The 57671-nt window shown below is 36.2% G+C and carries 51 protein-coding genes and 3 tRNA genes (1 of these 54 running past the window's edge); 21 read left to right on the forward strand and 33 right to left on the reverse strand.

Going from position 1 to position 57671, the window contains the following annotated elements; translation table 11 throughout:
* From GJU43_RS00005 to GJU43_RS00030, 6 genes are all read left to right on the forward strand, one after another.
* Positions 1 to 74 (forward strand) — tRNA-Asp (locus tag GJU43_RS00005).
* Between the two features lie 414 nt (positions 75 to 488).
* Positions 489 to 562, forward strand: a tRNA-Asp gene (locus GJU43_RS00010).
* A gap of 250 nt (positions 563 to 812) precedes the next feature.
* Positions 813 to 1634 carry an AraC family transcriptional regulator gene (locus GJU43_RS00015; RefSeq protein ID WP_154338762.1) on the forward strand — a complete coding sequence of 274 codons (822 nt, stop codon included), beginning with the start codon at positions 813 to 815 and terminating at the stop codon, positions 1632 to 1634.
* A 288-nt stretch (positions 1635 to 1922) separates the two neighbouring features.
* Positions 1923 to 3239, forward strand: coding sequence for a TolC family protein (locus GJU43_RS00020; protein ID WP_370455454.1), 1317 nt, complete (start codon positions 1923 to 1925; stop codon positions 3237 to 3239).
* 65 nt (positions 3240 to 3304) lie between these two features.
* Positions 3305 to 4357 carry an HlyD family secretion protein gene (locus GJU43_RS00025; RefSeq protein WP_154338764.1) on the forward strand — a complete coding sequence of 351 codons (1053 nt, stop codon included), beginning with the start codon at positions 3305 to 3307 and terminating at the stop codon, positions 4355 to 4357.
* A gap of 1 nt (position 4358) precedes the next feature.
* Positions 4359 to 5942 (forward strand): MFS transporter, encoded by a 1584-nt coding sequence (locus GJU43_RS00030; protein WP_154338766.1) that lies wholly within the window; start codon positions 4359 to 4361, stop codon positions 5940 to 5942.
* A 60-nt stretch (positions 5943 to 6002) separates the two neighbouring features.
* Here GJU43_RS00030 and map read toward each other — a convergent pair whose 3' ends face one another.
* From map to GJU43_RS00050, 4 genes are all read right to left on the reverse strand, one after another.
* Positions 6003 to 6767, reverse strand: a complete 765-nt coding sequence (gene map, locus GJU43_RS00035; RefSeq protein ID WP_154338767.1) for a type I methionyl aminopeptidase — start codon at positions 6765 to 6767, stop codon at positions 6003 to 6005.
* 42 nt (positions 6768 to 6809) lie between these two features.
* Positions 6810 to 7169 (reverse strand): nuclear transport factor 2 family protein, encoded by a 360-nt coding sequence (locus tag GJU43_RS00040; RefSeq protein ID WP_154338769.1) that lies wholly within the window; start codon positions 7167 to 7169, stop codon positions 6810 to 6812.
* A 127-nt stretch (positions 7170 to 7296) separates the two neighbouring features.
* Positions 7297 to 7770 carry a YcxB family protein gene (locus tag GJU43_RS00045; protein ID WP_154338771.1) on the reverse strand — a complete coding sequence of 158 codons (474 nt, stop codon included), beginning with the start codon at positions 7768 to 7770 and terminating at the stop codon, positions 7297 to 7299.
* 31 nt (positions 7771 to 7801) lie between these two features.
* Positions 7802 to 8032, reverse strand: a complete 231-nt coding sequence (locus GJU43_RS00050; RefSeq protein WP_154338773.1) for a helix-turn-helix domain-containing protein — start codon at positions 8030 to 8032, stop codon at positions 7802 to 7804.
* Positions 8033 to 8118: 86 nt separating this feature from the next.
* Between GJU43_RS00050 and GJU43_RS00055 the strand changes: the two genes are divergently transcribed.
* Together GJU43_RS00055 and GJU43_RS00060 are read left to right on the forward strand one after the other, a co-directional pair.
* Positions 8119 to 8352, forward strand: a complete 234-nt coding sequence (locus tag GJU43_RS00055) for a hypothetical protein (protein ID WP_154338775.1) — start codon at positions 8119 to 8121, stop codon at positions 8350 to 8352.
* A 721-nt stretch (positions 8353 to 9073) separates the two neighbouring features.
* Positions 9074 to 10024, forward strand: a complete 951-nt coding sequence (locus tag GJU43_RS00060; protein ID WP_154338777.1) for a helix-turn-helix domain-containing protein — start codon at positions 9074 to 9076, stop codon at positions 10022 to 10024.
* A gap of 90 nt (positions 10025 to 10114) precedes the next feature.
* Here GJU43_RS00060 and GJU43_RS00065 read toward each other — a convergent pair.
* Positions 10115 to 10196: transfer RNA gene (locus tag GJU43_RS00065), tRNA-Leu, on the reverse strand.
* Positions 10197 to 10304: 108 nt separating this feature from the next.
* On the opposite strand from GJU43_RS00065, the gene GJU43_RS00070 reads away from it, so the two are divergent.
* The 4 genes from GJU43_RS00070 to GJU43_RS00085 all read left to right on the forward strand — a co-directional run bounded on the left by GJU43_RS00070 (position 10305) and on the right by GJU43_RS00085 (position 14228).
* Complete coding sequence (locus GJU43_RS00070; RefSeq protein ID WP_154338779.1) at positions 10305 to 11693, forward strand: dipeptidase; 1389 nt, start codon at positions 10305 to 10307, stop codon at positions 11691 to 11693.
* 410 nt (positions 11694 to 12103) lie between these two features.
* Complete coding sequence (locus GJU43_RS00075) at positions 12104 to 12502, forward strand: hypothetical protein (protein ID WP_154338781.1); 399 nt, start codon at positions 12104 to 12106, stop codon at positions 12500 to 12502.
* Between the two features lie 131 nt (positions 12503 to 12633).
* Positions 12634 to 13005: a BlaI/MecI/CopY family transcriptional regulator gene (locus GJU43_RS00080; RefSeq protein ID WP_154338783.1), complete on the forward strand. Its 372-nt coding sequence runs from the start codon at positions 12634 to 12636 to the stop codon at positions 13003 to 13005.
* Positions 13002 to 14228, forward strand: a complete 1227-nt coding sequence (locus tag GJU43_RS00085; RefSeq protein WP_154338785.1) for an energy transducer TonB — start codon at positions 13002 to 13004, stop codon at positions 14226 to 14228. The genes GJU43_RS00080 and GJU43_RS00085 overlap by 4 nt, the downstream gene beginning before the upstream one ends.
* 85 nt (positions 14229 to 14313) lie before the next feature.
* Here the strand turns inward: GJU43_RS00085 and GJU43_RS00090 are convergent, their stop codons facing one another.
* Complete coding sequence (locus tag GJU43_RS00090; RefSeq protein ID WP_154338787.1) at positions 14314 to 15678, reverse strand: saccharopine dehydrogenase family protein; 1365 nt, start codon at positions 15676 to 15678, stop codon at positions 14314 to 14316.
* Positions 15679 to 15871: 193 nt separating this feature from the next.
* Between GJU43_RS00090 and GJU43_RS00095 the strand changes: the two genes are divergently transcribed.
* Complete coding sequence (locus GJU43_RS00095) at positions 15872 to 16258, forward strand: DUF423 domain-containing protein (RefSeq protein ID WP_154338789.1); 387 nt, start codon at positions 15872 to 15874, stop codon at positions 16256 to 16258.
* A 203-nt stretch (positions 16259 to 16461) separates the two neighbouring features.
* Positions 16462 to 18066, forward strand: coding sequence for a phosphoenolpyruvate carboxykinase (ATP) (pckA, locus tag GJU43_RS00100; protein ID WP_154338791.1), 1605 nt, complete (start codon positions 16462 to 16464; stop codon positions 18064 to 18066).
* A 268-nt stretch (positions 18067 to 18334) separates the two neighbouring features.
* Here the strand turns inward: pckA and GJU43_RS00105 are convergent, their stop codons facing one another.
* Together GJU43_RS00105 and GJU43_RS00110 are read right to left on the reverse strand one after the other, a co-directional pair.
* Positions 18335 to 19387, reverse strand: coding sequence for a phytase (locus tag GJU43_RS00105; protein WP_154338793.1), 1053 nt, complete (start codon positions 19385 to 19387; stop codon positions 18335 to 18337).
* A 74-nt stretch (positions 19388 to 19461) separates the two neighbouring features.
* A complete protein-coding gene (locus GJU43_RS00110) occupies positions 19462 to 22272 on the reverse strand; it encodes a TonB-dependent receptor (RefSeq protein WP_154338795.1) in 2811 nt (936 codons plus the stop codon).
* A gap of 266 nt (positions 22273 to 22538) precedes the next feature.
* On the opposite strand from GJU43_RS00110, the gene GJU43_RS00115 reads away from it, so the two are divergent.
* Complete coding sequence (locus GJU43_RS00115) at positions 22539 to 23639, forward strand: DUF4407 domain-containing protein (RefSeq protein WP_154338797.1); 1101 nt, start codon at positions 22539 to 22541, stop codon at positions 23637 to 23639.
* A gap of 138 nt (positions 23640 to 23777) precedes the next feature.
* On the opposite strand, the gene GJU43_RS00120 is transcribed toward GJU43_RS00115, so the two are convergent.
* The 9 genes from GJU43_RS00120 to ruvC form a co-directional block, all read right to left on the reverse strand.
* The gene (locus GJU43_RS00120; protein ID WP_154338799.1) at positions 23778 to 24482 is read right to left on the reverse strand and encodes a PH domain-containing protein; all 705 of its coding nucleotides are present in this window, start codon (positions 24480 to 24482) and stop codon (positions 23778 to 23780) included.
* Between the two features lie 84 nt (positions 24483 to 24566).
* On the reverse strand, positions 24567 to 24938 hold the full coding sequence (locus GJU43_RS00125) for an MmcQ/YjbR family DNA-binding protein (protein WP_154338801.1): 372 nt from the start codon (positions 24936 to 24938) through the stop codon (positions 24567 to 24569).
* Positions 24935 to 25297, reverse strand: a complete 363-nt coding sequence (locus GJU43_RS00130; protein WP_154338803.1) for a DUF4260 domain-containing protein — start codon at positions 25295 to 25297, stop codon at positions 24935 to 24937. The genes GJU43_RS00125 and GJU43_RS00130 overlap by 4 nt, the downstream gene beginning before the upstream one ends.
* Positions 25294 to 25701, reverse strand: a complete 408-nt coding sequence (locus GJU43_RS00135) for a GNAT family N-acetyltransferase (protein ID WP_154338805.1) — start codon at positions 25699 to 25701, stop codon at positions 25294 to 25296. Before GJU43_RS00135 ends, GJU43_RS00130 begins: the two co-directional genes overlap by 4 nt.
* 55 nt (positions 25702 to 25756) lie before the next feature.
* Positions 25757 to 26812, reverse strand: coding sequence for a DUF4421 family protein (locus tag GJU43_RS00140; RefSeq protein ID WP_154338806.1), 1056 nt, complete (start codon positions 26810 to 26812; stop codon positions 25757 to 25759).
* 60 nt (positions 26813 to 26872) lie between these two features.
* Positions 26873 to 27658, reverse strand: coding sequence for a cyclase family protein (locus tag GJU43_RS00145; RefSeq protein ID WP_154338808.1), 786 nt, complete (start codon positions 27656 to 27658; stop codon positions 26873 to 26875).
* A 53-nt stretch (positions 27659 to 27711) separates the two neighbouring features.
* The gene (locus tag GJU43_RS00150) at positions 27712 to 28089 is read right to left on the reverse strand and encodes a GxxExxY protein (protein WP_154338810.1); all 378 of its coding nucleotides are present in this window, start codon (positions 28087 to 28089) and stop codon (positions 27712 to 27714) included.
* 179 nt (positions 28090 to 28268) lie between these two features.
* Positions 28269 to 29402 carry a radical SAM family heme chaperone HemW gene (gene hemW / locus GJU43_RS00155; RefSeq protein WP_154338812.1) on the reverse strand — a complete coding sequence of 378 codons (1134 nt, stop codon included), beginning with the start codon at positions 29400 to 29402 and terminating at the stop codon, positions 28269 to 28271.
* Between the two features lie 189 nt (positions 29403 to 29591).
* Complete coding sequence (ruvC, locus tag GJU43_RS00160; RefSeq protein WP_053469969.1) at positions 29592 to 30146, reverse strand: crossover junction endodeoxyribonuclease RuvC; 555 nt, start codon at positions 30144 to 30146, stop codon at positions 29592 to 29594.
* A 110-nt stretch (positions 30147 to 30256) separates the two neighbouring features.
* Between ruvC and GJU43_RS00165 the strand changes: the two genes are divergently transcribed.
* A complete protein-coding gene (locus GJU43_RS00165) occupies positions 30257 to 31201 on the forward strand; it encodes a lysylphosphatidylglycerol synthase domain-containing protein (RefSeq protein ID WP_154338814.1) in 945 nt (314 codons plus the stop codon).
* Positions 31198 to 32301: a glycosyltransferase gene (locus tag GJU43_RS00170; protein WP_154338816.1), complete on the forward strand. Its 1104-nt coding sequence runs from the start codon at positions 31198 to 31200 to the stop codon at positions 32299 to 32301. The genes GJU43_RS00165 and GJU43_RS00170 overlap by 4 nt, the downstream gene beginning before the upstream one ends.
* A gap of 22 nt (positions 32302 to 32323) precedes the next feature.
* Here the strand turns inward: GJU43_RS00170 and GJU43_RS00175 are convergent, their stop codons facing one another.
* On the reverse strand, positions 32324 to 32812 hold the full coding sequence (locus GJU43_RS00175; protein ID WP_154338817.1) for a hypothetical protein: 489 nt from the start codon (positions 32810 to 32812) through the stop codon (positions 32324 to 32326).
* 157 nt (positions 32813 to 32969) lie between these two features.
* Here GJU43_RS00175 and GJU43_RS00180 point away from each other — a divergent pair, with 157 nt between their 5' ends.
* On the forward strand, positions 32970 to 33470 hold the full coding sequence (locus GJU43_RS00180; protein WP_154338819.1) for a DUF456 domain-containing protein: 501 nt from the start codon (positions 32970 to 32972) through the stop codon (positions 33468 to 33470).
* A gap of 285 nt (positions 33471 to 33755) precedes the next feature.
* Positions 33756 to 34355, forward strand: a complete 600-nt coding sequence (locus GJU43_RS00185) for a DUF937 domain-containing protein (protein ID WP_154338821.1) — start codon at positions 33756 to 33758, stop codon at positions 34353 to 34355.
* A gap of 82 nt (positions 34356 to 34437) precedes the next feature.
* Here the strand turns inward: GJU43_RS00185 and GJU43_RS00190 are convergent, their stop codons facing one another.
* The 5 genes from GJU43_RS00190 to GJU43_RS00210 form a co-directional block, all read right to left on the reverse strand.
* Complete coding sequence (locus tag GJU43_RS00190; RefSeq protein ID WP_154338823.1) at positions 34438 to 35346, reverse strand: pseudouridine synthase; 909 nt, start codon at positions 35344 to 35346, stop codon at positions 34438 to 34440.
* A gap of 175 nt (positions 35347 to 35521) precedes the next feature.
* Complete coding sequence (locus tag GJU43_RS00195; RefSeq protein WP_154338825.1) at positions 35522 to 36478, reverse strand: geranylgeranylglycerol-phosphate geranylgeranyltransferase; 957 nt, start codon at positions 36476 to 36478, stop codon at positions 35522 to 35524.
* Between the two features lie 130 nt (positions 36479 to 36608).
* Complete coding sequence (locus GJU43_RS00200) at positions 36609 to 37547, reverse strand: mevalonate kinase (protein ID WP_154338827.1); 939 nt, start codon at positions 37545 to 37547, stop codon at positions 36609 to 36611.
* A gap of 30 nt (positions 37548 to 37577) precedes the next feature.
* Positions 37578 to 37928, reverse strand: a complete 351-nt coding sequence (locus GJU43_RS00205) for a four helix bundle protein (protein ID WP_154338839.1) — start codon at positions 37926 to 37928, stop codon at positions 37578 to 37580.
* Between the two features lie 28 nt (positions 37929 to 37956).
* Positions 37957 to 39066 (reverse strand): diphosphomevalonate/mevalonate 3,5-bisphosphate decarboxylase family protein, encoded by a 1110-nt coding sequence (locus tag GJU43_RS00210; RefSeq protein WP_154338841.1) that lies wholly within the window; start codon positions 39064 to 39066, stop codon positions 37957 to 37959.
* Between the two features lie 237 nt (positions 39067 to 39303).
* Between GJU43_RS00210 and GJU43_RS00215 the strand changes: the two genes are divergently transcribed.
* A complete protein-coding gene (locus GJU43_RS00215) occupies positions 39304 to 39780 on the forward strand; it encodes a TspO/MBR family protein (RefSeq protein ID WP_154338843.1) in 477 nt (158 codons plus the stop codon).
* 10 nt (positions 39781 to 39790) lie between these two features.
* On the opposite strand, the gene GJU43_RS00220 is transcribed toward GJU43_RS00215, so the two are convergent.
* The 10 genes from GJU43_RS00220 to GJU43_RS00265 form a co-directional block, all read right to left on the reverse strand.
* Positions 39791 to 40537: a hypothetical protein gene (locus GJU43_RS00220; RefSeq protein WP_154338845.1), complete on the reverse strand. Its 747-nt coding sequence runs from the start codon at positions 40535 to 40537 to the stop codon at positions 39791 to 39793.
* Positions 40538 to 40678: 141 nt separating this feature from the next.
* Complete coding sequence (locus GJU43_RS00225; RefSeq protein WP_154338847.1) at positions 40679 to 41887, reverse strand: NAD(P)/FAD-dependent oxidoreductase; 1209 nt, start codon at positions 41885 to 41887, stop codon at positions 40679 to 40681.
* A gap of 120 nt (positions 41888 to 42007) precedes the next feature.
* Entirely contained in the window at positions 42008 to 42685 is a 678-nt protein-coding gene (locus GJU43_RS00230; RefSeq protein WP_154338849.1) for a glycerophosphodiester phosphodiesterase family protein, read from the reverse strand.
* A gap of 252 nt (positions 42686 to 42937) precedes the next feature.
* Positions 42938 to 44527 carry an alpha-amylase family glycosyl hydrolase gene (locus tag GJU43_RS00235; RefSeq protein WP_154338851.1) on the reverse strand — a complete coding sequence of 530 codons (1590 nt, stop codon included), beginning with the start codon at positions 44525 to 44527 and terminating at the stop codon, positions 42938 to 42940.
* Positions 44528 to 44706: 179 nt separating this feature from the next.
* Positions 44707 to 46578, reverse strand: coding sequence for a glycoside hydrolase family 13 protein (locus GJU43_RS00240; RefSeq protein ID WP_154338853.1), 1872 nt, complete (start codon positions 46576 to 46578; stop codon positions 44707 to 44709).
* Positions 46579 to 46682: 104 nt separating this feature from the next.
* Positions 46683 to 48797 (reverse strand): glycoside hydrolase family 97 protein, encoded by a 2115-nt coding sequence (locus tag GJU43_RS00245; RefSeq protein WP_154338855.1) that lies wholly within the window; start codon positions 48795 to 48797, stop codon positions 46683 to 46685.
* Positions 48798 to 48824: 27 nt separating this feature from the next.
* The gene (locus GJU43_RS00250; RefSeq protein ID WP_154338857.1) at positions 48825 to 51131 is read right to left on the reverse strand and encodes a glycoside hydrolase family 65 protein; all 2307 of its coding nucleotides are present in this window, start codon (positions 51129 to 51131) and stop codon (positions 48825 to 48827) included.
* A 233-nt stretch (positions 51132 to 51364) separates the two neighbouring features.
* Complete coding sequence (gene pgmB, locus GJU43_RS00255) at positions 51365 to 52018, reverse strand: beta-phosphoglucomutase (RefSeq protein WP_154338859.1); 654 nt, start codon at positions 52016 to 52018, stop codon at positions 51365 to 51367.
* Between the two features lie 18 nt (positions 52019 to 52036).
* Positions 52037 to 53392: an MFS transporter gene (locus GJU43_RS00260; protein WP_154338861.1), complete on the reverse strand. Its 1356-nt coding sequence runs from the start codon at positions 53390 to 53392 to the stop codon at positions 52037 to 52039.
* A gap of 180 nt (positions 53393 to 53572) precedes the next feature.
* Complete coding sequence (locus tag GJU43_RS00265) at positions 53573 to 54604, reverse strand: LacI family DNA-binding transcriptional regulator (RefSeq protein WP_072970340.1); 1032 nt, start codon at positions 54602 to 54604, stop codon at positions 53573 to 53575.
* A 235-nt stretch (positions 54605 to 54839) separates the two neighbouring features.
* Here GJU43_RS00265 and GJU43_RS00270 point away from each other — a divergent pair, with 235 nt between their 5' ends.
* Positions 54840 to 57671: the 5' portion of a TonB-dependent receptor gene (locus GJU43_RS00270; protein WP_154338863.1), read on the forward strand. The gene runs 132 nt beyond the window's last position; only the first 2832 of its 2964 coding nucleotides appear in the window; it begins with the start codon at positions 54840 to 54842; its stop codon lies off the right edge, out of view.

Genomic DNA, 57671 nt, shown 5'->3' on the forward strand with positions numbered 1-57671 from the left:
GGTTTGGTAGTTCAGTTGGTTAGAATACATGCCTGTCACGCATGGGGTCGCGGGTTCGAGTCCCGTCCAGACCGCAATATTGGGAGAAGCCTTTCTTAACGGAAAGGCTTTTTTGCCCAAATACGGTATCTAAGATTAGTTGTGTTGTTTGCTACGAATTTGTAACTCGTAGCTGGTTTAGTAGTTAGACCAATGAAAAGCTTTCCACTTTTGTGGATGGCTTTTTTGATTTAGGACCTATCGGAATTAACCGCAAAGAGCGCTAAGATTTACGCAAAGGTTCGCAAAGTATTTATAGCTTTGCGAACCTTTGCGCTTTTAACCTTGCGCACTTTGCGGTTAAATGCAGTTTTTTTACTCTCTAAAATTGAAATTCGGCATTTTAAAAGATTGGAATTTAGTTCATTAAAAAAATATCAATTTTTATTCGAAAAAAACCTTGCAAAACCCAACTTCTATTGTATTTTTGCACTCACAATAACGCAGTTGGTTTGGTAGTTCAGTTGGTTAGAATACATGCCTGTCACGCATGGGGTCGCGGGTTCGAGTCCCGTCCAGACCGCAATATTGGAAGAAGCCTTTCTTAACGGAAAGGCTTTTTTATTTTTAAATTTAACCGCAAGGTCCGCAAGGAGAAAAACGCAAAGGTTCGCAAAGTTTATTTATTGCTTTGCGAACCTTTGCGTAAATCATAGCGCTCTTTGCGGTTAAATTTTTACAACCCAGCTTTGGAATTTGGAATTTTAAAACATTGGAATTTTATTTTCTTATATTTATAGAGAACAAAAGTTTACAGCTATTCACTGACCTCAATGGAACAATCCACTCATAAAGTAGACCAGTATTACATCAAGAAAGTAGATGCCGATCCAAAAAGCATTTACTGTCATCATGATGTGATGGGCGAATTATTTGTTCCGACGCACAAACATGAGAAAGGACAAATGCTTTATGCCGAAGGCGATGTGGTGTTTGTCACTACCGAAACTAAAACGTATTTTTTGCCGGCACGGCATTTTATCTGGATTCCGAGTGGAGTGGAGCACAGCATTCATCCCAAGTCTGAAAATGTAATGATGCGAAATCTGTATTTTCCGGTAGAGAAAGACGAAGATACTTTTTACCAGAACGAAGGGATTTATCCGGTCAATAATTTACTGCTTCAAATGATGCTTTTCACGAATCAGTGGAATGGTGATCTAAAGAAAGATTCTCCCAATTTTGTAATTGCCAAAGCGATCAAAGCCATCTTGCCTCAAATATGCCTCACGAATCTGCCTTTAGAATTACCTCAGCCCAAAGACGCCCGCCTGGGTAAAATTTTGCGTTATGTAGAGAATAATTTAGGGGAAACGATTTTGTTTGCCGATGTGGCACATGAATTCGGTTACAGCGAACGCTCTTTGTACCGCCTGTTTCAGAAAGATCTTAAAATGTCTTTCATTCAGTATTACACTATCAGAAGGATTTTGAAAGCGATTGAACTATTATTAGAAAGAAAACTTTCTGTAAAAGAAGTCGCCCAGGAAGTAGGTTATAGCAGTGTACCGACGTTTAGTAATACCTTCTTTAAAATCCTCGGACAACGGCCTTCCGATTACTTAAACGGAGAAGATGTTTTAAAAAGCCGATAAAATTTATTTCTCCCGCAGATTTTGCAGATCCGGCAGATAAAAATAAATCTGCTCCATCTGCCAAATCTGCGAGAAAACTCTTTTGTTTTGTAATGTATTAATTTTCAATATTTTAATATATCGTTTTCGAAAATTACAATTTTAACATTTGTCCGAAATGAATACGTTATTGACTTTTTAGAATTATCAGTCACCAAAAAAATGCAGGAACTTTGCACTATAAAAATTATTTATAAATTCATGTTCCTTAAAACAACAAATTCTACAGCAGATTGTTTTCTCAAAATCGTGTTATTATTTCTAATTGTAATAACATTTAATAGTTTACAGGCTCAGGAAATTCATTCGGTTTCTTTAAGTGAAGCGGTAAAACTGGCGAAAGAAAACAATAAAAAAATCCTCAGATCTCAATTGGAGACAACGCTCTCCGAGCAAAACATCAAAGAAAGAAAAGAACTCCGTTTACCCGATATCGAATTAAACGGTGAATATTCCAGAATTACCAATATTACGGAATTTAAAGGAAGCGGTTTTTTAAATGGCAAAGAAGTGACCAAGGCAATTCCTGAAATTTATCAGGTCAATTCAACCTTTAAAATGCCAATCTACGCCGGAAATAAGATTAACAACGCCATTAAAATTGCCAGTCAGGAAAATGAAATTGCCAAAATAAAAACAGAAAAGGCCGAAAATGATATCGGGCTCGAAGTGGTGGCCAATTACCTGGCGATTTATAAAATGCTGGAACTTCAGAAGATTTTCGAAGAAAACATTAAGGAAGAAAAAAGCAGGTTAAAAGAAGTCGCGTCACTGCAAAAGCATGGAACTGTCACCAAAAATGAAGTCATTAGAGCCGAATTGCAGCTTTCGGACCGTGAATTGAGCGCGCTGACGAATTCTAAAAACATAAAAATCGCACTCCATGAGCTGAAAACTTTGATTCAGCTTCCGGAAACCGAAGAAATTGCAATCGATACCACGGCTAGTCTTGAGGAAATGAAGGGTTTGGATCCCTATGATTTTTATTTGAATAAAGCTTTTCAGAATGAGGAAATGCGAATGGCGAGCCAGGAACTGAACATTAAAAAAACGGAACTGAAGCTGGTCAAAGGAAATTATCTCCCGACTGTAAACTTCTTTGGGAATTATGGTTTTTACTATCCCAACTACAAATTTTTTCCGCCGAATCCGTATTTGTACACTTTGGGACAAGTAGGTATCGAAGCCCATTTTGATATTTCGGCTTTGTATAAAAACAAAACCAAAGTACAGCAGGCGAATACGAAAATTGAATGGCAGGAACTGCAGTCCGAAATTATAAAAGATGAAATTCAGGATAAGCTGTTTAAGGAACATACCCAATATCAGGAAATCCTTGAAAAATTTGTGGTGGTCGATAAAGCCCTCGATCTGGCGAATGAAAATTACCGAATCGTAAAACTGAAATACCTCAATCAACTGGTTTTAATCACCGAGATGGTCGATGCTGATAATGCTCTATTACAGGCAAAATACAATAAGATCTCGATACGACTGGATGCGGTTCTGAAACATTATGAATTGCTGCATACGGCGGGGATAATGCAGAACGAGAATAGAATATAGAATATAGAGAATAGAAGAAAGAATAAAGAGGCAAGAAGTTAGAAAATAGAAAAGATATAGAGTTTATGGTTAAGATAAAAAATGAAACTAGAAGAAACAGGACGTTTCATATATTAATAACAATTATTGCCTGTATATTGGTAGTAAGCGGGATCATTTTAGGGATTTGGTTTTATGTGTTCAACAGAAACCATGAGGAAACCAATGATGCTCAGGTAGAGCAATACGTGACGCCAATTATGTCTCGTATTACGGGGTATGTGCAGGAAGTTCGTTTTGAAGAAAATCAGTTTGTGCACAAGGGTGATACTTTGGTGGTGATTGACAACAGGGAATACAAATCGAAACTTAATGTGGCCCTGGCAGATGTGCAGAGTGCGCGACAAAGCAGTGTGGTAGCCGAGAAAAATGTGGCAACGACGGCAAGTTCAACCGCAATTGGCGAATCGCAACTGGCAGCAGCGAAAACGAATCTCTGGAAAACAAAATTAGAATATGACCGATACAAAGCGCTGGTACAAGACGAAGCGGCAACTTCGCAGCAATTAGAGAAAGTAAAAGCCGATTACGAGTCGGCTCAGGCGCATTTTCAGGAAATGCGGGATCGAATCCAGTCTTCTAATTTAAACACTTCTCAGGCGCAGGCAAATGTTCCGGCAACGCAAACGAATATTGCATCCAAACAAGCTGTAGCCGACAATGCGGCATTGTTTCTTTCGTACACCGTAATTACAGCGCCTTATGACGGCTGGGTGGGCAAAAGAACGTTACAGCCGGGACAAATGGTGAAAGAAGGGCAATCGTTGCTTTCGATCGTAAGCAAAGAAAAATGGATCACGGCCAATTTTAAAGAAACACAACTGCAATATTTAACCGTGGGTCAGGAAGTTAAAATTCAGGCGGATGCTTTAAATGATAAGGAATTTACAGGAATTATTACCTCGTTATCGCCTGCAAGCGGAGCACGTTTTTCGTTGTTGCCTCCGGATAACGCCACGGGAAACTTCGTAAAAATCGAACAAAGGATTCCGGTGCGAATTCAACTGAAAGACACCGATAGACAAGCTGACTTTTTAAGAGCCGGAATGAACATTACCGTTATTGCGCAGCACAACTAAAATGGAAGATAAAAGTATTTTTAAATCCTGGGTTCCCAACTGGGCGATCATCATCATCTTGTTTGTGTGTTTACTGCATTCGATGATTTTGCTGGGCGTTTACAGTTCGAACGTGGCCTACGCAGCAAGTTTTCTGGATATTGAAGCCGAAGATTTGCAGTTTTCCATGTGTGTAACCTATGGAACTTTGTTGGCTACAATTCTGATCGAAAGCCGGTTTTCGAATTATTTTCCTGCGAAAACGTATCTGATAGCGCTCTATATTTTGATAGCCGTCACCATAATTTCGTCGGGTTATGTGACGAATTTTGCGCTTTTTATCATGTTAAGAATCGCCGAAGGAATCCTGATGGCTTTGCCGGTGATGATCCTGAGACAATTACTGGTCGAACGCTTTAAGTCTAAAAATGCCATTATCATTGGGTTTTCCTTTTATTACGGATCACTTTTGCTCGCAACGCCTTTTATTATGAACATTGCGGTTTGGTTTCTGGATCATTACGATTGGAAATACATGCTGTACGTTTCCGGAATGCTTCAGCTGATTAATGTTTTTCTGATTCTGGTTACCTTCAGAAGTCATAGAATCACCAGGAAAATCCCTTTGTATCAGGTCGATTTGTTGAGTTATGTTTTGGTTTTGACTTCGATTTTAAGCGGGGCTTTCTTTTTTGTCTATGCCGAAAAGAAATATTGGTTTGAATCTTCGCAATTGATTTTGGCTTTGATTATTTGCCTCATTACAGGTGGATTGTTTATTTTCAGACAATTGCTGGTCAAACGCCCAAGTTTTGATTTTGAGGTTTTCAGGTATGCGAATTTAAGAACGGGATTTCTGTTGTTTTTTATTTTTTACATCGCCAGAGCCACTTTAAGTCTTTGTCACAGCGCGATGTTTTCGATCTGGAACTGGGATCCTTCCCGAGTGGCCGGAGTACAATACATCAACGGACTCGGAAATGTAATCGGGCTGATTCTGGCGGCCTTTTTCCTGATGAAATCCGTGGCGACCAAATACATTTTTATGATTGGTTTTGCGCTTTTGGCGGTGTTTCATTTTTGGTTTACGTTTCTGTTTGTGTCCGATGTTTCATTGTCAGATATCGTGATTCCGTATATTTTACAGGGAATTGCCGTTGGTGTTTTATTTGTGCCACTGGTTTTGTTCACCGTTTCTGCAGTTCCCGCTAAAATGATGACTTCTTCCGGAATTGTCGGCGTTTCGGGACGTTTCTGGGGAAGCACGATTGGTTTTTGCATCATGCAGAACGCACAGGTATTTTTGAATAAAAAGCATTTTTTAAAACTCAGTCAGTTTGTAACAGGCGATAATCCTCAGGCGCAGGAAACCATTGCTAAAACAGCCCAGAGTTTCGCCGCAAAAGGATATTCGCCTGACGATTCTAATACACTGGCGCTAAAAAAAGTCTTTAGCGCCGTTGCCAGACAAGCGACTTTATTATCGAATATGGAAATCTACACCGTGGTAGGATATGGTTTATTGATTTTGGTTGTTTTGATTGGATTCAATCAGCACTTGAGACAAACCCTGAACGTATTTAAAACCAAAGTTTGGATTGGTTAAAAAATCAAAATGATATAAAATAAAAAATCCTTTAAGTTCAATTAAAGGATTTTTTGTTTTCTAATTCCAGATTTCATTCATGGCCGTTAGTATAATCGGTTTGCCGTCGGTAACGACAATTGTGTGTTCGTGCTGTGCCATAAAACCGCCTTTGTTGCCGACCATTGTCCACCCGTCCTGCAGCGTTTCGGCATAGGTTGAGGTTGTTGCAATGAAGGTTTCGATTGCCACCACCGAATTTTTCTTAAATCGGGTCAGGTTGAATTTATCCCTGTAATTGGCTATTTCGTGCGGGGCTTCGTGAAGGCTTCTTCCGATACCGTGGCCGGTTAGGTTTTTAATCACTTTGTAGCCTCTTTTTTTGGCTTCGGTTTCCATGATAAAACCGATGTCCGAAATGCGGACGCCGCCTTTTATATTGTGTATGGCTTTGTGTAAAATTTGTTTCGAAGCCTCAATCAGTTTTTCGTGTTGGTTGATATCGGCACCAATCACAAAGGAACCGCCGTTATCGGACCAAAATCCGCCCAATTCTGCCGAAACATCAATATTAATCAGATCCCCTTCCGCAAGAATTCTTGTATCGGATGGAATGCCGTGACAAAATTCATTGTTGACGCTAATGCAAGTCCATCCCGGAAAACCGTATGTTAGATACGGAGCCGATTTAGCACCCATTTCATTAAGGATTTGCCCGCCATAATCGTCTAATTCTTTGGTAGACATTCCAGGCTTCGCAAATTCTCTCATTTTTTTTAATGTGAAAGCAACCGCTTCACTGGCTTTTTGCATTCCAACTAATTCTGATTCTGTTGTAATTGACATAATTCCTTTTTTAAAATAAAGTATGCAAAGATAAAAACTCTATTATTCTTCTACCAATTCAATATCCATTGTATTGATGAGGTTGTTTTCGAAAGTATAAATATGCTTAACGCTTCCGTCAAACATAAGTTTATCTTCGAGGTCTTTTACAATTTGATGCACCACAACTTCCAGACTTCCGTTTGGTCTTTCGTTAAATGCAGTTGGATAGACTTTCGGATTAATTTCTTTCCATTGTCTGGTCCAGTAGGCGTTTATTTCGTCATGTCCGCTAATGTAGCCGCCTTCCCAGGCCTTTGACCATTGTACATTAGGCTGCATGGTTTCAAGAGCGGCCTGTATGTTTCTGTCGTTAAAAGCTCCGTAAGCCTTTTCGATTACCTTTTGAAATTCTGTTGCCATAATTTTTGATTAAGAGTTGTTTTTCGATGGATTCTTATAAAAGCTTAAAGATATTTATACTAAATGAATAGCCTCCAGTTTTAACTGGAGGTTTTTTACGTTTGTAAGGAAAGGCTTTAGCCGAAATTTATTTATTTTTAATCTTCAAAAACACTTCTTTTCTAAACCAATTTTCATCTTCTTGAGTTTCAAAAACTCGTTTTGGAAAATAGAAACATTGACCTTTTGAAATGTATAAAAGATAAAGACCTTTCAGTTCTAAAACTTTTATGAAACTTCCTATGGCAATTGTACCTTCAGAGACTTCTCCCATGTTAGAAATAATTTTGTCCGTGAAAATTTCATATTGTGTTTCTTTGAAAAAAATCTCGTTTTCCTTTGAATTTGCAAATCTCCAATATTGAAATACTGTAACTAGCGGATAAAGAAACCCAAAGGCAATCATAAAAATATCAGAAGAATCTTTCTGATCCTTAAATAAAAATGCTACGGAAAGAAACAATATAAAAGAATACAGCCACCATCGCCTTTTTAATAAAATTCTAATAATGAAGAAAAAATATTCTTTTTTTGTGAGATGGAATTTTTTGGTTTTAATCATTGAGGTTGGTGAAAATTAGTTTTGAAGGTTTTTATTTTAAAGAAAAATCAAATAATTCTTTAGGCTCAACATCTAGTGCATTTGCGATTTTTACGAGAGTTTTTATGCTTGTATTTATTTCTGCTCTTTCTATTCTGCCTATTTGATTTTTAGGGATATCGCAGTCGTTAGCTAAATCTTGCTGGGACAAGTTTTTCTTTTCACGTAATTGTCTAACGTGAATGCCAAGGTTTACAATAAAAGTTTCTTCTGAAATATCCATATTTCAAAAGTCCTAAGATTTATTTTCTATAAGGACACATATTTGTGTTCTTTTTTAGTATATTTGAAAAATAAAAAAATAAGATTATGGCTACAGAAAAAATTTCAAAAGAACTTGAAAATCGAATCGCAGATTTTTTAAATACTGCAATTGACCCGAAAGATATGGCAAAGACCATACGACAAGTAAGTTATACGCTTTCTTTATGCGCAATGACAAAAAACGAAATAGTATTATTTGGAAAGAGTAGTATTGAAAGTAATTTTTATTGGTTGCATAGACTGGCGGAAGTTTTAGATCCTTATCTGGATGTGGATTAAAGAATACAAACGTAGAATAACCACTTCGTTTGTCATTCCGACGCAAGGAGGAATCGCACAAGAAACTCCGCAAAGAAATGCATCAAGCTTTGTCGATGTGCGCGTGTGATTCCTCCTTGCGTCGGAATGACAAATTAGACGTGTTAATATTTACAGAACTTTATATGATGTACAATGAGTGCATGCGAAACAGTACAACCTGAATTAAACCATCTTGAAAGTAATTTTTACTGGCTGCATAGACTGGCGGAAGTTTTAGATCCTTATCTGGATGTGGAGTGAGCGACATATGAACGATATGGAAAACCGTAAAACAAAATCATCGCTATAAATTAGTTTTGGATTATTAATTAAAACCATAACTAAGATGAAATGCAGCAACTGCGGAAAACAAACATCGTTTATTGGTAAAGTCTGTCACTGGTGTAATAACGACAAATCAAAAGATCAGAAAACCAACTGTGTGATACTGATTATATCGATACTTATAGTTGTTATTATCTGGACGTGGTTTTGAAAAATTGGATCGTCATTCCGAGGAACGAAGAAATCTCATCCAGTATTCGACAACAGTGTGTGCTCAGCGTATGCGATTCCTTCGTTCATTCTATGAAAATATTTGGATTAATTTGTGTTTTTGATATGCATCTACTCTAGGAAATGTTGATTTAATTTTCTATATCTTAGTTGCTATTTAAAATTTATAAAATGTAGAAAATATATGAATTCGAATTATATAGAAAAGATATTTAGTAAAAAAAGAGATGAAGTTAGTTTAGTTGATATTGAAAACTATTTTTCAAGCCCGCAGGAAGAATCGTCTGTTGTTGAGTTTAAAAGTGGTGAAGTTGAGATTAATGACATTTTCAAGGAGATTGCAGCATTTTTAAATACGGAGGGAGGGTTACTAATTATAGGGTCCCCAAGAGAAACAAAACAAACCGTGGGTAAAAATATTATTAAGATATGTGAGGGGAAATTAACTTTTTCAAATTTTAAAAATAAAGATTGGTTGTATCAAAAAATTGCTTCTAACATCGTTCCGACACCTACAGATTTAAAAATTGAAGAGTTTCTAACTGAAAATGGAAATATTTTTCTGATTGATATTCCACAAAGTTTAAATCCTCCTCACCAATGTTCTTCAGATGGAAAATATTATTTGAGACTTGAGCGAGATGCAAAGCCGGCACCTCACGGAATTGTTCAAGCTTTGTTTAATAAGAGAAGAGTCCCCGTTTTATCCGCTAATATTGATGTAAAAGATGTGAAAAGTCACCAAGACAGCATAGTTGTGAGTATTAAAAATGAATCTGCAATTCCAGCAGAAAAACTAGCTTATATAATTGATGTTTATAACGTGGAGCAAATTAAATCAAACTATAATTTTAAACTTATTGAGGATTCTTTAGGAAATAAATTTTCCTTCACAGGTCATACTGAGCAAGTATTAGTTCAGGTGATTAATGTGCCTGTAAAATTTGACATCCAACATTCAGGTAAAGATTATTTAATATTTGTTGCTTTTTGGTGTAGAGATCTAGATTTTGATTTTAAGTTTTTCACATATTCACCCACTAAAAAAGAGGTAGTTATAGAGGCCACTCTTAAAGAGGGAGTGAAATTGACCGATGAACTAAATAGGATCAGAAGCTTAATGAATAAATTTTGATACATAAATTTATGTGGATTTCGCTATACTGCTAAAATTCAATATCCTAAAAACAAAAAAGCTTCTGATTTCTCAGAAGCTTTTTTTCAGTGCGGATAATAGGACTCGAACCTACACGCCTTGCGGCACCAGATCCTAAGTCTGGCATGTCTACCAATTTCACCATATCCGCTCAATTGTGGGTGCAAAGATAAACATAACTTCTAAATTTCAAAGCATTTTTGCAAAAAAATATTAATTCTATTTTTTGTATTTTTGAATTTCTGTAAAAATTAAATAAATGGAAAATATAAAATCTTACGTTCAACAACATAAAGATCGCTTTATCAATGAGTTGATCGAATTATTAAAAATTCCGTCGGTAAGTGCCGACACCGCATATTCGCAAGATGTTATTGACACAGCCGAAGCTGTAAAGGAAAGTTTATCGAAAGCAGGCTGCGATTTTGTCGAAATTTGCGATACTCCGGGTTATCCAATCATCTACGGAGAGAAAATAATCGACCCTAATCTGCCTACCGTTCTCGTATACGGACATTACGATGTACAACCCCCGGATCCAATCGAATTATGGACATCGCCACCATTTGAGCCCGTAATCAAAAACACGGAAATTCACCCGGAAGGAGCCATTTTTGCGCGCGGAGCCTGCGATGACAAAGGTCAGATGTACATGCACGTAAAAGCCTTGGAGCTTATGGTGCAAACGAATACGCTGCCTTGTAACGTAAAATTCATGATCGAAGGCGAAGAAGAAGTAGGTTCGGCAAGTTTGGCCTGGTTCGTAGAACGCAATCAGGAGAAACTGAAAAACGACGTAATCCTAATTTCAGATACGGGAATGATTTCGAACCAACAACCTTCAATCACGACAGGTTTACGTGGTTTGAGTTATGTTGAGGTAGAAGTTACAGGTCCGAATCGTGATTTGCATTCCGGTTTATACGGTGGAGCAGTGGCTAACCCGATTAACGTTCTGGCAAAAATGATCGCTTCGCTTCATGATGAAGACAATCATATTACGATTCCGGGTTTCTACGATAACGTTCAGGAATTATCTGCAGAAGAAAGAGCTGAAATGGCAAAAGCGCCTTTTAGTTTAGAAAAATATAAAAATGCCTTGGCGCTAAACGATGTTTATGGCGAAAAAGGATATGTAACCAACGAACGCAACTCGATTCGTCCAACCTTAGACGTAAACGGAATCTGGGGCGGATATCAGGGTGAAGGTGCCAAAACGGTGATTGCGAGCAAAGCTTTTGCTAAAATCTCGATGCGTCTGGTTCCGAATCAGGACTGGGAAGAAATCACAGCACTTTTCACAAAACATTTTACAAGCATTGCACCGGCAGGAGTTACGGTAAAAGTATCGCCACACCACGGAGGACAGGGGTATGTAACGCCAATTGACAGTATTGGGTACAAAGCGGCAAACATGGCGTATACCGAAACTTTCGGAGTTCCGGCAATTCCGGTTCGTTCCGGTGGAAGTATTCCGATTGTAGCTTTGTTCGAAAAAGAATTAAAAAGCAAAACCATCCTTATGGGCTTCGGTCTGGACAGTGACGCGATTCACTCGCCAAACGAGCATTTCGGAATCTTTAATTACCTGAAAGGGATCGAGACTATTCCGTTGTTTTATAAATATTTTGTAGAGCTTTCGAAATAGGTTTTTTTGAAAAAGGTTCAAAGGAACATAGGTGCAAAGGTGCAAAGGTTTTGAAACCGTATGTGTTTTAGATTATAGAGACTCCGGCTTTTAGCCGGAGTTTTTTTTTGTTCTTAATTGAGATTTTTAATCTTCGGGGTTAATTATTTGGCTAAAGCTATTTTCTTCCTGTCTATTGTAAACCCTCAGCTAAAGCTGAGGGCTATTGAAAAAACGTCTGCGCCTTTACTTCTCAAAAAAACCTTTGTTCCTTTGAGCCTCTGCCTCTTTGCACCTGCCTACTGAACCTCAAAAGAAAACCTCAGAACCTTAGCAACTTAGCTCCTCAGAACCTTTTTTCTAAAATTCTCTTGCACATTAAAAATTAATCTCTACATTTGTAGAGTAACAACTATAGATGTAGAGCAATAATGAGAGATATATTACTTTTTATATTAGTTCTGTTTTTATGGTTTGGATGTAAAGCGCCGCTGATCAATCAGAAAGTTGATAAGAAGAAAGAAGGAAAATGGGTGGATGTCTATGTTCAGGATAGTGTTCAATACAAATCATTTGAATATTACAAACACGATCAACCGGTAAAAAAATGGAAATCCTACATTAACGGAAAAATTCGCAAAACTGAAAAATATAAAAACGGAATCTGTACCGTAAAAAATTATTATGAAAACGGAAAATTAGAGTCGACAGGAAAAACTAAAATCGAAGTTAATTCAAAAGAAACACATTGGTTTTATTTTGGAGACTGGAAATTTTATTCGGATAAAGGAAAATTAACGGAAATCAAGAAGTACGGTGATGGTGAATAAAGAGCATAGATTATAGAATATAGATTATAGAAGCAAGAAGCAAGACATGGAATAAAAATTATCTAATCGATTTAATCTGTGGCAAAAAAACTCAAAAACTTAGTAACTCAGAACCTTAGAACCTCAAAAAAATGCAATTATCAAACTCAGAAGAACAATTAATGGAGCATCTGTGGAAGCTTGAAAAGGCTTTTATGAAAGATTTGCTTGAAGCGTATCCCGATCCAAAACCGGCAACGACTACAGTCGCGACTTTGCTAAAACGGATGATCGATAAGAAATTTGTAGCCTATAATGAATTTGGGAATTCGAGGGAATATTATCCTTTGGTCGAAAAGACGCCTTATTTTTCCAAACATGTCAACGGACTGATTAGTAATTTCTTTAATAATTCGGCCTCGCAGTTTGCCTCGTTTTTTACGACCGAAACCAATCTTAGTACTTCTGAATTGGAAGAACTTAGAAAAATAATTGATTCGCAAATTCAAAAAAAGAAAAAATGATCACCTATCTTTTAAAATCCGGAATACTGCTTTTTGTTTTTTATGCGGTATATAAATTGTGGCTGGAAAACGAAAAAATGCTTCGTTTTAACAGGGCTTATTTGCTTTTGAGCCTGGTTTTTAGTTTGGTTATTCCCCTTCAGCTTGTTTCATTTCAATCGATTATTTCGAATGAAACCGGAATTGTTCAGCTGAATGAACTGGTGATTCGAAAAGGTACTGAAAACCTAAGCTCCATCTCAGTAAATGATTTTATAATCGGTTTAATCCTTTCGATTTATGTTTTCATGGTCAGCTTATTCGGTATTCGTTTTTTTGTGAATCTCTATTCATTTTATAAAAAGACCAGAAGAAGTGAAGTACTGGTAATAAATGATGAAAAAATAGTGTTACTGCAGGAAACTGTTTTGCCACACTCCTTTTTGAATACGATTTTCATCAATAAAGAGGAATTCGAAAAAGGTAAAATTCCATCAGAATTAATAGCGCATGAAAAAGCGCATTTGCAGCAAAAACATAGTTTCGATATTCTTTTTATCGAGATCCTGCAAATCGTCTTTTGGTTTAATCCATTGCTTGTCTTCTATAAAAAAGCCATCAAACTCAATCACGAATTTTTGGCTGATGAAGCTGTAAATGTTCAGTTCCAATCAGTTGAAAATTATCAAAATCTGTTACTCGATTTTGCTTTGAATAAAAATACGGTTGCTCTGGCGAGTAACATCAATTATCTAATAACTAAAAAGCGTTTACTTATGATGACCAAAAAAGAATCTCCGATTAAAGTTGTATTGAAAATATGTACCGTAAGCATTGTTGGTACTTTGTTGTTGCTTGTTTTTAGCAGCAGAACAATCGCTCAAACAGAAAAAAGTTCCCCAAAATTGAAGGAAGGATTTGCTGTTAGTTACGATACTACTAGTGTAAAAAGCCCTGAATTCCCTGGTGGAATGGTCGAATTCTACAAATTTATTGGTAAAAATTTCAAAATGCCCGCGGCAGCATCCAAGAACAAAATACAAGGGAAAGTATTAATGGAGTTTATGGTTGAAAAAGATGGAAGCTTGTCTGATATTAAAATTCTAAAAGATTTAGGGAATGGCTTAGGTGATGAAGCAACAAGAGTTTTAAAACTTTCTCCAAAATGGAATCCCGCGACGCAGGAAGGTAAGCCTGTGCGTGTAACATATGCCTTACCGATCACAATTCAAAACGATAAATAAAAGAAAAAAAATCCGCTTCTGAAATTTCAGAAGCGGATACAATTAAAAACTAAAAAAATTCTCAAAAAAAATAAATAAATCAGAACTAAAACAAGTCCGGATTATATCCAAAGTAAGGCATGGTTTGTTCGTTGAAAATAACACCATACTCTTCTAATTCTTTTAAAATAGGCAGATACACTTCTTTGTTTATCGGAAGCTGAACGCCTGGGGTTGTAATTTTTCCATTCAAAATCAATAAAGTAGCCATGGCAACCGGTAATCCGACGGTTTTTGCCATCGCGGTATAGGTCTGATCGTCTCCGATGCAAACCATTTTAGAATCGATTTGCTTTTTCTCGCCGTTGATTTCGTATCCGAATTTGTGGTACATGACAATCATATCTTTGTCGTCTGGCTCTAATGTCCAGCTGTCTGAAAGTATTTTTTCTAAGATCTGGGCCGGAGTGGCATTCGATAAATTCACTTTTTTATGCGGATTGAACAAATCCAGTTCCAGAAGTTTATCCCACATAATATCGTCCTGATCAATTTTTAAGATCAGTCGGGTTTTTATTTCAACTGAATCGGTTGGGTGGTACGGTAAAAAAGAATTCACAAACTGGCGGTAGCTCATGTTTTCGGAATCTTCCATAATATAGCTGTCATCTGTCATTCCAAGCTGTACAAACATATTCCAGGCTTTCGAATAACCCACTCTTCTGATGGTTCCTCTGTATAACGTCAGGATATCATCTAATCCGTAAATAGAGCGGTATTTTAACGAATCACGATTAGAATACGCTTCAAATTTTCCGTAGCCTTCCACTTCAAGAAATTCAGTTCTTCGGAATAAATTGCAATACGGGATGTATTTGTAGGTACCTTCCTGAACAAACTTAGCGGCACCGCCCTGTCCTGCTAAAACTACATTTCGGGGTGCCCAGGTAAATTTATAATTCCATAAATTATTGTCGGATTCAGGAGCGACCAATCCGCCGCAAAAAGATTCAAAAAGCAGCATTTTTCCGCCTTTTGCCCTAATTTCATCAATCACTTTCATGGCACTCATATGATCTATTCCGGGGTCAAGACCAATTTCATTCATAAAGATCAGGTTGTTTGCTTTGGCTTCTTCATCTAATGCCTGCATGGCATCACTTATATAAGAGGCGGTGACAAGGTGTTTCCCGAATTGAATACAGTCTTTGGCTATTTCAATATGCAAATGTGCCGGCAACATTGATATGACAATAGATGCTTTTTGTATTGCTTCTTTTCTTTCGGTAATATTAAATATGTCTAAAGCTATTGGAGTGGCATTCGGATGTTGCTGCGTCTTTTTTTCGGCCAGGGCTAAAGATAAGTCGGCTACAATAAGGTGTAGATTTTCGCTCTCTGATTTGGAGAGTAAATAACGGATCAGCGAAGAGGCAGACCGACCGGCTCCAATAATTAAAATGCTTCTCATGTTTTATATTTATAACACAAATATATTAAAATGTTATAAATATAACAATCGTAATATTCAAAAAAAATCATTTATTTTTAATTTTAAGAATAAAACGAACAAATTCCCTTTACTGCAAAAGATTTTTGAAAAGAGAAAAGTTTTTTAAATGGTTTGAAGTATTTTTGTTTTAAATATTGAAAACATAGAAAACATGAAAAGAAAAATTGTTTTAACAGGTGCATTTATCGGGATGTTAGCTATCATTCTCGGAGCTTTCGGAGCTCATCTTCTTAAAAAATGGTTATCGGTTGAACAATTAAATACTTTTGAAGTGGGTGTCCGTTATCAGATGTACCATGCTTTTTTCCTGTTTTTCCTATCGACCCGAAAAGATATTGCTGAAAAAACCTTAAAGACCATCTATAATCTGGCGGTTGCCGGTGTTGTGCTGTTTAGCGGATCTATCTATTTATTAGTAACAAAGGAGTACACTGTTTTTGATTCAAAAATTATCGTATTCGCAACACCTTTAGGAGGATTTTTATTAATTCTTGCATGGTTGGTGTTATTTGCTACTATTTTGAAGAAAAAATCATAAAATCCCGAATAAAAAATTCTATCTAAAAATTAATCTTTAATTTTGTCTCATAAATAACATATAAGATTGCTTATGTGAATTTTTATTCGTTTTTATCTGTATTGATAAAAAATATAACAATTCATGTTTTGAGTATAAAAGCTTAGAATCAAAGTAATTATGTTTGTTCACTAAAAAAAGAAACACACACAACAACAAAATTTATGGACACTAACACACTTTTCACGCAATCGATTTCGCTGAAAGAACTAGGAATTGAAAATGCAACAGTTCGTTATCAATTATCAGCAGATGAATTGCATGCGATTACTTTGCAGGCAGGCCAGGGTGTTGAGAACTCTACGGGAGCGTTGGCAATTAATACGGGCGAATTTACAGGACGTTCTCCACAAGATCGTTTTATCGTAAAAGACAGCATTACAGAAGATAAAGTTTGGTGGGGAAACGTAAATATCCCGTTTTCACCGGAAGCTTTTGAAAAGTTATATCATAAAGTAACTCAGTTTTTATCTCATAAAGAAGTATTCGTCAGAGACTCTTACGTTTGCTCTGATGCCAATTACAGATTAAATGTTCGTGTAGTAACCGAAACAGCATGGTCTAATTTGTTTTGTTACAATATGTTCTTAAGACCTGAAGATTCGGAATTAGCTAATTTTACCCCGGAGTGGACGGTAATTTGTGCACCAAGTTTTATGGCAGATCCTGCTGTAGACGGAACACGCCAGTCTAATTTTGCGATTCTGGATTTTACTAAAAAAATTGCCCTTATCGGAGGGACAGGATACACGGGAGAAATGAAAAAGGGAATTTTTTCTGCCCTGAATTTCATTTTGCCGGTTTTCAAAAATACACTACCAATGCACTGCAGCGCCAATGTGGGTGAAGCAGGAGATACGGCCATTTTCTTCGGATTGTCAGGTACAGGAAAAACAACTTTATCGGCAGATCCTGCACGTAAGTTAATTGGTGATGATGAACACGGATGGACTGCTGAAAATACCGTTTTCAATTTTGAAGGGGGCTGCTATGCTAAAGTTATTAATTTAACGGAAGAAAACGAGCCGGACATTTTCAGAGCGATCAAAAAAGGAGCGCTTTTAGAAAATGTGGTTTTCAAAGCAGGAACAAATGAAGTGGATTATGATGATGTTTCGATTACTCAAAATACACGTGTAAGTTACCCAATAACCCATATCGACAATATTCAGCCGGGGTCTATCGGACATAATCCTAAAAATATATTTTTCTTAACGGCAGATTCTTTCGGAATTTTGCCTCCAATCTCAAAACTGACTCCGGGTCAGGCTGCTTACCATTTTATCTCCGGATATACGGCTAAAGTTGCAGGGACTGAAGCTGGAGTTACAGAACCACAACCGAATTTCTCCGCTTGTTTTGGAGCGCCATTCATGCCTTTGCACCCCACTCGTTATGCAGAAATGCTGACTAAAAAGATGAAAGATGCAGATGTAAAAGTATGGTTGATTAATACTGGCTGGACTGGTGGTGCTTATGGAACCGGAACGCGTATGAAATTGAAATATACCCGTGCGATGATTACTGCCGCACTAAACGGTGAATTGGACAATGTAGAATTTAAAAACCACGCTGTTTTTGGAATCGCAAAACCACAAAGCTGCCCGAATGTTCCAAGCGAGATTCTGAATCCAAGAAACACCTGGGAAGACAAAGATTTATACGACAAAAAAGCAATTGAACTGGCTCAGAAATTCAAAGCTAATTTTGCCAAATTTGAAGAGTTTGCCAATGCCGAAATTTTGGCCGGCGCACCGATTACAGAATAAGGAAATTACTAATTCAAATTTAAAAAAGCTGTTCGTTATGAACAGCTTTTTTTTATGTCTTGGTTTCAGTTTTCAGTCTCAGTTTTCAGTCTCAGTCTCGATGTCACCCTGAGCGAAGTCGAAGGGCTTGTCGTTGCGTGGGGCTTCGACTTCGCTCAGCCTGACAGATCGTGAGTCTTCAGTCGCAGTTTTCAGTCCCCAGTAAGAAACTGAAAACTGAATACCGCGACTGCGACTGAACTCTGCGACTGAGACTGAAACCTGAAAACTACTCCTTATCGATACGCGCCTGAATCAAATCCCAGGAATAATACTGAAAAACCATTCCGTTGCTCATGGCTACGAAAAGGCCGTTTTTATATTTTCCGCCTAAATTAAGGCTGGTTACATCCGCCCCGTCACATTCGATTGTGGATGTTGGAATTTCTGCCAGTAACGGATACTTGTTCGGATTCCCTTTAGCCCCTTCTCTTGGATATACCATAAAAGTATTGGCTTGTTGGTTCGATACTAAAATATAACCGGTAGAATCGGTCTTTTTGTAAATCGCGATTCCTTCATTATCGGCTTTGAAACCTGTTTTTCCAAAAAGTGCTAGTTCTTTATTATCGTTTAAAGCAGGATCAGCTTTGTATTTTCTGATTCCGAATTGTTCGTCACAATATAAAACCGTTCCCAATTCGTTGTCCACCGCAATGGCTTCGATTTCTTTTTTCCCGCTGTAGGCGCCAAATTTGCGAACTACTTTTGCAGTTGCTGTTTTTCCGGTACCTGAAAGTTCGTATTGCCATAAATAACTTCCCGAAGGCCCTGATTTTCTGCCTACAATAGCGAAAATCTTTTTATCGCTTGGGCGTGTGTATAATGCAATTCCCATTGGGTCGCGTAATGGTTCACCTTCAAAAACAGGAATTCCGCCATTGTCAATTGGTTCTAAATCCGGCAGGCTGAAAATTCTGATTTTGTTGCTTTCGCGTTCTGTAGTAACGGCAATGTCTGTTTTTTTTCCGTCAATTACTAAGCCGTAAGCAATATCAACATTGTTTGGTCTTTTTAACGGAATTGATTTTTTTAGAATTTTCCCGTTCAGATCAAAAGCGTACAAACCGCCATCGGTGTCTTTATCAGTTCCCACAATTATACTTTTTGAAGGATCTGTAGGGTGAATCCAGATAGAAGGATCATCCGTATCGTGGGGCAAAGGTGCTGTAACGGCTGTTGGTTTTACGGCGTTCGTAGCAACGGGTGCTAATTTATCCTCTTTACAAGCTGTGAATAAAACACATAAAAGTAAAAAGTACAGTATTGATTTATTTTTCATTTGGCTCATTATTTTAATGCAATTAGACAGAGCGGTTAAGCCCTGTCTAATTTAAGAATTATATAAATTGATTATTACAAGTCTAATTTCAATCCAAAATTATATCTGGCCTGGTAATATTCTGCTTGTTTGGTATGCGCTTCGATACCTTGATAGTAGCGCAACGGTTGGTTGGTTAAATTATTGGCTTCTGCAAAAAGACGTAATTTCGGTGTGATTTTGAAAGAAGCATTGGCATCAACAAAAAGCTGTTTGTCGTAATAGCTGTCTTTGTAAGACTCTGAACCTAATTCATCTAAATAATCAGAAGTAAAGTTGGTCGAAACTCTGGCAGAGAATCTTTTGTTTTCCCACGATAACGATCCGTTAAACATATGAGGGGTGGTTCCCGGAAGGCTGATGTTGTTTCTTTCGTTTCCGTCTTCATCGGCGATTCCTTTCGCTTTAGATTTGGTGTAGGTGTAGTTCAGGTAGATTCCAAAACCTTTCAGAAATTTTCCCGGAAGGAAATCTAACTGACGCTGGAAAGCGACTTCAAAACCGTACACATCAACAGTATCCCCGTTTCTGGATTGTACAAATGACCAGTTTTCGCCCGCCGGAATTGGATTGGCCTGATTTGGGAAATCATTGGCAAATTTTACATCCGTATATTGGTTGTCGCTGTAGTTGTAAATGAAATCATTTAATTTTTTGTAGAAAACACCTCCTGAAATTAATCCGACAGACTTGAAATAATTTTCTGCCATGAAATCATAGTTATAGGAATACGTGACGTCAAGGTCCGGATTTCCGGCTGTAATTTCTTTATCGGCAGCAATATTGTTAACGTAGGGAGCCAGTGCATAATAGTTTGGTCTTGCCAAAGCAGTTGTAGCCGCCGCTCTTAAAACTAAATCTTTCGTCGCATTATATTGGAATGAGATGCTTGGCAATACGTTGGTATACGAATTGGTCGTATTGATTTTACTTTCTAATTCTTCTTCGTCTAAGACACGATTTCCTGTGTAGTCAATATGCGTGTTTTCAACACGGAAACCCAATACCATGGATAGTTTGTCATTGAAATCCTGATCCCATCTTACATAAGCCGCATAAATGTTTTCTTTGGCATTATAATTTACCGCTAAATATTCGGCCGCATCCGCTTCTTTATCAAATAACGCAGGATTATTCAAATCAAGGCTTCCTAAGAAACTGGCAGAAGCAAAGGTTCCCGGAACATATTTGCTACCCGGATTAAAGCTTTTACCATCAAAATAACTTGTTGGAACTTCTGATAATAATTCCATTCCATCGCCTGTTGGTTCGTATGAAAAGAAAATATTATCTCTCTTTTTTTCTTTTAAACGAAGTCTAAGTCCTGTTCTTAACCTTCCTTTTTGAGCAGGAATAATCGTAAAGGGAAAACGGATGTTTACTTTGGCACCAAATTCACTTTCGCTTGTATCATCTGTATTTTCTGTTACGGAATCAAATTTGAAATCCTCGACAGATTCTCCGGTTGTAGTTAATAACGGAAATCTCAAATCAGATAAGTTTTCGTTGATTTCCAAACCTTTTTGACGGTATTCGATATAACGTTCACCCGGACGGTATTCTCTCGCTTTGGCGTAATTTGCCGACCAGTCCAAATCTAATTTCGAGTTGATTAAATGCTCTCCGCGAATAGAATAATTCTGCACACGCTGATCTTCCAATCTTCTGTTTTTGTTTCTGCTGTTGTCAACTCCACCTTTTGTCTGGCGTTTTACACGGCCTTCAAATCCGGTAATCGTTTCGCCATTGTAAATCGGTTCGATATCATCGTAAGTGGTTCTGAATCGATTTTCCCTGTCATCTCTCCAGTTATAAATGGCATTGGCGAAAATGGTATTGTTTTCGTCAAATTTATAATCTAGTGCAACAGATCCGCTGCGGCGAATACGCTGTACATCGTATTTTCTAACTTCTGAAGCTTGTAAATATTCATTTCCAAATTCATCTTTTACCCACTCGTTTTCGACGTTGTCGGAGCCATAATCTACATTATTATAAGATCCGCTGAAAACAGCCCCTAATTTGTTGTCAAAAAAACGGTTTCCATATACCAAACCAGCTGTATAGCTTGCATTTTCGCGTATTGGTAAATAACCTCCGGCAAGAGTAGCAGAGATTCTTTCGCCGTTTGGAGTAGCTCTGGTAATTAAATTTACAGAACCTCCAATAGCATCTGCATCCATATCTGAAGTTAAGGTTTTATTGACTTCGATAGTCGAAATCATATCAGACGGAATCAAATCCATTTGTACGTTTCTGTTATCTCCTTCGGCAGATGGAATTCTGTCGCCATTTAGTGTAACTGAGTTCAGTGAAGGTGCTAAACCTCTTATGATGATATTACGTGCTTCACCCTGATCATTTTGCATGGTGATTCCCGGAACACGTTTTAAGGCATCTCCCACATTGGCATCAGGAAAACGGCCTACCTGATCCGAGGAGATTACGTTTCCGATATTTTTATTGTTTTTTTGCTGGTTTAAGGCTTTGGCCTGACCTTTTAAGATGTCTCCGACAATCACCTCATTCAATTCAGTTCCTGACGCTTTTAGGACAAAGTCAAGTACATTATTTTTTCCTTGTTCAACTGTTATTTCATGTGTTATTGACGTATAACCAATATATTTTACTAAAACCTGGTAGGTACCGACATTTATATTAAGCAATTCGAAACGACCATTATAATCGGAAACAGTGTATTTGTTTTCGCCTACAATCTGAATCATTGCTCCGGGCAAGGGAAGTTTGTCATCTGCATCTAATACTTTTCCTGATATTATTGCCTTTTGAGCATAACCGGCAAAGGTCAAAAGCATGAATGTTACTACTAAATAAATTTTTTTCATCGTGTGTTTAGTTTGATTTTTGCGAAACTAGAACCTTAATGTTACTAAAGTCATTAAAAAAAATTAACATAGTGTTATGATTCCTGGCCAACATTAGAAATAGATTAATGTTGTAATAACATTTAATAAAAAATGAATTTTATACCCTCAAGTGAAAACAAATCAAGTATTTACCTCAGAATTAAATTTTTGGCGCTAAATTTGCCCTATCACACGAGCCCAAAGGGCGAACTGACGAAATAATCATCAATCAAAAATCATCAATCATGTTAAAACAATTTTTTATCCTTTGTTCAGGAGTCGACCGAGACCTGCTGGACGGCTGTTCAGAAGGGGAACAAACCAAATATGTAGGTATTGGGGCCACTGTTTTTTTTACTGCAGTTATGGCTTTCTTAGCCAGTGCTTATGCGCTTTTTACTGTTTTTGACTCTATTTATCCGGCGTTGATTTTCGGATTTGTATGGAGTTTATTAATCTTCAATTTAGATCGCTTTATCGTTTCGACGATTAAAAAAAGAGATCGTTTTTTCGATGAATTTCTTCAGGCTACACCGCGAATTATGCTGGCTGTTATCATTGCCATTGTCATTTCGAAGCCATTGGAAATTAAAATTTTCGAAAAAGAAATCAATACAGTTTTACTGAAAGAAAAAAATGAAATGGAACTTGCCAACAAAAAACAGGTTGGTAATTATTTCAAATCAGACTTAGACAAGAATAAAGCGGAGATTACGGCTTTGAAAAATGATATCCTGAAAAAAGAGAAAGAAGTAAATGCTTTATATTCAACCTATATCACCGAAGCGGAAGGAACGGCAGGAACTAAGAAATTAGGAAAAGGTCCGGTTTATAAAGAAAAAAGGGAAAAACACGATGCTTCTCTCAAAGAATTCGCAACGCTAAAAGCCGCTAACGAAGCAAAAATCGCTGAAAAAGAAAAGACAGGAAAACAGCTTCAGGCTGATTTAGATAAAAAAGTATCGCAAACGCAACCCATTATTGAAGGTTTTGATGGTTTAATGGCGAGAATTAATGCTTTGGACAAATTACCCTGGCTGCCGTCATTCTTTATCATGTTATTGTTTCTGGCGATTGAGACTTCTCCGATTATTGCCAAACTATTAGCACCGAAAGGTGAATTTGATTTCAAGCAGGAAGAATCCGAAACAGCTGTAAAAGCTACTTTAGCGCAGAATAAATACCAACGTGATTTATTGGTTAAAACCAGCGCCGAAATGCACGACAGGGTTTACGCAGATATCGCCGAAGATAAAAGCCTGTATGATTTGCAGCGTAAAAACGCAACGGATTTATTAGAACTGCAGTCCAATAGTTTTGTAGAAAAACAGAAGGCTACTTTGTAGAATTAACCGCAAGGAGCGCGAGGTTTTACGCAAAGCACACAAGAAAAAAGCATAAAAAAAACATCCTATTTAATAGGATGTTTTTTTTATAACTTTTGCGAACACTGCGTAAAACCTCGCGCTCCTTGCGGTTTAAAATTACATGTAGCTTAAAATTTCTTTTTTGAATGTATCGTATTCACCCTGCATGATCAAACCGTTATCCAGTAACTTTTTGTAATTCTGTAATTTATCAAAAAGTTCTTCTTTTGATAATTCACTTAATTTACGATCTCCGGTTGGAGCCTGAGGCTGGATTTGCTCAAAAGTCTCCGTATAAGATGGAGTAGTAGCCGGCATAATTTCTGCAAAACTGGTTACTTCTTCTGTTTCCACTTCTTCGATTTCGTCTTCTGTTTGTACTTCTTCTGTCTGAACAGCTTCTGTTACAGGAGTTGAAGCAGTTGGGTTTTTTAAGATGTCCAGTTGCTCTTTGGCATACGTAAAAATTTTACGGGCCTGAATCTTAGGAATATAATCTATAGAAGCCTGAATATCAGTTTTCGTAGAAAAAGAAAACTCAGAACCTAAAATGTTTTCTTTTACAAAAGTACCCACGATTTCATCCCAGGTATAATCTGTAAAGTCCATTGAAAGACCTAAATTTTTAGGTTTACAAATAATAATTCTTTTGTTTGTTAAGACAATACTATCAGGAAAAACAGTTATTGCCGGTTTTTTCTGAACCGCGATGTATCCAACTTCTTCACCTTTCATCAATAAATCATTGAGTTTTGAAGTGATTTTTTCAATCGCTTTTGGATCTTGTTCTTCGTTTAAAAACTTTTTAAATTGTTCTTTCATGGGGTATAAGTTGCTAAGTTACAATCGCGACAGCTATCGGGACTGAGTGGCTACGTTTTTTTTCTAACGATGCAAATGTAATGCCTAATTTTCTAATTCAATAATTTCATTTTGAATTTTCTTCGTCAAACTTTTGAAAACCAGTTCGTACGAATGATCTATTAATTCTTTTACAAATTTCACTGGCAGATTTCCGTTTAGTGCTATTGTATTCCAGTGCACTTTACTCATATGAAAGCCCGGTTTGATCTCTTCATATTCGGCTCTTAGCTCTTGCGCACGTTCCGGATCGCATTTTAAATTTACAGAAGGTTCGTTCTTTTCCCATTGCGATAAGGACGATAAAGCAAACATTTTTCCGCCCACTTTAAAAACCAGTGTATCCTCATCAAACGGGAAATGTTCGGTTGTTCCTTTTTTCGAAAGACAATATTCGTAAAACGTTTCTAAATTCATATCGTATTGTTTTTACCAATTTCACCTAAATGAGTGTCTTTGAATCCGGTGGTGTATTTTAATCCATAACCAAAGATTCTATCCATCGCAGCATGTGAAAATAAAATAATTCCCGCCAATTGTAAAATTTCGATTTTGAAATAAATACCTGAAAAATAAACTAAAACAGCAATTCCTTTATGGTGAAAAAAGTTATAGGAAAAGGCACCGCTTTTATTTCCGAAGATGTAACCCAGCATCGATAGATCGGGGGCTAAGATAAGGGCCAAAAACCACCACCATTCGTAATTCAGGAGGCTGAATAAATAGATTCCGAGAATAAATAAGCCTAATTCTTCCAGTTTGATTGTTGTTTTCATAGTAATTTCTTTTCCATCATTTTTTCAGGGTTTTCCAATGCAGTAAAGCCAAATTTCTCGTATAAAAAGTGAGCATCTGTTGTGGCCAGTCTCCAGATTTTAATATCTTTTAAAACGGGTTCGTTCATCATATTCTCGATCAAGACGGACGAATATCCTTTGCCGCGATGTTCTTTCGTAATAAAAACATCCATTACATATCCAAAAACCACATAATCGGTAATTACGCGTGCAAAGCCAATTTGTTTGTTGTCTAAGTAAATTCCAAAGCAGACAGAGGAATCTATTGTTTTTTGTACCTCTTCAATAGTTCTTCCCGCAGCCCAGTAAATATCTTTTAAAAAGTGTTGTATAAACGGAACATCAAGTTTGTTTTTATCGGTCGAAACGGTAATCTGATTCATGGTCTTTTTTTGCATTACAATAGTCTAAACAAACTTTAAAGCTTTTTAGTATTCATTACATTTTAATTTGTCCTTCAATTTTTTCAATTGGTTTTCTAATAAATCCGGGGGCATCAAAACGATAGCCAAAATACAATAATCCGTAGACTTTGTCATTAGAAATACTGGTAGATTTATCTTCATTATACGAACTGCTGCTAAAATTTAAGCTTGCTCCGCAAAGTATCCGACTACTATTGTAGCCTATTTTTATACCACCCTCAAGGTTTCGGGTGAAGTAAGTATTTTTCTCAATAGTTGTAACACCTGCATTAGTACTCTTGTCTCTTAAAAATTTTACACCAACGGATGGGGATAGATTTGGGGCAATATAAAATCTTTCCCAGATAATGAAATTATAGTAATATCCCGCCGCTAATCGAAGGTCAAATTCTTTTTGTTTGCCGTCAAGGTCATCTGTTTTTGATTTGATGGTATTGTAGTTGTAAATTAAGGACGGAACAAAACTTCCCGCACTCTTCTTTTGCCATTCCGTAAGTGAGGTAATACTTTTAAGCGAAAACTTAGGATTAAAAATAAAGGATGTTGACATTCCAAATTGTATCGTTTTAAAATCCGGAAACTGAAGATAAGGATCTTTTCCTTCGACCCAGTCAGGTGAAAAATCAGACATATTAGATACATAATACCCTCTTGTTTTACTGTACTGAACCGTCTGAAGCCATCTTCCTAAAAAGAAGCGGAAATTGTAATCTGAGAATGAAGATTTTCCTTTTAAATTTTCGTCTTTGTTGCCCCCAAAAATTTTCGGGTAAAATCCATAGCTGAATCCTATAAATTTATAATCGATATTGAGGAATAGTTTGTAACTGTTATTGGTTTCCAAATCCAGATTGGTTCCTTTTTTATCATTTAAGGAATAACTGTCGCTTTGCGTGCTTAAATTTGCCCGAATCATTATTTTATCCGGATAATAAATAAAGTTTACAGTATCTTTTTGTGGCTTGTTCTGGGCGTAAGATTTTGTAAAAGGGAGACAAAAAAATAGCAGGAGCACACTGATGGCAATAGTTTTTCGCTGAATCTGGTCAAAGTTTTGTCTCTTGTTCATCTTCAAAATATTTAATTAGTACGTTTAACAATTACAAATTAAATAAATAATTATTAATTGTCAAAAAAATACTACATTGTATAAAACGGGTTTGCTCGGACTTGCATCATTTTCAAAAGAAGCAATTTGTAAATTTAAGATATAATCCCCATCCTGAATTTCATCGGGAACATAAATCATTTCGGTAATCGTAGCGTTTAAACGAGCATCAGAATTTAGATTTAAGGTGTCTTTTACGTTCCAGAATGCCTTGTGAGCAAGCAATTTTCCTTCGTCATGTTCTTTGTCGACACTTGGCAGATCGATTAATAAATGCTGAATTCCATTTTCCCGAATAAAAATTGCCGCTTCTTCCGATAAATAAGGCGGATTGGTATTCGAATATTTTCGGGATTTTTTCTCTTTTTGATTTGGAAGTGTTCTGATAACTAAAGCTTCTGTTTTTCCATTGAGCGAAGCCGGGTTTTTTGTCACATTGAGTGAAGTCGAAATGTGTTCCTTCGTAATCACTAAATCGTCACCGATTTTTTCAGGTTGAATGGTAATCAGTTTTGCTGAAAAGAAGAACTGTTTAAGAGATTGGTTGATACTATAAAAATCATTGGTAATATGTCCGAGACATTCCGTATGCGTTCCGTGTCCGTGAGGATTGAAAAAGATATTATTAAAGTTCGTCGAAGATTTTCCTTCCGATACTTTTCCGATCCATTCGCCAAAAACGACAGGTTCAATAACCGGTTTTTCAATATACCAGGCAATTGGGTTTTCGTCTGTATTCGTTAACGGAATCGAGATATCGATAGGTTTTGACAAGTCGATTTCGAAGTTGTTTATTTTTGCTATCATGATTCTAACCGCAAGGTTCGCTAGGGTTTACGCCAGGGACGCAAAGTTTTTTGTTAAAGATTGTTTACAATTCTTCTAATGCCATTTTTTATTAAAGCAACATTAAAATTGATTAATAAACCTAATTTACAACCTGTTAGTTTTAAATAGGTCAATAGCTGGGCAAAATGAATTTCATTTAAAGCATCGACGGCTTTTATTTCCAAAATTAATTTATTTTCAATGATAATGTCTAATCGATACCCAATATCTAATTTTACTTCTTCGTAAATTAAAGGTAAGGGTTTTTGTTTTTGAATTTCTAAACCTGTTTTCTTTAATTCATAATATAAACATTCTTCGTACGCACTTTCTAATAAACCGGGCCCTAAAGTCTGATGGACTTTTAAAGAACAATTAAAGACAACTTTTGATAATTCATTCTCCGTCATTTTATTTTTTTTTTCAAATCTAATAAAATACCAGTAGAATTCGTTATTATTTTGAAAGATTTGACTTACTTTTTATAACCGCAAGGTTCGCTAAGGTTTACGCCAAGTTCGCAAGGCTTTATCTGAAATTTCTTTGTGTCCCTTGCGTAAAACTTTGCGTACCTTGCGGTTAAACGTAGCTATTCCAAATTTAAGTAAAACAGATCACTTGCAATTCCATCTGTTAAAAATTTTCCTTTTGCGGTGGGTTTTAGAATGTTATTTTCAATAAAAAGCAAATCGTCATCAAGAAATTTCTGTGTTTGTTGACTCAGATAATCCAGATAGTCAGGTCCGAATTCCGTTTCAATTCTTTCGAGAGAAACGCCCCAGATGGTTCGTAATCCTGTCATGATATATTCGTTATAGCGATCTGATTTTGATAGCGTTTCAGTTTCAACAGGCAATACGTTTTCCTGAATTGATTTTATATAAAGTGAATTATTGGCGATATTCCAGCCTCTTTTTACACCATCATAACTGTGCGCGGAAGGCCCGATTCCGATGTATTTTTTGCCCAGCCAATAAGCAGAATTGTTTTTGGAAAAATAATTTTCTTTTCCGAAATTCGATAATTCGTAATGAATAAAACCATTTTTCTCAAGCGTTTCCACTAAAATCATAAAATGATTAGAAGCCACTTCATCTTGCGGTTCGGCAATCTTTCCAGTATCAATAAGTTTTCTTAAAGCCGTTTTGGGTTCCACCGTCAAGGCATAACTCGAAATATGCGGAATGCCGAAACTCAATGCCGTTTCGATATTCTGTTTCCACATTTCGTCGCTCATTCCGGGAATTCCATAAATTAAATCGAGTGAAATATTGTCAAAATATTTGGTTGCTTCTGTAAGGCAATTTATAGCTTCTTTGGCATTATGAGCCCGATTCATCATTTTCAAATCTTCTTCAAAAAAAGACTGAATTCCAATACTTAAACGATTTATGGGGCTCTTAGATAATTCCCAAATTCGTTCTGCAGACAAATCGTCGGGATTGGCTTCAAGCGTAATCTCCGGGTTTTCTGAGACGTTATAATTTTTGTAAACTTCTGAAATTAAAAAGTTAATTTCTTCATTGGTCAATACAGAAGGCGTTCCGCCGCCGAAATAAATGGTTTCAACGATTTCATTTTCAAACTCACTATTGCGCATTCCGATTTCTTTAGCAATAGCCAAAACCATTTCCTCTTTCTTCTTCATAGAAGTCGAAAAATGAAAATCGCAATAATTGCAAGCCTGTTTGCAAAAGGGTATGTGGATGTAGATACCGGACATTTTTTTTAATTAGATAATTAGATAATTTGTCAATTAGAAAATTAGATAATGATATAGAGGGGTGATGTAAAGAATGCAAAAAATATATAATCAGGTCGTTAACTAAATAAGAATTAGAAAATTAAAATATACGCATTACAGTAATTATCTAATTTTCTAATTGACACATTTCCTAATTTAAGAATTCTCTTATTTACGGATTTTGTCCTCATTTTGTTTCACAAAAGCATCCCAACCCGTATAACTTTTTCCTGCAACGATTTTTCCGGAGTTAAAGAAATGACAGACTGCTGCTGCCAGACCATCGGTGGAATCGAGATTTTTAGGTAATTCTTTTAATCCTAAAAGCTGTTGCAGCATTTTGGCCACTTGTTCTTTACTGGCATTTCCGTTTCCGGTAATAGCCATTTTGATCTTTTTAGGTTCGTATTCCGTAATCGGAATATCTCTCGAAAGCCCCGCCGCCATGGCGACACCTTGCGCACGTCCTAACTTTAGCATCGATTGTACGTTTTTACCAAAGAAAGGGGCTTCGATGGCAATTTCGTCGGGATGGTGTGTTTCGATTAATTCTATGGTACGTTCAAAAATGATTTTAAGTTTCTGGTAATGATTGTCATATTTAGAAAGCTGCAATTCGTTCAGCTGCAGGAATTCCATTTTTTTATTAATGACTCTAATCAATCCAAAACCCATAATTGTTGTTCCGGGGTCAATACCTAATATGATGCGTTCTTTTGTCAAGTGTGTTTTTGTTTCAGGTTTTTGTTTCAGGTTGAAAATTTTAAAAAAGGAATATAATTCATTTTCTAATTTTCAAATTGCCACATTTTCAAATTGATTACTTTTGCAGCATGATTTCAATTCCCCACAAAGCTAAACAATTCCTTGTTCTTCTGGTCAAACTTTTGATTGTTGGCGGTGCATTTTATTTTATTTACAATCAGCTGGCGCACAACGATAAACTCGACTGGCAGAAATTTATCACTTTATTTCGTAAAAACCAGTCTGTTTCAGGGATTTTGTTTATCCTGATTTTAAGTGTTTTGAACCGTTATTTTGAAATTTTGAAATGGCAGAATCTTGCGGGAGTAATTCATAAAATTTCAACAGGGGAGGCCACCAAACAGGTACTGGCAGCTTTAACCGCCGGAATTTTTACACCAAACGGAGTAGGAGAGTATGCCGGAAAAGCATTGTTTTATCCCAAAGCTGAAGCAAAGAAAGTCGTTTTTCTGAATTTAATCTGTAACGGAATCCAGATGATCCTGACGGTGATTTTTGGTATTTTCGGATTGTTGTATTTTAACGCGGAATACAATGTAATTACACCCCGGACTGTTGCGATTTTATTTGCCGTTTTCTTTTTGTTCTTCGGCATTTTGTTCTCTCTGAAAAAGATTAAAATCAAGGGATATTCGATAGAAAAACTGCTTCATAAAATCAATGAAATTCCAAAACCCGTTCATCAGAAAAATATAGTTTTAGGCATTTTTCGTTATCTTGTTTTTTCGCATCAATACTACTTTTTGTTTCTGGCTTTTGATGTTGAGCTGCCTTATTTTACGTTAATCGCGACCATTGCAGTAGTGTACTTTTTGGCTTCATCGCTGCCCACTTTTCAGTTCCTGGATTTTGCAGTTAAAGGAAGTGTTGCGGTTTATTTCTTCGGAATTTTAGGAGTTAACGAATGGATTGTCGTTTTTATTTCGACTTTGATGTGGTTTTTAAATGTCGTTTTACCGGTGGTTTTAGGCAGTTATTATGTGCTGAATTTTAAAACAAAAACTGTAGAATGAATCTGCTCTTATTTCTCATATTAGCCATTTACATCATTACGATTGGCGTATTAATTTTTGGTTTTGTCAAAGTAAAAAAATATGCAAATACGAATTTAGAGCCACAAACGAGTTTTACCATTATTGTTCCTTTCAGAAATGAAGCGGAGAATTTACCTCATCTTTTAAAAAGCTTTTTGGAACTTAATTATCCGGTGAACTTGTTTAAGGTGATTTTGGTGGATGATGAATCTGCAGAAAAATTTCAACTTCCAAATTCCAACTTTCAAATTAGGATTATTGATAATATCCGTGTTTCAAATTCTCCTAAAAAAGATGCCATTGCTGCGGCAATGAAACACGTAAAAACAGATTGGGTGATTACTACCGATGCGGATTGTACTGTTCCTGAAAATTGGTTGTTGATTTTTGATAATTATATTCAGGAAAACGAAGTTTCTATGCTTGCCGGTGCTGTTACTTATAATACCAATAATTCGTTTTTACATCATTTTCAGCAATTAGATTTAACGAGTCTCCAAGGTGCTACCATTGGGAGTTTTGGAATAAAAAAAGCTTTTATGTGCAATGGTGCAAATTTCGCTTATAAAAAATCACTATTTGAAAAGATGAATGGTTTTGAGGGCAATAATACAATTGCGAGCGGAGATGACGTTTTTTTACTCCAAAAAGTTGCAAATTCAAATCAAAATCTGGTTCATTATCTAAAAGCAGAAAAAGCGATTGTACAAACAAAACCAACTCAGGATTGGAAATCGCTATTTTACCAAAGAGTACGCTGGGCAGCCAAAACAAGTTCGTATCAAAGTTTATTTGGAAAAGTTTTAGGATTGATCGTTTTCTTTGGAAATCTGAGTTTTGTGCTGGGAACTGTATTTATGATTTTTGGAATCTGGTCGTGGCAATTTTTTATTTTATATGCCGTTTCAAAGTTCATAATCGATTTTGGGCTGCTGCATATCACCAATCAATTTTTAACGAACATACGAATTAAGAATCTGTTTTTGATTAGTTTGTTTTATCCTTTTTTTAGTTCGGCTGTTGCTTTGTACAGCTTGTTTGGTTCTTATCAATGGAAAGGACGAAACTTTAAAGTGTAGTTTTTATTGAGAGGATTCAGATTTACTTCGTACTTTTTTCTTTAATAATTACCGGAAGGATAAACTGCGTTTTTACCGGTACTCCACGTTTGATAGCAGGATTTACTTTTGGAAAATCAACCAGGCGTGCCTGCAGAACACTGTCGATTTTAGTAGTATCATAGGCAACAGAGTCTTTTGGAAATTGTGGCTCGAATTTCATCGTAGCATTCGGAAACACGGTTACTTTTACCTCAATAGTATCCAGTTCAGGATAAAGAACAGAAAGAGAATCTACATCCAGTTTTTCCTGAATAAGCTGTGCCATTTTTTCAAAAAAGCAGTGCTGACGCAGTTTTTTGTCTGCTATTTTTTCGCAATCAGCAACAGACGGAAATTCATCTACTTCTTTCCAGTTAATCGATTTCAGTTCTTTTTGCAATAATTCTTTTTCAGACGGAACCTGCTTCTCAAAATATTGACAAGAATTGAAAAATAGTACTACGACTAAAAAAAGAGGGAACTGCTTCAAGATTTTGATGTTGAATTGAACTAAATTAATTATGGTATAAAAATACAATTATTTTTTTTGAGAAGCTTTGTATTACAGATATTCTTCGTAGCTTTCTCAAACACATTGTTGTTTTAAATAGCAATTTTGTTTTGTAAAATAAAAAAAATATTTTTATATGGATTTAGTATTGCTATTGCTTGGTTTGGTGTGTATGATTGTTGGGGTATTTGGGAGTTTTATGCCGGTTTTACCCGGATTGTCCAGTTGCTGGCTGGGCTTATTACTGTTATACTTAACCACGGCAGTTGAAAATAATTACTGGATTTTAGGGATTACACTTTTAATAACAGTCAGTATTACAATTCTGGATTACGTAATTCCGGCCAAAGGAACTAAGAAGTTTGGCGGGAGTTCTTACGGAATCTGGGGTACCAATATTGGCTTAATTGTCGGGATTCTTTCTCCGATTCCTTTTGGTGTAATTATCGGTCCTTTTGCCGGGGCTTTTATAGGAGAACTTATTTATGATTCTAAAAATCACCGCCGGGCGCTAAAAGCCGCAACAGGATCCTTACTCGGATTTTTGGCTTCCAGTTTTATTAATTTTCTGTTTTGCATCATTTTTCTCGGTATTTTTATCAGTATAGTTTGGCAAAACCGAAGCGGATTGTTTTAATTTTTTGCGAGAGGTTTAAGCTTTTTCTTATTTTTCTTATTTTTTTTTAAAATATTTTATTTTTGTTTTAATTTTTTTTTATTTGTTTTTGATTACGAAAGGGTTATGTTCATTGAGACTTTTAGAATTTAGTGTTAAATATGTTGTGAAAGAGTAAGGAAATTTTTAACTTATCTTTTGGAAATGTTAAAATATTTTATATTTTTATCCTGATAAACGATTAAAAGCCCCACTTTGTCGATTATTTTGAATGGATTTAAATAAATTTCTAAAAAATTAAATATTATGACTCCAAACCTACAAATTGAACTTAGACGTTTTATATCTTCAAATGTTGTTTCAAAGCTGAATAAATTTTATTTTGAAAATGATGCCCTTCTAATAAAAGGAATTGATGTTTCTATAGGTACAGTTCTAATGGGATTGTATAATAAATCAGAGGAGTCGGGTTTTTATAAACAAATTGTTTCACTAATAGGCGAAAATTCAACCTTTTACGGAGAAGTTGATTTTGCTTCCGGAAGGATTTTGTCAGTCGATGATTGTTATCGTGTAGAGGGAAATGATTTGTTAAAAGAAATTTTCACCAACAAAAAAGGAAGAATTTCCGAAATGATTTCAAATGAAGTCGGAATCAAAAGCGAAACAGCAAGAGAAATTTTAAATTTTTCAGCACTACTGGTCGTTTCGTATCTTAAAAACAATATACAGCTTTTAGACAGTTTAAAACTACTACTGGAAGAGCAAAAAAGAGATATCTTAAATAGTATTCATCCCGGAATTAAAATTATACTTGGTTTTTCGTGTTACGAATCAGTAGAGGATAAAAATCAGGCCAATTTAGGAAGATCAATTTTTACACTTTTCGGTCACAACTTCTTTTAATATTTCAGGATAATCTTAAAATAAAAAAATCCCATTTTACAGCAGTAAAACAGGATTTCCAGGATTGATTTGAATCGTTTATTTAAACGTTTTTCAAATTAATAACTTCTTGATCCGTCAGAAAACGCCAGTTACCACGTGGTAAATTCTTTTTGGTAAGACCGGCAAAAGAAACACGATCTATACGTAAAACATCATAATCAAAGTTTTCGAAAATTGCACGTACTACTTTTACATTCGATGAACGTAATTTAAGACCCACTTCGCTTTTCGCTTCTTTCTCAATATAACTGATTTCCTCCACAAAAACGCGGTGTCCGTCAAGAACAAGGCCTTTGCTTATTTTTTCCAGATCTTCAAATTTTAGATTTTTATCTAAAGAAACCTGATAAATTTTAGATGATTTCTGATTCGGTAATGTAAATTTACGAATCATATCTGTATCATTGGTAAACAACAACAAACCAGTTGTGTTTTTATCCATTCTGCCAATTGGAGCAATTTTAGCGGTAGTAGAACCACGAACTAATTCCAGAACATTACGATATTCCTGGCCTTCGTCTAAGGCAGTAGTAAAGTTTTTAGGTTTGTTCAACAAGATGTATTCTTTCTTTTCAGGAGTCAGAACAACACCGTCAAAATTTACAACATCATTTAATTTCACTAAATATCCCATTTCAGTAACCGGAACACCATTTACTTTGACGTTACCGGACTGAATGTATATATCGGCATCACGACGCGAGCATACACCAGAATTTGAGATGTATTTGTTCAGACGAATTTCGTCGGCAGCTTTTTGTCTTTTGGGTGCCTGATTCTGTTTTTTAAGTTTTTGTGCCGCTTCTTCTTCAGCTGCTTTCACAGCAGGTTTCACTTTTTTCGGCCCTTGAGCACGCTTTTGCATGGCAGGTTTTGGCTTGTTAGAGTTTGATCTGGAGCTATTTGGTCTCGATCCGCCTCTGTTATTGTTGCCTTCCTTATTGTTCATATAATTCTGTAATTTGTGCAAAGATAGTTTATTCTTGCTAAATAATCCTAAGTTCATTGTTCTTAGATTAATAGCTATTGTTTTTTGGGCATAGTTACACCCAGATTCGCAAAGAAATACATTTAATCTTTTGTACCGTTTTGCGTGAATTTTGAGAATCTTTACGAAGTATCAATTAAGATTTCAGGAGCAAACTCTTCCCATGCCACAAAACACTGGGATTGATTAAAACAATACAGAAAACCCCGGAAACGATTAGGAATTTCAATACATTGTGAAGTAGTAAATATTGTTCTTTTGAGTTTGATTTCCAGAGATATACCAAGAAGAAAAGCATTACTGCAAAACAGATGTAAAAATAAATATCCATAAATCCTACGTCGTAAATATTAATCAGGATATAAACCGGCAGAATTGTCAAAAAGGTTAAAACGGTAATGATTTGTTTTGAAGTTGTTTCGTTATATAATATCGGAATCGTTTTGTAATTGTTTGCGAGATCGCCTTTCAGGTTTTCCAGGTCTTTTATCATCTCGCGAATCAAAAGCAATAAAAATAAGAACATGGCGTGCGCGGAAATTACCGCGAAGTGGCTCATGTGATCTTCAATTTCTTCGAAAGATATTTTGTTGTAAAAATACAAGAGTATGGCAAAAAACGGAATTACAGCCAGTAAAGCTGCGGTTAAATTACCTATAATCGGGTATTTTTTTATTTTGTGAGAGTAAAACCAAATCAAAAAAATATAAACGGAAAAGAATAAAAAAGCACGCCAGGAAACAATAAGGGCCATTAATACAGCCATAAAATTCAAAGTGAAGTACACCGATAATTTAGTTTTCTGACTCACCAGCCTGTCCAGCATCGACTTGTTTGGCCTGTTGATTAAATCTTTCTGACTGTCGTAAAAATTATTGATAATATAGCCTGAAGCAATTGTAATTGCTGAGGCAAAGACAATGAGAAATAAGTTGAAGTCAAGTAAGATGTCTAAAGCTCTTTTGTCGGGAGCCAATATAAAAATGGCCGATAGATACTGTGCTAAAACAATAATGGGAATGTTATAACCTCTCACTACAGAGAATAAACTAATAACTTTCATCGCTAAAATTTTATTCTTTCTGCTTAACATTTTTAAGTTAATGGGTTACTGCTTTTTAATCGGCATAAACGGATTTAAATACTAAAGTACATCTTTTAATAAATCAGGAAAAAACATAGTCCTTCCTAAAGTAACGGATAATCAGGGAAAAAATTATAATTTAAAATTGATAAACAACTTCAAGTTTGTAATCTTTAAGGGAAATTTTAGCACGTTCCAGGTCTTCGGTAAAACCAAGGATATATCCGCCGCCTCCGGAACCACAAAGTTTTAAGTAGTAATCATTGGTGTCAATACCGTGTTGCCAGATGCCGTGAAATTGCTCCGGTATCATTGGTTTGAAATTGTTTAAAACAACTTTAGATAGTTTTTTGGTATTGGTAAACAAAGACTTCATGTCACCGTGTAAAAAGTTTTCTACGCAGGCATCTGTATATTTGACAAATTGGTTTTTAAGCATGGTGCGGAAACCTTTGTCTTTGAGGTTTTCCATAAAAATGTTTACCATCGGAGCCGTTTCACCAACAATTCCTGAATCTAATAAAAACACAGCGCCTTTCCCGTCAAAACTTTGCGTAGGGATTCCCGTTGCTTCAATATTATCTTTAGAGTTGATTAAAATCGGAATACTCAAATAACTGTTTAAAGGATCTAAACCAGAACTTTTTCCGTGGAAAAAACTCTCCATTTGAGAAAATATATTTTTTAACTGTAATAGCTTTTCGCGGGTTAAATTCTCTAAAACCGTAATTTTATGAGCTGCATATTTATCATAAATTGCAGCAACAAGCGCACCGCTGCTTCCTACTCCATATCCTTGCGGGATACTTGAATCGAAATACATGCCTGTTTCCACATCATTTTTTAGGGAAGCCAAATCAAAAGTAACCAGTTCGGGTTGTTCTGTTTGTAACGTTTCAAGGTAAGCTGAAAAACGTTTCAGACTTAAGTTTGATGCAATCGCTTCTGCCGAAGGCTCTTCGGTTTTCTTCAAAGCACCATTATAAAAATTATAAGGGATAGAAAGTCCTTTAGAGTCGCGGATAATTCCGTATTCTCCAAAGAGTAATATTTTTGAGTAAAATAAGGGTCCTTTCATAATTGAAAATGAATAATTAACAATGGATAATTATATGTTTTTAGAAGTTTTTATGATACTCGTAAGCAATCTTAATAATTCTATGATTTTAGGTTTAATATTTTGAAATTCTATATCAGAAAGATATTTTGTTTCGTATAACAAATCTAACCAATATTCTGTCTCGTTTGCTTCTTTTAATGAAATTGATAATTTATGAATAAAATCTGCTTTACTTTGAGCATGCTCGGACTCTCTTACATTTGCACCAATCGACGTTCCTGAACGCAAAAGTTGTTTTGATAAAACAAATTCTTTTTTATCGGTTAAAACTTTATAAAGGTTTACAATGTCAATTGCAAAAGCAAAAGATTTTTCTTTAATAATGTTTTTCTTTTCCATAAAGTTACTAATTATTAATTGACAATTGTTAATTATCAATTAATAAAGATCCGTCTCCAATTTCATCGCAAATGTACTGACCATTCTGGCAAAATACAACTAATTCGTCCTGAATAAATTGAAGTACTTTTTCGCTAACGTTTTCGGGATATAAAACGTGAACATTGGCGCCGGCATCCAGCGTAAAGCAAACCGGAATTTGCGTTTCAGTTCTGAATTTCCAAATCGCATTTATGATCTGCAACGTGTTCGGTTTCATTAAAATATAATACGGCATCGAAGTCATCATCATAGCATGTAAAGTCAAAGCTTCACTTTCGACCACTTTTATGAATTCGTCAACATTCCCGCTTTTAAAAATCGAAATTAAAAGATCCAGATTTTCGTGTGCCTGGGCAAAACGTCTTTCGGCATAGGGATGGTTGTGCATCAAATCGTGTCCAACTGTACTGGAAACCTGTTTTTCGCCTTTATCCACCAATAAAATAGTATCCTGATAATTCCTGAAATTGTTATGAATGGCATACGGAAATTCAACGCCAAATAAATCTGAACTTCCTTCAATATTTGCCTGATTTCCCCAAACCACTACATTTCCCTTTACACTTCTGCACGCACTTCCAGAACCTAAACGGGCCAGGAATGATGCTTTTTGATAAAAATATTCTTCTGTCATTTCAGGATTCAGGGCTCTTTCTAAACTCATAAAATTCATTGCCAAAGCAGCCATACCGGAAGCAGAAGAAGCAATTCCGGAGCTATGTGGAAATGTATTCTGAGTGTCAATTGTAAAATGATAGTCTTTCAAAAAGGGCAAATAAATTTCAATTCGTTCTAAAAACTTCTGAATTTTAGGTTTGAAATCTTCTTTTGGTTTTCCTTCAAAAAGCAAATCAAACGAAAAAACAGCTGTTGTCTCACTTATGGGAGCCGAAGTGTGTCGCTTTGAAAAACCTAACTTCGTAATGGTCTTGCAATTGCTTAAAGTAAAACTTACCGATGGATTGGCGGGAATCTGGTTGTCTTTTTTCCCCCAGTATTTCACTAAGGCAATATTGCTTGGAGCACTCCATTCAAAGTTTCCGTTTTCGATAGTCGAAGTATATTTTTTTGGAATAAAATCAGTTGCTGTAAACATGAAGTATAAAATTTTGGCAAAGATAGTTTTTAAAATATTTCACCATAGAAGTTATATAAGAAAATGTAAGTCAAACGAAATCTTAATTTATATAACAAATGGTGCTTTTTGAACTTAAAATAAAATAAGTAGTAATAAATGTAACATCAAACTCAAACCCACTGGTAACATGAACTTATAGAACTTATATGGTTTAACTCTTCTTTTTTGATTATTTTTGACTAAAAATTAAATAAAATGAACAAAATAGCCAAAATTGCAATAGCGCTAATAGTGTGTCTAATGGTAGGATATTCGTCAAGTCTAGTGACAAGACCAAGTGTCGAAACCTGGTACCCAACCATTTTAAAGCCATCGTTTAATCCGCCCAATTGGATTTTTATGCCGGTATGGACGTTGTTATATGTACTAATGGCGGTTGCTGCAGGATTGGTCTGGGATGAAATAAAAAAACAGAATCAGGAAGTGAAAAAAGCATTAGGCTTCTTTGTGGTTCAGTTGATATTGAATGCCATTTGGTCGTATCTTTTCTTTGGATTAAAAAACCCGATGCTGGCTTTAATCGAAATTGTATTGCTATGGCTTATGATTTATGAAACGTATTTAAAGTTTTTGAAAATCAATAAAACGGCCGGATATTTACTCATTCCGTATATAGCGTGGGTAAGTTTTGCGGGAATTTTGAATGCGAGTATCTGGTGGCTGAACAGGTAATTTTTTAGTCTCAGTCTTTAGTCTCCGTTTTCAACTTCTTAAACATTTCATTTTTAGCGTATAAAAAATCCATTGTGGTTAATACATTATTGTGTTCTGAAATAGTTTTAGATCTTAGGTCAGCGTCACAGAATTCAATAAATAAATCTACCTCTTCCGGTTTTAGCTTTAAGTCTCTGGTGAAGAAATCTGAAGGTATTGAGGCTGCTATTAGTTTTTTGAAATCAGTTTGCGAAGTTCTCTTTTTGAGCGCTTCTTTATCGTTTTTAAATAAATTTAAAAGGCCTGTTCCCATTCTGGAAAAGTCCATGCCATTTGTAATAGTTCCATTATAAACGCCGGTATATTTTTGCAGCGAACGGGCATCTTTGTTAAGTTTTAGGGTATCTATATCTTGTTGGGAAGTCTTTATTCTGTCAAATTTTATAGCTGTAACAAGTACTTCATTAAGTTCCTCGGGTTTTATGATCATAGTAACGAGAATATTATTCTGATCAATTTCTTCCTGAGTAAGTTTCAATCTTTTGAAAAAGTAATCTTTTGAAAAAAAGAGTAAACTGTCTTTAGCCTTTACAAGAATCGAAAATTCTCCTAAATCATTTGTTCTTGTACTTGTTTTGGCGGTTTTGTTTATAACCTCTACTTTATTAAGCGGATTATTATTAGAAAGAACTTTTCCATGAACCAATTTTTCAGTTTGGGAAACAGCCAGCTGATAAGAGAAAAGGGAAATTGTGGTAAGTAATTTTACTTTCATTTAATGGTATTTAGTTGAAAGTAAAATTATTAGAATTGTCTTAATGAAAACCTAGGGAATATCTAAAGTCTTGTTAATTAGTTTCCAGTCTCAGTCTCAGATTTTGACTTATCGACTGCGACTTAAAACTGCGACTTAAAACTAGATTGCATTGGCTAAAATAAACCCGCTTGTCCACGCATTCTGGAAATTAAATCCGCCTGTAATAGCATCAATATTGACTATTTCTCCTGCGAAATAAAGGTTTTGATGTAATTTGCTTTCCATGGTTTTGAAGTTGATTTCCTTTAAATCGATACCGCCGGCAGTTACAAATTCTTCTTTGAATGTACTTTTTCCGTTGACCTGAAATGTTGCTTTTGTCAATTGTGAAGCTAAATGCTGCAATTGGATTTTAGACAGATCGGCCCATTTCGTTTCTGCTTCAATTTCAGAAGCGAGAACTAAGCTTTCCCACAAACGATTCGGAAAGTCGAAAGGGGACTTTTTGGAAACGGCTTTTTTGGCGTGTTCCTGTTTTAGTTCTTTGAGGATTTTTTCGGCATCTTCGGTATCAACATCATTCAGCCAGTTGACAAAGATGGTAAACTGGTAATTTTTGCCGTGTAAAATGCGGGCACCCCAGGCAGAAAGTTTCAAAATCGCAGGGCCGCTCATTCCCCAATGCGTGATTAGTAAAGGTCCTGTTGATTCAAGTTTGGTATCTTTTACGTTTACGGTAACTTGCGCCGCAACGCCAGGCAATTCCTTGATGCGGGAATCTTTAATGTTGAATGTAAAAAGGGAAGGAACAGGGCTTACAATAGCATGTCCCTGCGTCTGTAGCATTTCCCATATTTTAGGGTTGCTTCCTGTGGCCAGCACTAATTTTTCAGTGGCATAATTTTCATCCTGGGTGTCGATTTTCCAATGATTTTCAGTTTTAAAAATGGATTGTACGCTTTGTCCGGTCAGGACTTTAATACCAAGTTTTCCGGTTGCTTCCAAAAAACAGTCAATGATGGTTTGTGAAGAATTGGAAACCGGAAACATTCGGCCATCGTCTTCGATTTTTAATGCGACACCGTGTTTTTCGAACCATTCGATGGTATCTCCGGAGCAAAACTGATGAAAAGGCCCGCGAAGTTCTTTTTCGCCACGCGGATAAAATTTAACCAATTCATCCGGTTCAAAACAGGCATGTGTTACGTTGCATCTTCCCCCGCCGGAAACACGAACTTTAGAAAGTACTTCTTTTCCTCTTTCTAAAATAGCAATTTTCAGTTTCGGATTTTTCTCTGCAATATTAATGGCTGTAAAAAAGCCAGCAGCGCCTCCGCCAACTATGATTATGTCGAAATTTTTGATCATATTTTTTTGGTTGCCATTAATTACACGAATTGGCACTAATTTTTTTATTTGCCACAGATTAAAATGATTTTCACAGAATTTAAAGTCATTTAATCTTTGAAATCGGTGGCTGTTTTTATGCTATACTTTATCCGGAAAATCAGTTATGATTCCGTCGACGTTGAATTTTTTTATTTTTTGAATGTCTTCTTCAATATTTACGGTCCACGGGAGAACTAAAAATCTCTTCTTTTGAATTTCCTGAACATTTTCCTCATTCAATAAATGATAATACGGATGAATCGCTTTTGCTTTAATGGTTTCGGCGAAAGCCAAAGCTAAATCAAGATCAGTTTCTGTTAAAACGCCAATAGGAATTTTTGAATCTAAGTTATGAACTTCCTGCAAAGCATTCCAGTCAAAGCTTGAAACAATAAAGTGTTCATATTTCCAGTTTTTTTCAGAAACAGACTCATCAATTAATGCAACAACTTTCGTTAAAGCAGCTGCATTTTTCAATTCGACATTGATCAGGCATTTTTTGTTTACCAAATCAAAAACTTCTTTTAAAGTCGGAATTTCATACTGACCGTTAATTAAAAATGATTTCAGTTCGGGCAAAGATAGGGTATTTACAAATCCTTTACCGTTGGTCATTTTGTCGATGGTTTCGTCGTGAATCACAATGACATGCCCGTCGGAGCTTAAATGAACGTCGAGTTCGATTCCGTCCGCATTTAGGTCTAATGCTTTTTGAAAGGCTTTTAAAGTATTCTCCGGTTCGTAAGCTTTGGCGCCTCTGTGAGCAATCTTGAGCATTTGTTGTGAATTTAACTGCAAAGGTCGCAAAGTTTTACGCAAGGTTCGCAAGGATTTCGTAAAAAAGTTTGCCATTCCCGATAGCTGTCTGGATAAAGAATTAAAATGTTTTTGTTTCACGCAGATTTTGCAGATAAGGCAGATTATCAATAAAGAAATTCTAAATAAATCTGCTCTATCTGCAAAATCTGCGAGCGAAAAACTTTGGCAATAGATTTTAAAAAAGAGTTTTTGACTTTGATAACTTTACCGTTAAACAAGCTCCAATAAAACAAGTCCAAATTCAGAATCGATGATTGCTTTTCCGTTTTGAACTGCCGTTTCTTTTCCGGAAAAGGCATCTTTTAGTGGGGTTCCGTCTTTGAAAATGGAGCCAACAGGAAGTTCTTTGGTGCCAATTCCTAAATCTAAACCAATTATAACTTCATCTGTATAGCTTCCATTAACATAACTTCTGGAGAAAACATACGGTTTTGCTGTAATCTGCTTGTGGACTCCTGCACCCACCGCGGGATGATTTCTGCGGAATTGTCCCAGTTTCTGCCAGTGCCAGAGTATTCTTTGTGTTTCGGAATTATTTTGAATGTCATCCCAATTCATGAAAGATCGCAAAGTAGCATCGCCTGCTGTGCCTTCAATAACCAGTGAGCGGCCCGATTCATCACCATAGTACACCTGAGACATTCCGGGAGAAAGCAATAATTTGGTTCCGGACTCAAAAGTTCGGTTCCGATGTGCATCAAATGGCTCAGGATCGTCGTGCGAGGACACATAATTAAGAACGCTGTATCCTTTTAATTCCTTCTGAAGTTTAGCTGAATATTTGGAAAACAGGAACTCATAATCGTTTTGAGCATCCAGTTTGAACTCGAAATTAATCATGGAATTAAAACCATGCTCAAAATAATTTACTTTCCGGTCTCCAAAATCATAATGCTGATCGCCACTGATTCCGTAACCGTACACTTCGGCAATGGTATAAAATGGGTTTTGGTCTAAAATCTCTAAGGGATGCTGTTTTTTCCAGGTTTCAAAAGCATATTCGCATTCTTTTTTAAAATCGACCCAGACAATTTCTTCGGTATGTTTTACGGTGTCGGCCCTGTAGCCGTCAATTCCGAATTCAAGGATATAATCCGTCAGCCATTTTATGATGTAATATTTTGGTGTTCTGGGATATTTTGTTCTTTCAAAAAAGGCATTTAATGAAGTAGCTTCTTTTTCATATCGGCCTTCGTTTTTCCACTTTTCGATTAAAAAAGAGGGGAGTGCAACTTCCTGATTACTTTCGGTTCTGACGTCCGGAAGATTATCTACCAAAGTACACATGGTCGTGTTTTCGAATGATTTGTAATCGCAGACAATTCCGGTTCTAACCCAGTCTTCCGGCCAGATCGGATCTTCGGGAGTGACCGGGCCGGTATGATTGATCACGCCATCCAGTACAATTCGGATGCCTTTTGCGTGCGCTTTTTTAACCAGATTGGCCAAATCTTCTTTGGTTCCGAAATTAGGGTCTAAAGCCGTCCAGTCTCTTGCCCAATACCCGTGAAATCCATAACTGAGCCCCGTTCCTTCGTCAACGCCATCGTGAATTTGCTCTACAATTGGCGTAAGCCAAATGACATTTATTCCTAACAGATCAAAATAACCTTCGTCGATTTTCTTAGTAATTCCGATGATATCCCCGCCTTCAAAACCCCGCAGTTTTCCGGGAGTTTTGGTTCGGTTGAAGTTTAAATCGTTAGCAGGATTTCCGTTATAAAAACGATCGGTAAGTAAAAAGTAAACATTTGCGCCTTCCCATACGAAAGGTGTTTTTACAGTATTGTCTTTATTCATTAAAACTGATTTTAAGCCATAAGTATTAAAGATAAAGAAAGGAAAGTATAAAATTTAAAAAAATGCCACAGATTACAAGATTAAAATGATTTTTTAAAATCTGAGTTAATCTTGTAATCTGTGGCAGAAAATATTGCGAACCTTACGATTGCCCTTGCGGACTTTGCGGTTAAGCGTTTTTATTCCAATTCTAAAACAACAGCCGATTTGGGTTCTAAAGTGATTTCAGTAGCTAAATCGAATGTTTTTCCGGTAAGGATATCTTTCCCTGATTTAAAGTTTTTGATGTTTTCTTTAAAGCGATTGGTTTTCACAACCTGCTCTTTTGCATTGTTATTGAAAACCACCATTACAGTTTTAGTATCGGTATATCTGAAATAAACATAGGTATTGTTTTCGGGAATATAGTGCGTCATTTTTCCGAAATGAACGGCTTCGTTTGATTTTCTCCAGTTGAATAATTTAGACGTAAAATCAAAATATTTTGCCTGTTCGGCAGTTCTTCCTGCTGCGGTTAAAGCATTGTTTTTATCGCCGGCCCATCCGCCCGGGAAATCCTGACGAATATCTGCATCGCCTTTGCTTTTGTCACCACCCATTCCAATTTCTGAACCGTAATACAACTGCGGAATTCCACGAACGGTTGCCAATAAAGTCATTGCCAGTTTGTATTTTGGAAAATCGTATTTAAATTTATCATTCATACGATCTGTATCATGATTTTCAGAAAAAACCAAAATGTTATTGGTATTTGGATATAAATAATCCATTGCAAAATTGTTGTAGAATTTAATCAAACCGTTGTCCCAGCTTGGTTCGTCTTCGTTGAAAGCAGAAGTAACCTGGCTTTGAAGCGTAAAATCCATTACACTTGGCAAATTCGAATTGTAGTTTTCAATGGCGCCGATTTTACTGTCTTTTTGCCAATAGGATAAATTCGCCTGATTGTGCATCCAGATTTCACCCACAATATTAAAGTTTGGATATTCAGTTGTAATTGCTTTAGCCCAATTGGCCATCGCAGTAGCATCTGAATAATTATAAGTATCGACTCTGAATCCGTCAAGATTAGCGAATTCAATCCACCAAATGGCGTTTTGCGTGAGGTATTTTGCAACCAGCGGATTTCTTAGATTTAAATCCGGCATTGAAGGGACAAACCATCCGTCAACACAAATTTCCTGATCTGATTTTGAAGCATGAATATCCGTAAGTACCTCACGTCTGTGGTGCGTTTGCGTGTAATTTTCGAATTGATTGATCCAGGATTTCGTTGGTAAATCCTTAATCATCCAATGGGTAATTCCCCAGTGATTGGTTACATAATCCATCACCAGTTTCATGTCTTTTTTATGCATTTCTGCTGATAAACGAGCGTAATCATCATTGGTTCCGTAACGCGGATCTATTTTGTAAACGTCAGATTGTCCGTATGTATGATACGAATGCTGTTTGTCATTGTCTTCGCATAAAGGGGTACTCCAGATTGTTGTTGCTCCTAAAGACGAAATATAATCCAGGTTTTTGATGATTCCTTCGATATCACCTCCGTGACGTCCACCTGGTTCCGCGCGGTTTGCTTTTTCAGTTAAAACAGCATCACTGTCATTTTTAGGGTTTCCGTTAGCGAAACGATCCGGCATGATCAGGTAAATCATATCTGATGCATCGTAACTTTTTCGGTCGGCAGAATTGGCTCTTCTTTCTTTAAGGGAATATTTTTGTGTGAAAGCAACTTTGTTTTTCAATTTAAAAGAAAAAACCAATTCGGAAGCTTTTAGGTTTTGTGTATCGATGGTAACGAAAAGATAGTTTGGATTTTCTGTTTTCTCTACATTTTTGATCGTCACATTGTTCGAAACTGAAGCTTCGTATTGCGCGATATTTTTTCCGTAGAACATAATTTGTACTTCAGGATTTTTCATACCGGCGTACCAAAATGGCGGTTCAACTTTCTGGATTTGCGCTTTCGCGGAAGCAGAAATTAAAAGAACCATTAAGGCTAAAGTATAGATAGGATTGGTTTGAAATATTGTTTTTAGGTTTTTCATAGTAAAATAGAATTGAAACTATATAAGAAATGTAAGAACATTTAAGAAAAAAAACTGGGGGATTTCTATTTAAATGGACTTACATTCTTATATGGTTAATTAAATTATTTATTTTCAATTATGCTGATCGCATAACCGCCGCCAGGAACGGATAACTGAGATAATTTTGATTTATTGGTTACAGCAATTTTTTTGATGGTGTAAGCCTGCGGATTTGTTTTGTAATGCGCATCTTTTGCATCAGCATAGATTGTTGCGGTGTATTTTTTACCTTTTTCAAGGAAGCTGAAATCGATGTTTGAAGTACGTGGAGTTTCTCCGTTTACGTTTCCAACGAACCAGTTGTTTGTTCCTTTTGCTTTACGGGCAACGGTAATAAAATCGCCTGGTTCAGCTTCGATATATTTGCTTTCTGACCAGTCTACCGCTACATCTTTAATGAACTGAAATGCATCCGGAAAACGGTTGTAATTATCCGGTGTATCGGCTGCCATTTGCAACGGGCTGTACATGGTAACGTATAATGCCAGTTGGTTTGCAATGGTACTGTTTACGTGCGATTTGTTGTCAGGATTCATTTTACTGATATCCATTTCGAAGATTCCGGGCGTATAATCCATTGGGCCTCCAATCAAACGTGTAAAAGGTAAAACGGTTACGTGATTTGGTTTAGAACCTCCAAAAGCCTGGTATTCTGTTCCTCTTGCGGCTTCGTTTCCAATTAAGTTCGGGTACGTTCTGCAGATTCCGGTTGGGCGAACTGCTTCGTGAGCGTTGACCATAATTTTATAGTCAGCTGCTTTTTCGATGGCATATTGATAATGGTTTACAATCCACTGGTCGTAATGGTTTTCGCCACGAGGTAAAATATCGCCAACGTAACCGCTTTTTACAGCATCGTAACCGTTGTCTTTCATGAACTGGTACGCTTTGTCCATATGACGCTCGTAGTTACGAACAGAACCTGAAGTTTCGTGGTGCATGATCATTTTGATTCCTTTAGATTTTGCATATTCGTGCAAACCTTTCACATCAAAATCCGGATAAGGCGTTACGAAATCAAAAACATAATCTTTGGAGTGACCAAACCAGTCTTCCCAGCCTTCGTTCCAGCCTTCTACCAAAACAGCATCGAAACCATTTGCAGCAGCAAAATCAATGTATTTTTTTACGTTGGCATTATTGGCGCCGTGTGTTCCGCTTGGTTTTGCTTTTGAGAAATCAGAAACGCCCAATTGTACGGTCGGAAAATCATTAGTATACGACCACGAGCTTTTTCCTGTAATCATTTCCCACCAGACACCCACATATTTTACGGGTTTAATCCATGAAGTATCGTCAATTTTAGAGGGATCGTTTAGGTTTAAAGTCATTTTTGAAGAAAGGATTTCTGTAGCATTATCGCTTACCATAATCGTTCTCCAAGGGGAGTGGCTTGGTGCCTGCATGTAGCCTTTGTCACCTTTTGCATCCGGTGTTAACCAGGATTCGAAAATCATGTTTTTATCATCTAAATTCAGGTGCATACAGGAATAGTTGATCAAAGCGGCTTCGTGCAGGTTGATGTAGATTCCGTCATTGGTTTTCAGCATCAAAGAAGTCTGAACTCCGGTTGGCGAAAAGTTTTTTTGCGAAACATTTGCCGTATATGCTTTTTCAGATAAACCTCTGATTTCAGATAATTTAGATTTGGTGTAATCGTATTCCTGAGTGTCATAATCTCCGGGAATCCAAAAAGCTGTGTGGTCGCCCGCCATGGCAAATTGAGTTCTTTCTTCTTTGATTACGAAATAAGTCAGGTTCTTTTGTGCCGGAAATTCATATCGGAATCCTAAACCGTCATCAAATAAACGGAAACGGATTACAATTTGCCTGTCGGTTCCTTTTTGGTTTAAAGTAACCGCCAATTCATTATAATGATTTCTGATATTGTCCACTTCTCCCCAAACCGGTTTCCAGGTTTCATCAAAAGTGGAAGTTTTAGTATCAACAACCGTAAAATCATTCAATAAAGATTTTTTGTCGTCTTTAAGTTCAAGACCTAATTTGCTGGTTTTTACAACTTCTTTATTTTTGTATTTTAAATTATAAGTCGGAGTTCCGTCATTCTGAAGCGAAAATTCCATTACGAACTTGCCTTCGGGTGATTTTAATTGCTGTGCATTTGCAAGGGAGCTAAATGCAAGCAAGATTAAACTTGCGAAAAATAAGTTTTTCATGTTTTTTAGTTTTTAAAGTATTATAATTTAATTAATTTGAACAAGTTGTTTATGGGCAACTATAGATTTTCCATTTACTACAATTGTTAAATCCTGGTCTCCGTCTACAGTAAAAGTCGTTTCATGATGATTGACAGCCACTTTCAGGATTTGATTTCTGAAATTAATTTTAAAGGAATAACCTTCCCATTCTTTTGGGATTTTCGGAGAAAAATGAAGCTGGTCGTTTTTAACACGCATTCCGCCAAAACCTTCTACAATACTCATCCAGGTTCCGGCCATTGAGGTAATGTGGCAGCCTTCTTCAACTTCTTTGTTGTAGTCGTCTAAGTCTAAACGGGAAGTTCTTAAATAGAACGTATACGCCATATCCATTTTGTCTAAAGCGGCAGCCTGAATCGAGTGTACGCAAGGAGAAAGCGAACTTTCATGCACGGTAAAGGATTCGTAAAACTCAAAGTTACGTTTTAATTCTTCTTTAGAGAAATGACTTTCGAAGAAATAAAAACATTGTAAAACGTCTGCCTGTTTGATGTAAGGAGAACGTAAAACACGGTCCCACGACCATTTCTGGTTGATTGGACGCTGTGAACGATCCAGATCTTTTACAGGAACCAAATCTTTGTCTAAGAAACCGTCCTGCTGTAAATAAATACCCAATTCGGCAGAAGTTGGGAAATACATATCGTCGGCCACCTTTTTCCATTCCTGAATTTCCGCAGCGGAAAGATTTACTTTTTCTATAATGCGTTTGTGGTCGGAAGGATATTCTGAAGCCACTTTTTTAATTTGTTCCGCAGCGTAATCAATACACCATTTTGCAATATAATTGGTATAAAAATTATTGTTGATGTTGTTTTCGTATTCGTTTGGCCCTGTCACTCCAAGAATCACATATTGGTTTTTGTCTTTCGAAAAAGAAGCTCTCTGGTGCCAGAAACGTGCAATTCCGATTAAAACTTCTAATCCTTTTTCAGGAATATACGAGTAATCTCCGGTGTAGCGGTAATAATTGAAAATCGCAAAAGCAATCGCGCCATTTCTATGGATTTCTTCGTGTGTGATTTCCCATTCGTTATGGCATTCTTCACCGTTCATGGTTACCATCGGGTAAAGTGCGGCGCCATTTTTGAAACCTAAATTATCTTTGGCATTTTCAATAGCCTTGTCTAATTGGTTGAAACGGTAAGTCAATAAATTACGGGCAACCTGCTGATCTTTGGTAGCCATGTAAAACGGAATGCAATACGCTTCCGTGTCCCAATAAGTAGATCCGCCGTATTTTTCTCCGGTAAACCCTTTTGGTCCAATGTTCAATCGGCTGTCTTTTCCTAAATACGTCTGGTTTAACTGAAAGATGTTAAAACGAATTCCCTGTTGTGCTTTTACATCGCCCTCAATTGTAATGTCCGACATCTCCCAAATTTTACTCCAGGCCTCAATTTGGTTCTGAAGTAATGTATCGTATCCTAAATGTAAGGCTGCTTTTATAGCTTTTTCGGCAGCGCTTAAAGTATTTTCATGATTTAAAGAAACCGTATACCCACCAATTTTCTGAATAGAAGACGTTTGTCCTTTTGCGATAATCGTTCCGTATGTGTACTTAACCCTGTCTGCTGTTGAATCGATTGTTGAAGGGGAAATGTTTACATTTTCTCCGTTTGCAAAAATCGTATTGTGCATGAAAGTGGTTACTTTGAAATGCGTTTTAAAAGTCTGTGCAGTTACAAAAGCTTCATTGGTCCCTTTTTTTATTTCTAAAGGTTCCCAGAATTTTTCTTCCCAGTTGGCATCTTCATTGGTAACGCCGGCATCTACATAAGGTTTGTAAACAATTTTTGCGTCTTTGTTTAAAGGCGTAATATCAAATTTGATGACACCCGTTTCGTCCAGATCCAGAGAAAGAAAACGACGCACGTTTACGGCGATTTCAGTTCCGTTTTTCAAAACGGCTTCAAAAGAACGATGGTACCATCCTTCTTTCATATTCAGTTCCCTGCGGAAATTTCTAACTTCTGTACAGGTATTCAAATCCAGATTTTCTTCATTGATTTCAACGTCAATTCCAATCCAGTTGGGCGCATTTAATACTTTGGCAAAATATTTCGGGTAACCGTTTTTCCACCAGCCCACTTTGGTTTTGTCCGGATAATAAATTCCGGCGATGTAACTTCCCTGAAAAGTTTCACCGGAATACGTTTCTTCAAAATTGGCGCGTTGTCCCATAGCACCGTTTCCGATACTAAAAAGACTCTCCGACGATTTTACTCTTTCATGGTCAAATCCTTCTTCGATGATGGACCAGTTATCTGGTTTTATATAATCTTGATTCATTTTTCTTTTTAATTAGATAATTGGGCAATTAGATAATTAGATAATGTGCCGATTTGATAATTACTTGCTTTGGCTATTCTAATTTTGATGTTCTCTTTTAATTGCTCTTTTTTACTATTTTACTTTTTAATTTAGATGATTTATATTTTTAAAGTATCGGTTGATGTTTTGTATTTGATAATTAAATAATTCAGGTTTGTATAAATTATCTAATTATCAAATTGGCACATTCTCTAATTGATAAGTTTCTCGATAAACGCTGTGTTTATTTCGGTGAAATCTTTAAAAATATAATCAGCTTCATGTAAAATTGTTTCCTCACCAATTCCTACACTCACCATTTCTCCTATGTTTGCTGCCTGAATTCCGGCAACTGAATCTTCGAATACGATTGCATTTTTTGGGTCAATGTTTAATAATTGAGCCGCTTTTAAGAAAACTTCCGGATCCGGCTTGGCATTGGTGACGTCATTTCCGTCCACAATAACCTCGAAATACGAAAGGATTCCGGTTTTTTCAAGGATTGGTCTGGCATTTTTACTCGCAGAGCCTAACGCAATTCCCTGATTTTTTTCTTTTAGAAGTTGCAGAATTTTAAAAACTCCCGGAAGAATCTCGCTTTCGTCCATGTCAACTAAATAAGATAAGTAATCTTCATTTTTCTGAATCAGCCATTTGTCTTTGTCTTCCTGTGAAGCCTGCACATTTCCTAATTCAAGAATTATATCTAACGAACGAACGCGGCTTACACCTTTTAGCAATTCGTTATTTTCGTGTGTAAAATTTATGTTTAATGCCTTAGCTATTTTCTGCCAGGCTAAAAAATGATATTTGGCAGTATCAACGATTACGCCATCAAGATCGAATATGAATGCTTTTTTGTTCATTATAAGGGGGATTCTTATTTATGATTTTTGTACAGTATCGTCTACATCTTTTACTTTATAGACTAAAAGAGCGGCAATTAGAAAACTTACGCCACTTGTAATTAAGGCGTAGATTGCATCGCCATTATAAAGGTATTTTACAATTGGACCTCCAATAAGTGCATTTACAATTTGTGGAATAACGACAAAGAAGTTGAAGATTCCCATGTAAACTCCCATCTTTTTTGGCGCAATTGATCCTGCAAGAATGGCGTATGGCATGGCCAGAATACTAGCCCATGCGACTCCGATTAAAATCATTGGTAATACAACCCAGTCTTCATTTGGCATGAAATAAATAGAGATTAATCCAATTCCTCCAATAATTAAAGAAAGTGCATGAGTAGATTTTCTTCCAATTTTTTTAGCGATGTAAGGCAGGAAAAACAGTGCGATAACAGCAGAAACTAAGTTGTAAACTCCAAATAAAATACCAACCCAGTCTCCCGCGTCTTGGTATTGCTGACTTGAAGTATCATCTAAAGGTAATCCGTAAATGTGATGCGCAATGGCGGGAGTTGTAAAAACCCACATTCCAAATAATCCAAACCAGGAAAAAAACTGCACCCAACTCAACTGACGCATTGTTGTCGGCATTTTTGCAAAGTCTGTAAAAATGTCTGTAAGTTTTGATTTTTCTTCAGAAGGAACATCGACTTCACTTTGGGGATCTTCAAAATTGGCTAATTCTTCAGGTGAATATTCTTTTGTTGTAAATAGTGTAACGAGAATAGAACCTATTAAAACGGCTGCTCCAATAATAAAAGATAATTTCAGATTTAAAGGAATGCTTCCGGGAGCTGCATTGTTTGAAATATGAAAATATTTCGTTAAAACATAAGGCAAAGCTGACCCAATTACGGCTCCAAAACCAATTAATGAAGTTTGAATACTAAAACCTGCAGTACGCTGATCTGTTCTTAAATTATCACCAACTAAAGCACGAAACGGCTCCATGGCAATGTTGAAAGAAGCATCCATAATCATTAACATTCCGGCTCCAACCCATAAGGCAGGCAAAACTGAAATGAAAATGTTAGCTTGTGGCATTAAAATTAATCCAACTGAGGCTAAAATAGCACCGACAAGAAAAAATGGTTTTCGTCTTCCGAATCTTCCCCAGGTTTTATCGCTGTAATGGCCAATAACGGGCTGCACTATTAATCCCATTAGGGGAGCAATAATCCAAAACCACGAAAGTTCATGTACGTCGGCACCAAAAATTTGAAGAATTCTGCTGGCATTTGCATTCTGAAGTGCAAACCCCATTTGTATTCCCAGGAATCCGAAACTCATGTTCCAAATTTCCCAGAAACTTAATTTACGCTTTTCCATTATCGTAATTAAGAAATTAATTAGACGATAAGCGCTTTGCTTATCAAAACTTACTTATTTTTTCGAAGTAAAAGTAAAAGCTTTGAGCAGGCGTAAAAGTATTAATTATTTTTTTAAATAGCCTAATAAAAAAGCCACAAATATTTTTTATGGCTTTAGAAAAGGTTGATTTTAAGATTTTTAGTCAGTAGATTCTCTTTTTATCAAATGGGTTTCGATAACTTCTGTGGTGTAATTTTCGTTTTCTTCGTCGTCATCATCGTGTTCGGCTTCCAGTCTTTCTATCAGCATTTTAGCGGCTTTGTTTCCCATTTTTTCCCCACTCTGGCTTACGGTTGTAATACTTGGTGTGGAGTATTTAGAGATAATTCCGTCCGTAAAAGCAATTACGGCCAGGTCTTCGGGAACTTTAAGTCCCATTTTACTGGCTGTTTTAATAATGGTAACGGCAAAAAGCTCATTTACAGCAAAAACAGCATCAAATGCCCTGTCGTGTAAAAGCTGGCTGATAGTTATTTCGCAGGTATCGACATCTTCGATTTTTATGATTAAATCTTCATTAAAAGGCAATCCGTTGTCTAATAAGGCTTTTTCGTAACCGTCAGTACGTAATTTCCCGACACTTACATAATCAACAGTGGTGACTAAAGCAATCTTTTTACGGCCATTATCGATTAGACTCTGCACAGCTTCGTAGGCCGCAGCTTTATCGTCGATGATGACCTTGTCACATAAAATATCGTTGGTCACACGATCAAACATGACCACCGGCATTCCCTGATTGATTACTTCTGTAATATGGTGAAAATCACCTTTATATTGGGTTTCTTTCGAGAGAGACATGATAAAACCATCGATACTTCCATTGGCCAGCATTTCCATATTTAAGACTTCTTTGTCGAAAGAATCGTCTGATAGACAAATCACAACACTGTAGCCGTTTTCGTTGGCCACCTGTTCGATTCCGTTGATTACGGTCGAGAAAAAATAATGTACAATTTCCGGAATGATAATACCAATACTTTTGGTTTTTCGATTTTTTAAACTAAGGGCAATGTTGTTCGGCTTGTAGTTGTAAAACTTTGCAAAAGCCTGGACTTTTAAGCGTGTTTCTTCCCCAATTTCAAGACTGTTTCGCAATGATTTTGAGACAGTTGAAATCGATACGTCAAGTTCCTTTGCAATCTGTTTTAAGGTTATTTTACGTTTCATATACTAATTTGAAAAAAATCTAATTGTTAATAAAGGTATCCAATATTTTTATAATTGATAATTTTTGACTTAAAAGATTACAAAAAATAGAAAGTTTTCAACACTACCACGTTTTCGTAACCCTATAATAATTGTAAGACGTTGAGCATGTTAATAAATTCCTAATTTTGAAATTCGAAGTAAAATTAAAAACTTAACTAACAATCAAAAACTCAAACTAATTTAAACAAAAAGTATGAAAACAATTTACAAAAAGTTGTTATTTTTATTCTTACTGTTACCATTTACCGTACTAGCTCAAAGTACTTTAAAAGGGACAGTTGTCGATCAGGCAACGGGACAACCAATTCCGGGAGTAAATGTAAATGTACAAGGTGCTCCGGGCGGAACATCAACAGATTTTGACGGTAAATTTCAGTTGTCTAATGTAAAAAATGGAGACAAAATTGTGGTTTCATTTATTGGATACAAAACGTCGACTACAACTTTTAATGGTCAGCAAACATTAAGTGTTTCTTTAGAAGAAGATACCAATCAACTTAAAGAAGTTGTAGTACAGGTAGGTTACGGAACTGTTAAGAAAAAAGACGCAACAGGATCTGTATCACAAATTTCTGCTAAAGAATTTAATAAAGGTATTAACGTAACACCTGAAAGTTTAATCAGCGGACGTATATCTGGTGTAAACGTAGTGGGTGGCGGAGCTCCTGGAGCAAAAGCGGATATTAGAATTCGTGGAGGATCTTCTTTAAGTGCCTCTAATGATCCTTTAATTATTTTAGATGGTTTGCCTTTGAGTAATGCTGTGCCAAGTGGAGCTACAAGTATCTTATCAACTATTGATCCTAATGATATTGAATCATTTACGGTTCTTAAAGATGCTTCTGCGGCTGCAATCTACGGATCCAGAGCTGCAAATGGTGTAATCGTAATTACCACTAAAAAAGGAACAAAAGGTGGAGTGAAAGTTAATTTTAGTTCACAAGTTGGTGTCAATACAGTCGCAAATAAAGTAGATGTTTTAAGTGCAGATCAATTTCGTGCTGTAGTAAATGCAAATGGTACGCCACAGCAAAAAGCAATATTAGGAACAGCAAATACAGATTGGCAGGATGAAATTTTTCATACAGCACTTACAACAAACAATAATATTTCGGTAAGTGGTGCTTTGTTCAATAAATTACCAGTACGTTTATCTGTTGGAAATGTTGATAATCCTGGAATCTTAAGAAACACTTCTTTTGAAAGAACTACGACATCGATATCGATAAACCCTGTTTTGTTTGACAATCACTTAAAAATTGATATTAGTGGAAATCTGGCATTTGCCAAAAATCAATTTCAAGATGAGGGAGCCGTGATTGGAAGTGCTCTTGCCTTTGATCCTACACAATCTGTTTATAAGTCCGGTTCTCGCTATGGAGGATATTTTGAATGGTTGGAAGCAAATGGGAATGTACCTTTATTGCCAGCTAGAAACCCTGTAGCAAGATTAAATCAGGAAGATAAAAGAGCTACTTCTACAAGAAAATGGGGTAATGTAAGATTAGACTACAAATTCCATTTCTTTGAAGACTTAAGAATTATTGCTGAGGCAGGTATTGATAAATTTAATAGTAGTGGTTATAATGAACAAAGTACACAAAGTATTTTGGGATACCAGCCAAATCCTTTTAGTGGTGGAAGCTGGGTTAATTTAGGAAACTACAATTCATATACAGATAATCTTCAAAATAAAAACTTAAATACTTACTTTAATTATACTAAGGATTTAGGAAAATTTAAAATTGACGCTACTGCAGGTTATAACTATCAGTTATTTCAAAAAGAAAAATATGAGTCTGGGGAAGTTAGACAACCAACTCCAAAAGAAGATGTTATTACAGATGCTAACGTCAACTTACAATCGTATTTCGGGCGTTTGACTTTAAATTATGATAGTCGTTATTTATTGACATTAAACTACAGAAGAGACGGAACTTCCCGTTTTTCTGAAGATAACAGATGGGGTAATTTTGGAGGAGCTGCTTTTGCATGGAATCTTGCAGAAGAATCATTCTTGAAAGGTAATTCTACAATTTCCAGTTTAAAATTAAGAGTAGGATATGGTACTACGGGGCAACAAGACATTTCATCTGCATATGACTTTTTACCAAGAGTAACTTTAGGGACTATCAATTCTCAATATGTTTTCGGAAACACAGTTTATTCGACCGCAAGACCTGAAGGATATAATAAAAATATCAAATGGGAAGAATTAGGAGAGGCAAACGTAGGTGTTGATTTCGGATTTTTCAATGATAGAATAACAGGTTCGGTAAATTATTTTGATAAAAAATCAAGTGATTTGTTAGCTGATGTTTTGGTTCCTGACGGAGCGAATTTAAGAAATCAGGGATTTAGTAATATTGGTAGTTTAGAAACAAAAGGTATTGAATTTAGTATTCAATCTGATATTGTTAAAAATGATAACCTGACTTGGAATGTTGCTTTCAATACAACTTACATTCATCAGGAAATATCAGATTTAGGAACTACAGTACCTGGATTTACAGGATATATTGTTGGAGATAATATTGCTGGAGGTTCTGGTAATAAAATTTTGATAAATTCAGTTGGATATGCTCCAAATTCATTTTTTGTGTACGAGCAATTGTATGATGCTAATAAAAGACCTATAGAGGGAGCTTATGCGGACAGAAATGGGGATGGAAAAATTGACGATGGAGATCGTTACAAATTTCATAAACCAGCACCAGATTATACTTTTGGATTGTTCTCTACTTTAAATTACAAAAAGTTTGATTTTGCAATGAACTGGAGAGCAAGTTTAGGAAATTATATCTATGATAACGTAAGTTCAGACAAAGGATACTTATTAGCCGGATTGAGAAGACAAACAGATTTAGGAAACATTAGTTCTGATTATAACAATACTGGATTTGTAACTAACAACAATTACTTATCAAACTATTTTGTAAAAGATGCTTCTTTTATAAAATTAGATAATGTTACTCTTGGTTATACTTTTGATAAAACGTTATTAAAAGCCGCTTCTTTAAGATTT

Source organism: Flavobacterium sp. LC2016-23 (assembly GCF_009674775.1).
Lineage (GTDB): Bacteria > Bacteroidota > Bacteroidia > Flavobacteriales > Flavobacteriaceae > Flavobacterium.

Excerpts from the sequence above, each read along its gene's own strand:
- GJU43_RS00030 (WP_154338766.1), top strand. The coding sequence starts at position 4,359 with ATGGAAGATAAAAGTATTTTTAAATCCTGGGTTCCCAACTGGGCGATC.
- GJU43_RS00250 (WP_154338857.1), bottom strand. The coding sequence starts at position 51,131 with ATGAATCAAGATTATATAAAACCAGATAACTGGTCCATCATCGAAGAA.
- GJU43_RS00055 (WP_154338775.1), top strand. The coding sequence starts at position 8,119 with ATGGCTACAGAAAAAATTTCAAAAGAACTTGAAAATCGAATCGCAGAT.
- GJU43_RS00180 (WP_154338819.1), top strand. The coding sequence starts at position 32,970 with ATGGATTTAGTATTGCTATTGCTTGGTTTGGTGTGTATGATTGTTGGG.
- GJU43_RS00135 (WP_154338805.1), bottom strand. The coding sequence starts at position 25,701 with ATGAATCAGATTACCGTTTCGACCGATAAAAACAAACTTGATGTTCCG.
- GJU43_RS00165 (WP_154338814.1), top strand. The coding sequence starts at position 30,257 with ATGATTTCAATTCCCCACAAAGCTAAACAATTCCTTGTTCTTCTGGTC.
- GJU43_RS00215 (WP_154338843.1), top strand. The coding sequence starts at position 39,304 with ATGAACAAAATAGCCAAAATTGCAATAGCGCTAATAGTGTGTCTAATG.
- GJU43_RS00085 (WP_154338785.1), top strand. The coding sequence starts at position 13,002 with ATGATCACCTATCTTTTAAAATCCGGAATACTGCTTTTTGTTTTTTAT.
- GJU43_RS00170 (WP_154338816.1), top strand. The coding sequence starts at position 31,198 with ATGAATCTGCTCTTATTTCTCATATTAGCCATTTACATCATTACGATT.
- GJU43_RS00045 (WP_154338771.1), bottom strand. The coding sequence starts at position 7,770 with ATGATTAAAACCAAAAAATTCCATCTCACAAAAAAAGAATATTTTTTC.
- GJU43_RS00125 (WP_154338801.1), bottom strand. The coding sequence starts at position 24,938 with ATGAATTTAGAAACGTTTTACGAATATTGTCTTTCGAAAAAAGGAACA.
- GJU43_RS00145 (WP_154338808.1), bottom strand. The coding sequence starts at position 27,658 with ATGATAGCAAAAATAAACAACTTCGAAATCGACTTGTCAAAACCTATC.
- GJU43_RS00115 (WP_154338797.1), top strand. The coding sequence starts at position 22,539 with ATGTTAAAACAATTTTTTATCCTTTGTTCAGGAGTCGACCGAGACCTG.
- pgmB (WP_154338859.1), bottom strand. The coding sequence starts at position 52,018 with ATGAACAAAAAAGCATTCATATTCGATCTTGATGGCGTAATCGTTGAT.
- GJU43_RS00090 (WP_154338787.1), bottom strand. The coding sequence starts at position 15,678 with ATGAGAAGCATTTTAATTATTGGAGCCGGTCGGTCTGCCTCTTCGCTG.
- GJU43_RS00140 (WP_154338806.1), bottom strand. The coding sequence starts at position 26,812 with ATGAACAAGAGACAAAACTTTGACCAGATTCAGCGAAAAACTATTGCC.
- GJU43_RS00185 (WP_154338821.1), top strand. The coding sequence starts at position 33,756 with ATGACTCCAAACCTACAAATTGAACTTAGACGTTTTATATCTTCAAAT.
- GJU43_RS00205 (WP_154338839.1), bottom strand. The coding sequence starts at position 37,928 with ATGGAAAAGAAAAACATTATTAAAGAAAAATCTTTTGCTTTTGCAATT.
- GJU43_RS00195 (WP_154338825.1), bottom strand. The coding sequence starts at position 36,478 with ATGTTAAGCAGAAAGAATAAAATTTTAGCGATGAAAGTTATTAGTTTA.
- GJU43_RS00210 (WP_154338841.1), bottom strand. The coding sequence starts at position 39,066 with ATGTTTACAGCAACTGATTTTATTCCAAAAAAATATACTTCGACTATC.
- GJU43_RS00110 (WP_154338795.1), bottom strand. The coding sequence starts at position 22,272 with ATGAAAAAAATTTATTTAGTAGTAACATTCATGCTTTTGACCTTTGCC.
- GJU43_RS00025 (WP_154338764.1), top strand. The coding sequence starts at position 3,305 with ATGGTTAAGATAAAAAATGAAACTAGAAGAAACAGGACGTTTCATATA.
- GJU43_RS00190 (WP_154338823.1), bottom strand. The coding sequence starts at position 35,346 with ATGAACAATAAGGAAGGCAACAATAACAGAGGCGGATCGAGACCAAAT.
- hemW (WP_154338812.1), bottom strand. The coding sequence starts at position 29,402 with ATGTCCGGTATCTACATCCACATACCCTTTTGCAAACAGGCTTGCAAT.
- GJU43_RS00130 (WP_154338803.1), bottom strand. The coding sequence starts at position 25,297 with ATGAAAACAACAATCAAACTGGAAGAATTAGGCTTATTTATTCTCGGA.
- GJU43_RS00120 (WP_154338799.1), bottom strand. The coding sequence starts at position 24,482 with ATGAAAGAACAATTTAAAAAGTTTTTAAACGAAGAACAAGATCCAAAA.
- GJU43_RS00265 (WP_072970340.1), bottom strand. The coding sequence starts at position 54,604 with ATGAAACGTAAAATAACCTTAAAACAGATTGCAAAGGAACTTGACGTA.
- GJU43_RS00200 (WP_154338827.1), bottom strand. The coding sequence starts at position 37,547 with ATGAAAGGACCCTTATTTTACTCAAAAATATTACTCTTTGGAGAATAC.
- map (WP_154338767.1), bottom strand. The coding sequence starts at position 6,767 with ATGTCAATTACAACAGAATCAGAATTAGTTGGAATGCAAAAAGCCAGT.
- GJU43_RS00040 (WP_154338769.1), bottom strand. The coding sequence starts at position 7,169 with ATGGCAACAGAATTTCAAAAGGTAATCGAAAAGGCTTACGGAGCTTTT.
- pckA (WP_154338791.1), top strand. The coding sequence starts at position 16,462 with ATGGACACTAACACACTTTTCACGCAATCGATTTCGCTGAAAGAACTA.
- GJU43_RS00245 (WP_154338855.1), bottom strand. The coding sequence starts at position 48,797 with ATGAAAAACTTATTTTTCGCAAGTTTAATCTTGCTTGCATTTAGCTCC.
- GJU43_RS00095 (WP_154338789.1), top strand. The coding sequence starts at position 15,872 with ATGAAAAGAAAAATTGTTTTAACAGGTGCATTTATCGGGATGTTAGCT.
- GJU43_RS00150 (WP_154338810.1), bottom strand. The coding sequence starts at position 28,089 with ATGACGGAGAATGAATTATCAAAAGTTGTCTTTAATTGTTCTTTAAAA.
- GJU43_RS00260 (WP_154338861.1), bottom strand. The coding sequence starts at position 53,392 with ATGGAAAAGCGTAAATTAAGTTTCTGGGAAATTTGGAACATGAGTTTC.
- GJU43_RS00230 (WP_154338849.1), bottom strand. The coding sequence starts at position 42,685 with ATGCTCAAGATTGCTCACAGAGGCGCCAAAGCTTACGAACCGGAGAAT.
- GJU43_RS00225 (WP_154338847.1), bottom strand. The coding sequence starts at position 41,887 with ATGATCAAAAATTTCGACATAATCATAGTTGGCGGAGGCGCTGCTGGC.
- GJU43_RS00080 (WP_154338783.1), top strand. The coding sequence starts at position 12,634 with ATGCAATTATCAAACTCAGAAGAACAATTAATGGAGCATCTGTGGAAG.
- GJU43_RS00015 (WP_154338762.1), top strand. The coding sequence starts at position 813 with ATGGAACAATCCACTCATAAAGTAGACCAGTATTACATCAAGAAAGTA.
- GJU43_RS00060 (WP_154338777.1), top strand. The coding sequence starts at position 9,074 with ATGAATTCGAATTATATAGAAAAGATATTTAGTAAAAAAAGAGATGAA.
- GJU43_RS00075 (WP_154338781.1), top strand. The coding sequence starts at position 12,104 with ATGAGAGATATATTACTTTTTATATTAGTTCTGTTTTTATGGTTTGGA.
- GJU43_RS00240 (WP_154338853.1), bottom strand. The coding sequence starts at position 46,578 with ATGAAAAACCTAAAAACAATATTTCAAACCAATCCTATCTATACTTTA.
- GJU43_RS00050 (WP_154338773.1), bottom strand. The coding sequence starts at position 8,032 with ATGGATATTTCAGAAGAAACTTTTATTGTAAACCTTGGCATTCACGTT.
- GJU43_RS00105 (WP_154338793.1), bottom strand. The coding sequence starts at position 19,387 with ATGAAAAATAAATCAATACTGTACTTTTTACTTTTATGTGTTTTATTC.
- GJU43_RS00235 (WP_154338851.1), bottom strand. The coding sequence starts at position 44,527 with ATGAATAAAGACAATACTGTAAAAACACCTTTCGTATGGGAAGGCGCA.
- GJU43_RS00220 (WP_154338845.1), bottom strand. The coding sequence starts at position 40,537 with ATGAAAGTAAAATTACTTACCACAATTTCCCTTTTCTCTTATCAGCTG.
- GJU43_RS00070 (WP_154338779.1), top strand. The coding sequence starts at position 10,305 with ATGGAAAATATAAAATCTTACGTTCAACAACATAAAGATCGCTTTATC.